The sequence below is a fragment of the Sphingopyxis witflariensis genome (assembly GCF_002205635.1).
In the GTDB taxonomy this organism is placed as follows: domain Bacteria; phylum Pseudomonadota; class Alphaproteobacteria; order Sphingomonadales; family Sphingomonadaceae; genus Sphingopyxis; species Sphingopyxis witflariensis.
Genome location: NZ_NISJ01000011.1, coordinates 1 through 56873 on the forward strand (window position 1 = coordinate 1; position 56873 = coordinate 56873).

Sequence of the window (56873 nt, forward strand, 5' to 3'; positions counted from 1 at the left end):
CTCCAAAACCAACATCCCGATCTCGCCGCCTGAAAATCCAGCCGGCTGCTTAAACCATCGAAATGAGGGGTCCCTTTTAGACGCCGATCACCCCGCTAACGGGGTCCTTTTTGCACGCCGATCCACAATCTTGGATGGTGCGGGCGGTGGGAATCGAACCCACACTCCTTGCGGAACGGGATTTTGAATCCCGCGCGTCTACCAATTCCACCACGCCCGCGTTGGGAGATGCCTATAGCGCCGCCATCAAAACACGCAACGGCAAACATAAGCTATTTGGCTTAGGTTGCTGGCATCAATGCCTTCTTTCGGGCGGCGACTTTCGGGGGCTTAGCCTTGCGAACATTGACGGCGGATGCGTCGATGTTGTTCTTCAAATGACGCCCGTAAAACTTCTCGATCATTTCGACACTGGTGCGGCAGTTCTTGGCGACCTGATAAATGTCCGCCCCTTCGAGCAAGCGCAGACAGATATAGGTATGCCGCAGACTGTAGCAGGTGCGGATGTGGCCATCGCGGTCGAACTTCAGATTCAGCTCGTCGAGAACCGTGTTCATTAACTCGCGCGGCGATTTCCCGAATATCCGGTCGGTCGGCTTGAGCTGCTTGCGTTTGCGAACGCGCTCAAAGGGCAGGATCGCACCGGGCATCGACTTGCAGAAGCCGACCCCGCGCTTGCCGCGCACCTCGATCTCCAGGATGCGCTCGCCGGTCGACTCGTCATTCACGATCTTGACGTCGCGCAGCTCAAGCCGAGCGGACTCATCGGGTCGAAGTCCGGTGTTGCCCATGAACAGAACATAATCGTGGAAGGTCTCGCAAACTTCACGCCAGCGCGGCTTCGGCGGGTTCTTCGCCCGCTCGCGCGTAGCTTCATAAAGCATCTTGTATTCCTCAGGCGAGAACCACGCGCGATGCTCCACCTTGCCGGACGTCTTGTAGGGCGCTGACATATCCGGGATTGCCGAAATCCAGCCCTTGCGGTTGGCGGTTTTTAAGACCTGCCGAAGCGTGACGATCTCGCCGTGCAAGGTCGCGCGTGCTGGCTTCTTCGGCTTGCCGGTTTTGGGATCGACCCTCGATGTCTGACGGTGCGCCCGATACTCCTGCACTTTGCCGGCCGTTATGTCCTCAAGCGCGGTGTCGCCAAAGAAGGGTAACAGGTGAACGCGGATGTGATCTGACTTCGATGCCACATATTCCGCGTTGCGTTCGCCCAGCGTGATTACCTCGAACTCGCTGGTGAACGCATCTGCGGCATCCTTGAAGCTTGGGCCAGTAGGCGTTCGCCGACGCCGACCATCGGCCGGCGCGCCGGTTCCGGTGGTCGGCGGCTGGACGGTGCCGTCCCGCAAGGCAACACGACCGCGTCGGCGTTGGCGATCCTCGACGCAACGCTCCATATACCAGTCGCGCGCGAAATCCTTGGCGGCAGCAAGGCTGACCTCCTTGGTCGTCTGCCGGTAGTTGCGGCTGCCAAGATAGGTCGAGCATTGCCAGTAGCGGCTGTTCTCACGCCGATAGACGTGCAGCGCCCCATCCATCAGCAGATGGCTTTCTGTAGGCATTGCGAAAACTCCAAAATGTGTAAGACATGTGTAAGTCTTTTTGGAGGTCTCGTCCTTGCTCAAACTATTGGTTTTGTGTGGTTTTTAGCTTACTTTTTTAGGCTAAACGCAATTTTGAGTGCGGCGCGTCTACCAATTTCACCACAGGGGCATGCACCGCAGGCGGTGCGGCGCCTCCCCTAAAGCGAAGCGCCGCATCTTGCCAAGCTATTTCTTGAGCTCTTTCGCCAGAGTCTTGGCCGTCGCCTTGCCATAGGGCGGTTTGAAGCCCGCAAGCCCTGCGACGTCGAGCTTGGGCTGGCGATAAACGGCGCGCGCGTGGCTGAAGGTGCGGAACCCGTCGAGGCCGTGATAATTGCCCATTCCCGACGGGCCGACGCCGCCGAACGGCAGATCTTCCATCGCATTGTGGAACAATACGTCATTGACGGTGACCCCGCCCGAGATCGTCCGCGTCAGCACACGGTCTTCTTCGCTCTTATCCTGCCCGAAATAATAGAGGCCGAGCGGGCGGTCGTTGGCGTTCACATAGTCGATCGCGTCGTCGATGCTTTTGTATGTCTTCACAGGAAGGATCGGACCGAAGATTTCCTCCTGCATCACCTTCATATCATCGGTCGGGTTGCGGACGATGTGGAGCGGCATCTTGTGGCCGTTCGAGCTGGCGAAATCTTCGCCGCCCGGATTGACCTCGATCACTTCGGCGCCCTTTTCGCGGGCATCGGCCAGATAGGATTGCAGCCGGTCATAATTGCGCGTGTTGACGACCGAGGTATAGTCGTCGTTGGCGAGCAGGGTCGGATAGAGCGCCGCCGCGCCCTTGGTGACGCTGTCGATCACCGCGCCCTCCTGATCCTCCGCCACGAGCAGATAGTCGGGGGCGAGACAGATTTGCCCGGCGTTCATCATCTTGCCGAGCGCGACGCGCTGGCCGACCAGATCCTTGTTCGCGCTGCGCCCGATGAAGGTCGGCGACTTCCCGCCAAGCTCGAGCGTCACCGGCACCAGATTATCGGCGGCGGCCCGCATGATATGCTTGCCGACGCTGGTCGCGCCCGTGAAGATCATATGGTCGAAGGCGAGTTTCGAGAAGGCGACGCCGACATCGGCCCCGCCGGTGAACACCGCCATTTCGCTCTCGTCGAAATATTCGGGCACCAGCCGCGCCATCAGCGCCGAGACATTTTCGGTGAATTCGGAGGGTTTGATCATCGCGCGATTGCCCGCCGCCAGGATGCCCGCCATCGGGACGAACACCATCCCGATCGGGAAATTCCATGGCGCGACGACGCCGACGACGCCCTTCGGCTGAAAGACGACTTCGGCCTTGGCTCCGAGCAGGCCGAGCGGAAATGTGGGCTTGCGCTTTTCGCCCTTCGACCAGCTCTCGAGGTGTTTCTTCGCATGTTTGAGCGCGCTGACCGACGGCATGATATCGGTCATCAGCGTCTGGTCGCGACTGCGATGACCGAAGTCCTCGCTCACCGCTTTGGCGAAATCCTCGGCATGATCGACGAGCAGCGCGATCGCGCGGTCGATGCGGTCGCGGCGCACATCAAGGCTTTCGGGCATGGCCGCCGTAAAGCTTGCCTTTTGTACCGCGAGCACCTGGCTCATGCGCTGCGTTTCGCCGTCGATATTATTTGCGACCATTATCCCGTCTCCCCTATTCTTTGGCGATGTTTGACCATGGGCGCGGGCGGGTTGCAAGTTGAAACCCGCCGCTCCGCGCAATTTCGCAGAAGCGCGGAAAACGGCCCAACTTCACACGCGAATCCGGTTTTGCGCGATGCTGACATATGCTCGTCATCCCCGACTTGCGTCGCTGCCCGCCTGTCGTTGCGTCGAGCGCCACAGCAAGAAAGGCAGGCCCCGGGTCAAGCCCGGGGTGACGAGAAGGAAAATTGCCGGAAAACTGCGCAACTTCACACTGGAATCGATATTGCGCGCGCGTGCAAACAGGGTGTGAGGACGAGCAAGAAGGAACAATGCGTAGCATGGACGGAAGCTAACGCAGCGCAATTTTGTAGGACAGCGCTTTTGTGATGGCGGCGTCAGCGCATGCGTCGAAGCTCTTTCGCAGGTGCAGCATTTCCGCTAACCGGACCGCCGACCACTCTTTCCCTTACGGAGTCTTTTGCCATGACCGCCACCGATCCCGTCGTTTTCCTCTCCTATGCCCGCACCCCGATGGGCAGCATGCAGGGCAGCCTGTCGGACGCAAGCGCGACCGATCTGGGCGCGACTGCGGTCAAGGCGGCGGTCGAGCGAGCGGGCGTTTCGGGCGATGAAATCGAGCGCATCTATATGGGCTGTGTGCTTCCCGCCGGGCTGGGTCAGGCGCCGGCGCGTCAGGCCGCGATCAAGGCCGGCCTGCCCAAGTCGGTGCAGGCGACGACCGTGAACAAGGTGTGCGGTTCGGGCATGCAGACCGTGATCATGGGCGCCGAAGCGCTTGCCGCGGGCAGCATCGACCTGGTCGTCGCGGGCGGCATGGAATCGATGACCAACGCGCCGTATCTGCTGAAGAAGCATCGTTCGGGCGCGCGCATCGGCCATGACACCGCCTATGACCATATGTTCCTCGACGGGCTGGAAGATGCCTATGAAGCCGGCCGCGCAATGGGAACCTTTGCGCAGGATACCGCCGACGCCTATCAGCTGAGCCGTAGCGCGCAGGATGATTATACGCTCGAATCGCTGAGCCGCGCCAAGGCCGCGATCGCCGACGGGGCCTTCGCCAATGAAATTGCGCCGGTGACGATTTCGAGCCGCAAGGGCGACGTGATTATCGACACCGACGAAGCCCCCGGCAAGGCGATGCCCGACAAGATCCCGACGCTGAAGCCCGCCTTTGCCAAGGACGGCACGATCACCGCCGCGACCAGCTCGTCGATTTCGGACGGCGCCGCCGCCGTGGTGCTGACGCGCCAGTCGGTCGCCGAAGCCAAGGGCGCGAAGCCGATCGCGAAGCTGGTTGCGCACGCCGCACACGCGCAGGAACCCAAGGACTTCACCATCGCCCCCGTCGGCGCGATCAACAAGCTGCTGGCGAAGGCTGGCTGGACGATCGGCGACGTCGACCTGTTCGAGGTCAATGAGGCCTTTGCCTGCGTCGCGATGTTCGCGATGCACGACCTGGGCATTCCGCACGACAAGATCAACGTCCATGGCGGCGCGACCGCATTGGGCCACCCGATCGGCGCCAGCGGCACGCGCATCATCACCACGCTGATCGCGGCGCTCCAGCGCCACGGCAAGACGCGCGGGATTGCGAGCCTGTGCATCGGCGGCGGCGAAGCGACCGCGGTCGCAATCGAGCTGGTCTGATTAATATCGTCGCCCCTGCCTTCGCGGGGGCGACGGTTTTTGCGGAAAAGTTCCGCACATTCACCGCGCAACGACCTCAACCCATCGTTTGTCGCGACATTTTGCGACACTCATGTCCTGAAAATAAACGACGCATTCGGGCTTCGTTCAAATCGACTCGCCTAATCCTTTAATTGTCACCGGGCATTCCCCTCCCCCTGACGGATCGAAAGGATAGAAAAATGAACACCAAATTCCTCACCGTCGGCCTGATCGCGGCCTTGATGGTCCCCGGCGTCGCTTCGGCGCAGTCGCAGCGCGAAGTGCGCGAAAGTCGTCAGGACCTTCGCGAAGAACAGCGCGACCTGCGTAACGCTCAGCGCTACGGTGACCGCGGCGATGTGCGCGATGCCAAGCGTGACGTGCGCGACGCGCGTCAGGAATATCGCGAAGACAAGCGCGACTGGCGTCAGGACCGTCGCTATTCCAATTATCGCGCGCCGTTCAAATATCAGCAGTTCCGCGTCGGGTCGCAGCTTCGCCCCAACTATTACGGATCTGCCTATCGCCCGAGCTATGACAGCCGCTGGGGTTTGCCGCGCGCGGGCCGCAACATGACCTATGTCCGCCATTACAACGACCTGCTGCTCGTCAACGAGCGCAATGGCCGGGTGGTGAAAGTGTATCGCAACCACTTCAACTGGCGCCGCTAAGCGATAGCAAAGAACAGGGGCCGGGTGGGAAACCACCCGGCCCTTTTTCTGTGGCAGCGGATCAGTCGCCCCAGATATGACCGGTTTCGATCCAGCCCTTGCGGCCCTTCACGTCGAGCAGGCACCAGCCGTCCTTACAGTCGGTGATGCGGCCGACAACGCCGGGCTCCGCGCGATAGGCAATGGCGGCCGATCCGCTCGCCGCCGCGCGCAGCGGGCGGATGCCGCCGGTGACGATCGCGGTCCGGGTGCGGCTGAGCAGGCGCGCCGCCATCCAGCCCTGTGTGCCGTCGGGATCCTCGACCTTGCGCCAGGTTTCGTGGCGCGCCACGACCTTCACCGGCAAATCCTTGCGGCGATATTCCCAGGTCACCGGCACGTCGGGTGACGGCCCCTTGCGCATCCGCGCCTCGTCGACGCTGATCGATGCCCAATAGGGAAGTTCGGGATCGGATTGGGCCGCGACGGGGCCAGCGGCGAAAAACAGGGCAAGCACGGCAACGATTGGGCGGATATTCATACGCTAGCCTTGTCAAACTCCGCACCATTTATCAACCGGTCAGGCCGCGCCCTTCGCCTTCTGTCCACAGCGGCGTTCGCACCCTGCCCCTTGACCCTTGCGCGCGCACGCGCTCTATCGGCGGCCATGCCCGATTCATCCCGTCCGAAACGCCCGCGCGTCATCGTCACCCGCCAGCTGATGCCGCATGTCGAAGGCCGCATGGCCGAATTGTTCGACGTCGCACTGTCCGCGCACGATCATGCCTTTACCGAAAGCGAGCTGAAGGCCGCCGTCGCCGACTGCGACGTGTTCGTCCCCACGGTGACCGACCGGATCGACGCCGACGTCATCAATGCGGCGGGCGAGCGATTGAAACTGATCGCCAATTTCGGCGCCGGGGTCGATCATATCGACCTGTCGGCGGCGCGCGCCAAAGGCATCATGGTATCGAACACGCCGGGGGTCTTCACCGAGGACACTGCCGACATGACGATGGCGCTGATCCTCTCGGTCCCGCGCCGGCTGGCCGAGGGCGAGAAATTGATGCGGTCCGGCCAGTGGGCCGGCTGGGCGCCGAGCACGATGCTGGGCCACCGCGTCGGCGGCAAATTTCTGGGCATTATCGGCATGGGACGCATCGGCCTTGCGGTCGCGCGCCGCGCGCGCGCCTTTGGCCTGTCGATCCATTATCACAACCGCCGCCGCCTGCCCGCCGCGATCGAGGAAGAATTGGGCGCGAGCTATCACGCCAGCGTCGACACCTTGCTGCGGATCAGCGACATTGTGTCGGTTCACTGCCCGCACACCAGCGAGACGCACGAAATGGTCAACGCGGCGCGCATCGGCGCGATGAAGCCGACCGCCTATCTGATCAACACCGCGCGCGGCGATATCGTCGATGAAAAGGCGCTGGTCGCGGCGCTGAAAGCCGGGCGCATCGCGGGCGCCGGGCTGGACGTCTATACCCACGAACCCGCGGTCGACCCCGCGCTGCTCGCGCTCGACAATGTCGTGCTGCTCCCGCACCTTGGATCGGCAACGATCGAGGGACGCGAGGCATCGGGCGAGAAGGTCATCGCCAACATCCGCGCCTGGTGCGACGGGCACCGCCCGCCCGATCAGGTGCTGGAGGGGTGGGCTTAAGCCGCCCCGTCACCCCCGCCTTCGCGGGGGCGACGCTTCGGCCTCAATCCCCCGTCAAGATCCGGTCGACGAGTTCCTTCACCGTCGGGGTGAAGTTGTTCGAGTAAAAGGGATCGGTCTTGAAGTTGAATGCGGCATGGCCCGCAAACATCAGATTGTCCTCGGGATCGCCGCCGTGGGCGATGTCCTGGAGCGTCTTCTGGATGCAGAAGCTGCGCGGGTCGGCGAGGTAGCCGGTGGTGTAATCATCATGGTCCTTCCACGACGAGAAACCGCAATGCGACAGGCAGCCCATGCAGTCGGTCTGATCCTTGCGGATCGTCGCCTTTGATTCCTCGGTGACGAAGACGACCGTATTGTCGGGGGTCTTCAGCGCCTCGGTATAGCCTTCGGCCGCCCAATCGCGGGCGCGGGCGCGGTCGTGCGGCGTGACCCAGAAATTCTTGCCCTTCACCCCCACGTCGAGCTGGACGATATGATCGCCCGCTTCCTGCTTCGAGTAAGGAATCTGGCGTTCCGAACGCGCTTCGAGATCGCGCAGGAAGGGCGTGCGCACTGCGCTCGAGTAAAAACCCGTCGGCGAGAAGCGATGGAGCAGCACGTCACCATCGTCGAGGGTGCGGAGGCGATCCTTCCACGCCTGCGGGATCGGGCTTTCTTCGGTGAGCAGCGGGCGGGTGCCGAACTGGAAGACGATCTGGCCCAGCTCGGGATTTTCGATCCAGTTGTCCCAATCGCGCAGATACCAGACGCCGCCGGCCATCACGATCGGCACGCTGTCAGCAATGCCCTCGGCGCGCATGACGTCGCGCAGCGCCTTGACGCGCGGATAGGGATCCTGCGGGACCAGCGGATCTTCGGCATTCGACAGGCCATTATGGCCGCCCGCGAGCCAGGGATCTTCGTAAACCACCGCGCCCAGAAGTTGGGGCACCTTGTGATAGGCGCGCTTCCAGAGCGCGCGAAAGGCACGGCCCGAACTGACGATCGGCAAATAGAGGACATTGTGGCGCTCGGCGATTTCGCTGAGCTTATAGGGCATACCCGCGCCGCAGGTGACGCCGGCAACCATTCCCTTGGTCTGTGCCAGCACGCCTTCGAGGATCTGCTGCGCGCCGCCCATTTCCCAGAGCACGTTGATGTTGATCGCGCCCTTGCCGCCCGCGATCTCATGCGCGCGCTTGACCTGTTCGACCGCCCCGGCGATCGCATATTCGATCAGCTCTTCATGGCGTTCCTTGCGTGTCAGCGCGTTATAGATCTGCGGAACGATCTTGCCTTCGGCGTCATAGCTGTCGGCGTTGACCGCCGAAACGGTGCCGATGCCGCCCGCAGCGGCCCAGGCGCCGCTCGACATATGGTTGGTCGCCGAAACGCCCTTCCCGCCCTCGACCAGCGGCCAGACTTCGCGTCCGCCGTAAAGGATGGGCTTCAAACCTTTGAACACGTGTAACCTCTTTCTCTCCACCGGCTGCCTGCCGCAGACCGGTCCCCGGTAGCCTTTCCGTAAGCGGAAGCCGGCCATGAAAGTCAATGGGTGCCCCGCCTAATTCCCCGAGAACAGGCGGCGTCCCCCAAGGGCGCGACCATAGAGATTTTCATAGGCGGCGACCATGGTAGATTCGTCGAAACGTTCGGCGGCGGCACGGCGGTTCGCGGCGCCGATCCGCGCACGCAAGCCCGAATCGCCCACCATATCGGTCAGCGCGGCGCGGAAACCGCCCTCGTCGGCGACAATGAAGCGGCGGTTGTCGGGCGCGACCATCGCCGCGACATCGCCGACGTCGGGGCTGACGACGGGCAGTCCCGCCGCCATCGCCTCGATCACCGCGATCGGCTGCTGCTCGCTCTGCGACGACAGCGCGAGCAGGTCGAAATGGCCGATCCAGCGCGACGGTTCAGCCATGAAACCTGGCATCACCAGCCGGTCGGCCATGCCGCAAGCGGCGGCTTCGGAAAGGATCTCCCCGCGTTCGGGCCCCTCGCCGACGATCACCAAACGGATATGCGCGGGCAGCAGCGCCACCGCGCGGACGAGGCGCGGCAGATCCTTGACCTTGCGCAGCCCGGCGACAGTGCCGACGATCACCTCGCCTTCGCGGCGTTCGAGCCCAGGAATTGCGGCGGTCGGCGCGCCCGCATAGGCAGCGACATCGATGCCGTTGCGGATCATCTGTGTGCGCCGCCGTGCGCCCCACTCATCGGCGGCGATCCGCTGCAGCAGCGCCGACGGCACCACCAGCGCCTCGGCGGTGGGCAGCGCGAGGCGACGGAACGCATTGCGTTTCCAGTTGCGGCGGACGCTTTCATCCTCGTTGAAGCCATCCTCATGGTGGATCAACGGCGGCAGATCACGGAACGGCGCGAACAGGCGGTGCGCCATCACCCCGTCCATCGATCCCCAATTATAGCTGAGCACCAGGTCGAAGCGCTGCATATAGCGCGCAAGATCGCGGTAGCGCGCCGGTCCCGGCTTGCCATGCAGCGGCGGAGCATCGGCGGGAAATGCGACGTCAATGTCGGGAGCGATCGCATCGCGCGCGCCCAGCGCGTCGGGGACCGCCGACAGGATCGTATGGCTCGCCCGCGACCCCATCAAATTCATCAGGCGAACCGCGCGCGCTTCCTTGCCACCCAGCGAAAAGCTGGAATGGAGGTGCAGCAGGCGCATAGGAGCGCGCGGATCGGTCACGCCGCGGGCAGCTCCGCCACCCACTGCCCGATCGCGGTGCGCGCCTTGGCCTCGTCCATTGTCGGCGCATGACCGACCCCCGGCACTTCGACCAGCCGCGCCTTCGGCAGCATTTTCGCCATTTTCTGTGCCGCGGGCTTCGCCAAAATGTCCGACAAGGCTCCGCGCAGGATCAGCACCGGAATATCGCCGAGGCTTTGCCAGGCGGGCCACAGGTCGAAACCGGCCTCGCTGCCCGCCATGCGCAGCGGCGCCGCGATCTGCTTGTCATAATCGGCAACGATGCGCCCCTCGGCGGTCAGGCGGTGGGTACGCTTGGTGATACGCAACCAGTCGTGAAGGCCATAGGCGGGATAGATGGCGGCGTTGAGTTCGGCATAGGCGCGGGCCGCGTGCATCCAGGTCGGCTGTCCGCCGCCGACGCCGATATAGTCGCGGATGCGGTCGAGCCCCGCTTTTTCCAGTTCGGGCCCGACATCGTTGAGCAGCGCGCCAACCAGCCGCCCGGGCAGGCTCGCCGCCATCAGCATCGACACGATCCCACCGAGCGACGTCCCGACGGTCGCAAAGCGGGTGATCGCCAGTTCGTCGAGCAGCGCGACGACGTCCTGTACATAGGTCAGCGGGACATAGGTCATCGGGTCCTTGGCGAAGGCACTTTCGCCGCGGCCGCGAAATTCGATAACGATGGTACGCCGATATTGCGCAAGAAACGGCGCCAGATCTTCGAAATCGCGAGCATTGCGGGCAAGGCCGGGCATGCACAGGATCGGCGGCGCATCCTCCGCGCCCTCGGGTCCGGGATAGACGCGCGCGTGCAGGCGCACGCCGTCGCCCGACCACCAATAATGGTCCGACCAGTCGCGGCGCCCATCACGCTGGACTTCCTGCTTGACCGAAATAGCGCGTCCCCTTCTTCGCTCGTCATCCCGGCGTCTATCGCCAACCACATGGCCGGTGCAAGCCATCCCTCGCGCTGTGCGGCCTGACAGGTTGCCGCTACCCGCTTTCACCGATAAGAGGCTTGCGACCATGACCGAAATACTGGTTTCCCACGAACCCGCGACCGGCGAAGAGCTGTGGCGCCGCGCCGCCAGCGATGTCGATGCGGAGGTCGAGATCGCGCGCCGCGCCTGGCCCGAATGGGCGTCGAAATCGGTTGCTTTCCGTACGGAGACGATGCGCCGCTTTGCCAATCAGGTGAAGGCGGAGGGCGAAAAGCTGGCCGACCTGATCGCGCGCGAAACCGGCAAACCTCTGTGGGAAGCCCGCGCCGAAGTCGAATCCGTCGCGAACAAGGTCGATATTTCGGTCAAGGCCTATGCCGAACGCACCTCCAACCGCCGGATCGAGGGCGCGATGGGGCTGCGCAATGCGGTGCGGCACAAACCGCACGGCACGCTCGCCGTCCTCGGCCCCTATAATTTCCCGGCGCATCTGCCGAACGGCCATATCGTCCCCGCGCTGATCGCGGGCAATTCGGTGCTGTTCAAGCCGTCGGAAAAGACGCCCGCGACCGGCGCGATGCTGGTCGATCTGTTCCACGCCGCGGGGGTTCCGCCGGAGGTGCTACGCCTCGTCGTCGGCGGTCCTGAAACGGGCAAGGCGCTCGCAGGGCATCCCGATCTCGACGGACTGCTCTTCACCGGATCGGCGCGCACCGGGCTCGCGCTCAACCGCCAGTTCGCGAACCGTCCCGACAAGATTCTTGCGCTCGAAATGGGCGGAAACAACCCGATCGTCGTCTGGGACACCCCCGATCTGCGGACCGCGGCGACGATCGTCGTCCAGTCGGCTTTCCTGAGCGCCGGGCAGCGATGCAGCAATGCACGGCGGCTGATCGTCCGCGACAGCATGGCCGACCAACTGGTTGCCGAGGTGCGCGACCTGACCAATCGCCTGATCGTCGACCATCCCCACGCCGACCCAGTGCCCTATATGGGGCCGGTGATCGACAATGAGGCCGCCGACGGTCTGACCGAAAGTTTCCTGATCCTGATGTCGAATGGCGGTCAGGTGATCCGCCATATGACGCGTCCCGTCGCCGACCGCCCCTTTCTGACGCCCGGTATCATCGACGTCACCGCGATGGCCGAGCGCCCCGATATCGAGCTGTTCGGCCCGCTTTTGCAGGTCATCCGCGTCGACAGTTTCGAGGCGGCGATCGCCGAAGCAAATAACACCGCCTTTGGCCTGTCCGCCGCGCTGATCGGCGGCACCCCGCAGCTTTACGACCAATATTGGGCCAATGCCCGCGCCGGGGTGATCAACTGGAATCGACCGACCAACGGCGCATCGTCGGCCGCGCCCTTCGGCGGCGTCGGCCTGTCGGGCAACCACCGGCCCAGCGCCTTTTACGCCGCCGATTATTGCGCCTATCCGGTCGCAAGTTCGGAAAGCGACACGCTGCGCGCATCGATCGGCGTCGGCCTGCGCGATGACGAGCGCGACGCGCCGAAGCTGGTGCGCAAGGGCTTTCTCTAGCGCGGCTTCGTGGGGCACGATCTCCGCATAATTGCGCCCTTTCGTCACTCCGGACTTGATCCGGGGTCCACTCCTGCGCCGAAGGCATGGACCCCGGATCAAGTCCGGGGTGACGAAGGAAAAGGGCCCGCTGAAGTTTGCCTTCACCGGGGGCAAAAAAGCCTGCTTTGCCATCTGGACGGCGGCACGCCATTTCCGCCTCATGGACAAACATTCTCTCCCTTCAGGCAAGCTGTGGCTCGTCGGCGCCGGCCCCGGCGATCCCGACCTGTTGACGCTGCGCGCCGCGCACCTGCTCGAAAGCGCCGATATCGTCGTTCATGACGGTCTGGTCGGCGATGGCGTACTCGCCTTGATCCCGCCGCATGTGGAACGGATCTCGGTCGCCAAGCAGCGCAGCCGGCACACGATGAAGCAAGAATTGATCAACGAACTGCTCGTTCGCGAAACCCTCGCGGGCAAGCAGGTCGTGCGCCTGAAGGGCGGCGATCCGTTTATTTTCGGACGCGGCGGCGAGGAACTCGATGCCGCGCGCGAAGCCGGTGTTGCGTGCGAGGTCGTCCCCGGCATCACCGCCGCCGCGGGCTGCGCCGCGCAGGCCGGGCTCCCCCTCACCCACCGCGAAGATGCGAGCGCGGTCAGCTTCGTCGCCGGCCAGTGCAAGGATCTGACCGATCAGGACTGGTCGGGCCTTGCGGGGCATGGCCGCACGCTCGTCATTTACATGGGCCTCGCGACGGCATCGGCGATCGCCGACAAGCTGATCGCCGACGGCGTGTCGCCGGATCTGCCCGTCGCGGTGATCGAGCGCGGCACCACCGCCGACGCCCGCGTCCTGCGCTCGCTGCTCACCGATCTGGGCGACCTTGTCCTCCGCGAAAAGGTCGCCAGCCCATCGCTCATCATCGTCGGCAAGGTCGCGGCGCGCGCCGATGCCCTCGACTGCCTGGGAACGCCGGGCGTTGCCGAACTCATAAAGGATTTTTCATGAAACTGCTGACGGGCAATGACCTGAAAACAGGATTTGTCACCTGGTGGACCGGCGCCGACTGGTCGCTGCATATCGAGGACGCCGCCGATGTCGGCGAGCAAGGCGAAGCCATTCTGGCCGCCGAGGAAGGCGCGCGCCGCGTCAATGCGCCCTATATCATCAAGGGCGAAGCAACCCCCGAGGGTCCGCGCCCCGCGCATATCAAGGACCGCATCCGCGCGCTCGGCCCGACCGTGCGTCCCGACCTGACATTGAAACCCGCCGATCCTGCGGCCGGCGACTGGGTGATCTGACATGTATAAATATGACGAATATGACCATGCGATGGTCGATGCCCGCGTTGCCGAGTTCAGCGACCAGGTCCGCCGCCGCCTTGCGGGCGAGATCACCGAGGATCAGTTCAAGCCGCTGCGGCTGATGAACGGCCTCTATCTTCAGCTCCACGCCTATATGCTGCGCGTCGCGGTGCCCTATGGCACGCTCGACAGCCGCCAGATGCACATGCTCGCGCATATCGCGCGCAAATATGACCGCGATTATGGCCATTTCACCACCCGCCAGAATATCCAATATAACTGGATCAAGCTGGAAGATGCGCCCGCGATCCTCGAAGATCTGGCATCGGTCGAGATGCACGCGATCCAGACGAGCGGCAATTGCATCCGCAACATCAGTTCCGACCAGTGGGCCGGTGCCGCTGCCGACGAGATCACCGATCCGCGTCCGTGGGCCGAATTGCTGCGTCAGTGGTCGAGCTTCCACCCGGAATTCAGCTATTTGCCGCGCAAGTTTAAAATTGCGGTGATTGCGGCCGAGGAAGATCGCGCCGCGATGCGCCTCCATGACATCGGCATCCAGCTCGTCGAGAAGGACGGTGTCCATGGCGCCGCTTTCTATGTCGGCGGCGGCATGGGCCGCACCCCGATGATCGCACCGCTGATCAAGGAATTTGTGCCGCTTGAGGATATGCTGAGCTATGCCGAGGCATGCCTGCGCGTCTACAATCGCTACGGCCGCCGCGACAATATCTACAAGGCGCGGATCAAGATCCTGATCCACGAGCTGGGCGCGGATGAATATCGCCGCCAGGTCGAGGAAGAATTCGCCCATGTAAAGTCGCTGGGCATCGACCCGCCGAAGGCCGAATTCGACCGCATTGCGGCGCAATTCGCGATGCCGCCGCTCGACGCTTCGGCGCCCGACGCGATCGATCGCAGCGATCCCGACTTTGCCGTCTGGGTCGACCAGAATGTCGCGAAGCACAAGGTTTCGGGTCATGCGATCGTCAACATCAGCCTGAAGCCTGTCGACGGCATCCCCGGCGATGCCTCATCGGCGCAGATCGACCTGATGGCCGACTTGGCCGAGAAATACAGCCATGACGAGTTGCGCGTCACCCATGCGCAGAACATCGTGCTGCCGCACGTCCGCAAGGCCGATCTCTATGCCGTGTGGCAGGCACTCGACGCCGCGGGTCTCGCGACGCCGAACCTCGACCTGATCAGCGATATCATTGCCTGCCCCGGGCTCGACTATTGCAGCCTCGCCAATGCGCGCTCGATCCCGGTTGCACAGAAGATTGCAAAGCGCTTCGCCGATCCGGTGCGCCAGCGCGATCTGGGTGAGCTCAAGCTCAAGATTTCGGGCTGCATCAACGCCTGCGGCCACCATCATGCCGGCCATATCGGCATCCTGGGCGTCGACCGCAAAGGCACCGAAAACTACCAGCTGTCGCTCGGCGGTTCGGGCGCAGAGGATGTGAGCCTCGGCACGATCACAGGCCCCGGGTTCGACGAGGATGGCGTGGTCGATGCGATCGAGCGCGTCACGGACAAATATCTTGAGACCCGCACTGAGGGCGAACGCTTCGTCGACACCTTCCGCCGCGTCGGCATGGCCCCGTTCAAGGAGGCGATCTATGGTTGAGCATATCCACAGCGACGGCGAAGAACCCGCAGTCACCCTCGACGCCTTCCTCGAACAGTCGAACGCGACCGCGGTACGACTCGAGCCCGACGAGGATGCGCGCGCGCTAATCCCCTTTCTCGACCGGCTTGCGCTGATCGAGGTCGCCTTTCCCAAGTTCCGCGACGGCCGCGGCTATTCGTCGGCACGCATCCTGCGCGAGGCGGGCTACACTGGCGAATTGCGCGCGCAGGGCGACGTTCTGGTCGACCAGATCGCCTATTTGAAGCGCTGCGGCTTCGACAGCTTCGCGCCCGAAAAGTCGCTCAATCCCGACGATGTCGAAGCCGCGCTGACGCGCTGGCCCGAACATTATCAGGGCGCCGCCGATGGCGCCGTGCCGATATGGAAATTGCGTCATGGCTAGCAAATCCGCCCCCCCTAAAGGCTCCGACGACCGTATCCGCGACACGATCGACGTCGCGCCGCGTTTCACGCAGGCGGACGTCATCCGCCTGAACAATCTCTTCCGCGGTCAGGACGCGGCGGAGGTGGTCGCGAGCGTCATCGGCGCGGGACTGCTCGGCGAAACCGGGATCGTGTCGAGCTTTGGTGCCGAAAGCGCGGTGCTGCTGCACCTCGTCACGCAAGCCGCGCCCGACATGCCGGTGCTGTTCCTCGACACCGGCAAGCATTTCCCCGAAACGCTGGCATATCGCGATGAACTGGCGGCGAAGCTGGGGCTCAACATGGTCAACCTGACCCCCGATCCCGAGGATCTGGCGGCCAAGGACGCAACCGAGCTGCGCTGGTCATATGACCCCGACGGCTGCTGCGAGATCCGCAAGGTCAAGCCGCTCGAAAAGGCGCTCGCCGAGTTCGATACGTCGATCACCGGACGCAAGGGATTTCAGTCGTCTACGCGGCAGGGTTTGGCACGTTTCGAACTCGATGGCAGCAGCGGCCGGTTGAAGTTCAACCCGCTCGCCAACTGGACGCGCGACCAGCTTAACGCCTATTTCGAAGAATATGGCCTGCCGCGCCACCCGCTGGAGGCCGAAGGCTATCCGTCGATCGGCTGCTCGCCCTGCACGTCGAAGGTCCAGGCCGGCGAAGACCCGCGCTCGGGCCGCTGGCGCGGCTGGGACAAGACCGAATGTGGTATTCACGAAGAGGTCGTGACCCCGATCGATAACGATCCCGCGAACGACCCGGCGTTCTGACACTCTCGTCATTGCGAGCGAAGCGAAGCAATCCAGGGCGGTTTACGCTACTCTGGATTGCTTCGCTGCGCTCGCAATGACGGCGTTTGGGGGCTGGCCCTCACTCATAATCCTCAAACGACTGACTGCCGTCGGCGAGATCGCTGAACTTCGTCGTCTTCGCCTCGAAGTGCAGACGAACCTTGCCGATCGAGCCGTGACGGGACTTGGCGATGATCACTTCGGCGAGGCCGAAGACGCGCTCCATTTCGGCCGCCCATTCTTCATGCTGGGCGTGGATCTTGACATCGTCGCCCTCGACCGGGCGCTTGGGCTCGCGTGAGCCGACATAATAATCCTCGCGAAACACGAAGATCACCATATCGGCGTCTTGCTCGATCGAGCCCGATTCACGAAGATCGGACAGCATCGGCCGTTTATCCTCGCGCTGCTCGACAGCACGGCTGAGCTGCGACAGCGCCATCACCGGCACATGAAGCTCCTTCGCCAGCGTCTTCAAACCACGCGAAATTTCCGAAATTTCCTGCACGCGATTGTCGCCGCTCTTCGACGAACCCTGCAACAGCTGGAGATAATCGATCACGATGAAACCGATGCCGTGACGACGCTGCAGGCGCCGCGCGCGGGTGCGCAGGCCCGCGATCGTCAGGCCGGGCGTGTCGTCGATGAACAAGGGCAATGTCTGAAGCTGTTGCGCGGCGCGCGACAGTTGCTGAAACTGCTCCTTGCTGATCTTGCCCATGCGCAGCGCTTCGCCCGACACCCCCGATTGTTCGGCGAGCACGCGCGTCGCGAGCTGATCGGCCGACATTTCAAGGCTGAAGAAGGCGACCTTCGCGCCCATATTCTTTTCGGGCGGAATCCCGTCATCTTCGTCGCGGCGCCAGCGTTCGGCGGCGTTGAACGCAATGTTGGTCGCGAGCGAGGTCTTGCCCATGCCCGGACGTCCGGCGAGGATCATGAGATCCGAATTGTGCATGCCACCGATCTTGGCGTTCATGCTCGCGATACCGGTCGTGATACCCGACAGGTGACCGCCCGAATTGAGCGCACGTTCAGCGGCTTGCAGCGCGGTCAGGCTGGCCTGGCTGAAGTTTTTGACCGAACCCATTTCGGCCTCACCCCCCGCGACGCGGTAAAGCGCGGTTTCGGCTTCCTCGATCTGCGCCTGCGGGTCGACGCGTTCGCTGGTATCGAGCGCATTTTCGACAAGCGTGCGCCCCACCCCAGCCAGTTCGCGGAGCAATGCGAGGTCGAAAATCTGCCGCGCGAAATCGCGCGCACCGATCAGGCCCGCACCGCTGCCGGTGAGCTGCGCGAGATAGCCGACGCCGCCGACCGCCTTCATCGCCTCATCGGCATCGAAATAGGGTTTGAGCGTCACCGGGGTCGCGATGCTGTTGCGCTCGATCAGCCCCATGGTGTGCTGAAAAATACGGCCGTGCAGCGGCTCGAAAAAATGATCGGGGTGAAGCGCGACAGGCAGATCCTCGACGACTCGGTTGTCGATCAGGATCGCACCCAGAAAGGCGGCTTCCGCCTCAATATTGCGCGGCAATTGGCGGTCATCCCCGGCGGGGGATGCGGAAAGTCGAACAACATCAAGCATGCCGCCATCATGCGCCGAAGCGGCGGCGGGCGCAACCGGGCGGTGGCGTATGATGTCATATGCGATTGCCGGGTGCGTCAAGGCTGTGGAGCATCCTGTGGATAAGTTTTTGGACGCTCCCGATTACCTCAAATCCGTTTGTGCTGAGCTTGTCGAAGGCTCTCCTGAGCGCCTCCAAGGCAGTCGAAGGGCACTGTCCTTTTTCGCGACGTAGCAAAAGAAAGGACGGCCCTTCGACAAGCTCAGGACAAACGGCAGAATGATATGCAATCGGAAGGCCCCTTGCCCTTCGCGGCGGGCCAAGTAGAAGCACTGGCAGCATGGCCGACGCAGACCCCTCGAAACAACGGATCATTTCGGTCGAACTCGACGAGGGTTCGATCGTCTGGCGCAATCCCGATGTCGAACAGGAACGCCGCGTCGCGATCTTTGACCTGATCGAGGATAATAAATTCGTGCCGCAGCGCGGGCATGAGGATGGCTATGCCGGGCCGTACCGGTTGATGTTGCGTGTTGAAGAAGGCCGGTTGATCTTTGAAATCTCGCGCGAAGATGGTTCTCCGCTGGAGGCGATCATCCTCGGCCTCGGGCGCTTTCGCCGCCCGATCCGCGATTATTTCGCCATCTGTGACAGCTATTATCAGGCAATCAAAACCTCGACCGCGCAGCAGATCGAAACCGTCGATATGGCGCGGCGCGGGCTGCACAATGAGGCGGCCGAGATGCTGATGGACCGGCTCGACGGCAAGATTGCAGTCGATTTCGACACCGCGAGACGATTGTTCACGCTCATCTGCGTCCTTCATATCAAGGGCTGACGGTGGCAACGGGGGCAATCAGAAACAAAGGCGCGGCGAAACGGAGCGGCGGCTGGAAAGAGGCCGTTGCGCAAGCGCTGCGGCGCGCGGGCGCGGCGCTTGTCCTGCTCTTGCTCGCCACCGGGCTCGCACTGTGGTGGGCGGCGCGCTGGACGCCGCCGCGCGAGATTTATCCGACCCAGGGCGTGACGATCGACGCCGGCAATGGCGCGGTCCGATGGGGCTCGATCAAGGCCGCGGGCGCCGATTTTGCCTATGTGATGGCGACGCAGGGAACGCGCGGCATCGACCCGATGTATGCGCGCAACATCGCCGGCGCACGCGAGGTCGGGGTGCGAACGGGGGCCATCCACCGCTATAATCTCTGCCAGCTGGCGACAGATCAGGCCGCGAATTTCATCCGCCACATCGCGCGCCGCCCCGACGCGCTGCCTGCGGTCGTGTGGCTCGATTTCGATGACCGCTGCCCCGACCGCCCGACACGCGCGTTGCTGTTGTCCGAACTCGCGACCTTCCTCGCGCAGATCGAGGCGCATATGGGCAAGCGCAGCCTGATCGCGCCGGGACCGGCGTTCGAGGCCGAATATCGGGTGACGAGCGGCATCGCGCGCACGACATGGCTGCGCCGCGACTTTTTCGAGGCCGACTATGGCGCCCACCCATGGGCGATGTGGCAGGCGAATAATTATATCCGCCTGTCGGGTGCCGACGGCACCGTCGGCTGGAATGTGCTGCGACCCGAAGGAGACACGCGATGACCGATGATGCGACCCGCGATGAGTTAATCGCCGCCGCGCGCGACGCCGCGACCCGCGCTTATGCCCCATATTCGGGCTTCCACGTTGGCGCGGCGCTGCTGCTGAAGAACGGCGATATTGTCACCGGCGCCAATGTCGAGAATGCGAGCTATGGGCTGACGCTGTGCGCCGAAACCGCAGCCGTCGCGAAGATCGCGAACGAAGGCTGGATCGGCGAGCTCGCCGAAGTCGCGATCATCGGCGGCCGCCCCGACGGCGACGATCTCCTCGGCAGCGACCCCGTCAATCCGTGCGGCCGCTGCCGCCAGATATTGAACGAGGCAGCCGAGCGATCGAAAACCGACATTCTGGTCCATTGCGCGTCGGGCGATGGCATGGCGGTGAAGAGCTATAAGCTCAGCGAACTGCTGCCCGCCGCCTTTGGTCCCAAGGATCTCGGGCTGATCGAATAAGTGGACATTCCTATGCCGTGCTCCCCGGCGAAAGCCGGGGTCCAGCAGGGACCAGGCCAGGTTGGCATTCTCACGCTCTGGGCCCCGGCTTTCGCCGGGGAACATCAACTTTCTACTGACCGCTTGCGCAATCGCGCTAGCCCCGACAAACAGCGCCATGGCCATTCTTTCAGACCGCTGGATTCGCGAAGCCGCCCAAACGCAGGGCATGATTGAACCGTTCGTCGAGGCGCAGCGCCGCGACGGCTGTATCAGCTACGGCCTCTCCTCTTACGGCTATGACGCGCGCGTCGCGCCCGAGTTCAAGATTTTCACCAATGTCGATAGCACGATCGTCGACCCCAAGGATTTCGATCCGAAGAATTTCGTCGATCGCGAAACCGACGTCTGCATCATCCCGCCGAACAGCTTCGCATTGGCGCGGACGGTCGAATATTTCCGTATTCCGCGCGATGTGCTTGTCATCTGCCTTGGCAAATCGACTTATGCGCGCTGCGGCATCATCGTGAACGTCACCCCGCTCGAGCCGGGTTGGGAGGGGCATGTGACGCTGGAATTTTCCAACACAACCCCCCTGCCCGCCAAGATTTACGCCAATGAGGGCGCGTGCCAGTTCCTGTTCCTGAAGGGTAATGAACCGTGCGAGGTCAGCTATGCCGACCGCGCGGGCAAATATATGGGGCAACAGGGCGTGACCCTGCCCAAACTGTGACCCGGAACCTCCCGGGCTCCCACGCGTCCTGAAAGGACAAGCGCGGGGGCATTGAGTGGAGGATCACCCATGTCCATGCTTGCCGTCTTTCTCGGACGCCTGTTTATCGCCGTCATCTTCATCGTGTCGGGGATCAACAAGCTGATCCATGTATCCGACACCAGCGCGATGATTTCCGCCGCCGGATTGCCGGGCGGGCTCGCCATTCCGACCGGGCTGTTTGAACTGATCGCGGGCCTTTGCATCGCGCTCGGTATCGCGACGCGGCTGGTGTCGGTGTTGCTCGCGGGTTTCGTGCTGCTCACCATCCTCTTCTTCCACCGCGATTTCGCAGATCCGATGCAGGCAATGGCGGCGATAAAGAATTTGGCGATCGCGGGCGGCCTGCTCTGCCTGTTCGGCTATGGCCATACGCGCTGGAGCTATGATGCGCTGCGCCAGCGCCGCCGCGACGAACTGGCGCTGCATGACGCGGAACTGCGTGCCGCGCGCACCGAGACCGCAGGAGAAACCGTCGTCGTCGAGAAACGCCCTTTCTGGCGCCGCTGATACGAGCAGCGGCATTGTCTCTCACACATCGTCACCCCGGACTTGATCCGGGGCCCGCCTGTCCTGAAGGGAAAAGGCGGGTGCCGGGTCAAGCCCGACATGACGAAGGAAGGGAGTCCCGACGTCGAACCACCGCATGGCCCATTCTACGCGCTTGGCATCGCTTTCAGCCTGCGCTAGCCTCAGGTTAACGTTTACGTAAAAGGGAGGGATGCCATGGCTACCCGCGATTTCGACATCATCATCTATGGCGCGACCGGCTTTACCGGTCGCCTTGTCGCCGAATATCTGGTCCAGCATTATGCCGACCGCGCCGACGCGCCGAAATGGGCGATGGCGGGACGCAGTGCCGACAAACTCGCCGAAATCCGCGACCTGATCGGCGCGCCGAAGGACACTGCGCTGATCGTCGCCGATGCGAGCGATCCCGCGAGCCTCGATGCGATGGCGGCGCGCGCCAAGGTCATATTGACCACGGTCGGGCCGTACCAGCTTTATGGCGCGCCGCTCGTCGCCGCCTGTGTCCGCGCAGGCACCGCCTATGCCGATCTGTGCGGCGAGCCCGGCTGGATGCGCGAGATGATCGACGCGCATCAGGACGCCGCCAAGGCGTCGGGCGCGCGCATCACCTTCAGCTGCGGCTTCGACTCGATCCCCTTCGACCTTGGCGTCCATTTCCTGCAGGCCGAGGCGATCAAGCGCCACGGCAAGCCCGCACCGCGCGTTAAAGGCCGTGTCCGCAAAATGTCGGGCGGCGCTTCGGGCGGCACGATCGCCAGCCTGACCGAGACGCTGAAGGCCATTGCGAAAAAGCCTTCGCTTGCGCTGCTGCTCAAATCCAGCTTCGCACTGACCCCCGGTTTCGAAGGGCCGTCGCAGCCGACCGGGCTGGTTCCTGAATATGATCCGGCAACGGGCGCCTGGACCGCGCCATTTGTCATGGCGCCAATCAACACCAAAAATGTTCATCGCACCAATTTCCTGCTCCGCCACGCGTGGGGCGAAGATCTGGTCTATGACGAGATGCTGGTAACGACGATCGGCGACGCCGGGAAAGCGATGGCCGAAGCAATCGCCAAGGCGAACCCGTTCGGCGAATCGAAGCTCCAGCCCGGCGAAGGCCCGAGCAAGGAAGAGCGCGAAAAAGGCTTCTATGACGTGCTGTTCGTCGGCGAATATCCCGACGGCACCACGGTCCGTGCAAGCGTCAAGGGCGACCGCGATCCCGGCTATGGTTCGACGTCGAAGATGCTTGCCGAGACCGGAATCGCGCTGCTCGCGAACAAGGGCGAAGGCGGCGTGTGGACTCCCGGCGCGCTGCTCGGCGATGCGCTGATCGCGCGGCTGACCGAGCATGCCGGACTGACGTTCCAGATCGAGGATTGAGCACCAGATGACGACCTCCCCCAGCGCGCTCGACGCGCTGCTTTCGACGCTGCGTACCGAAGAGGGCGTGGCGAAGGCGCATATCGACGAAGGATGGATGCAGGGCCGCACCGCTTATGGCGGGATCAGCTCAGCGGTCGCGCTAGCGGGCGCGATGGAGCTGCACCCGACCGAGACGCCGCTGCGCTATGCGCAGATCAGCTTCGTCGGCCCGGTCGGCGGCGATTGCACGATCGCAACGCGCGTGCTGCGGCAGTCGAAGTCGAGCCTGTTCATCGATGCCGGGGTGTCGAGCGATGCGGGCTTTGGCACTGCGGCGGTCTTTGCCTTTTCAGGCGACCGCACGAGCCATGTCGATCATAATCGGCTGACCATGCCCGACGCGCCCGATCCGGAAACGCTCGCGCCGGTGCCCGACCATCATGCACGCCCGCCCTTCACGCGCCATTTCGACATGCGCCCGACGACCGGTCCGCGCTTTGCGTGGAAAAGCGGCGTCGGCGAATATCTGACCTGGGTGCGTTTCGTCGAGGAACCGGCGTGCCATCCCGCAGTCGCGCTGCTCGCGATGGGCGACGCGCTGCCCCCTGCGGCAATGGCGTTGTTCAGTGAGTTCGGGCCGATCAGTTCGATGAACTGGACGGTCAACATGCTGACCGGCACGCCGCAGACCGACGATGGCTGGTGGCTGCTGTCAGCGAAGGCGGGCTATGCACGCGGTGGTTTTTCGGTGCAGGACATGATGATCTGGAACCGCGCCGGTGAGCCGGTGGTCAGCGGCAGCCAGGGGATCGCGATTTACACCTAGGCGAGCGGCAACGAAATCACTGCGTCAAGCCCGCCGCCCTCGCGGTTGGCGAGCGTCAGCGCGCCGCCTTCGCCCTCCGCAATGTCACGAGCGATCGACAGGCCGAGCCCGGCACCACCGGTCGTGCGATTGCGCGATTCCTCGCCGCGCGCGAAGGGTTCGATCAGCGTGCGGATCTGCTCGTCGGTCAAGCCAGGGCCATCGTCGGATATGATGATCCGCGCCTGCCCCCCGGCGATCGCCACCGACAGGCGCGCGCGCATGCCATAGGCGATCGCATTGTCGGCCAGATTGCGCAGCGCGCGCTTGAGCAGCATCGGCCGCACCATGACGTCGGCGTTGGCGATCTCCGCCACCGCGACATCCTTGCCGCGCTCGTGATAGTCGGCCGCCAGTTCGCCGACCAGCGTGCGAAGCCCGACGCGCTCCTGCGCCTCGGTCCCCGCACCCGACCGCGCGAGCGCCAAAATGTCGGTGAGCATTGCGGTCATTTCCTCGATGCTCGCGATCATCTTGTCGCGCAGCACATCGTCGTCGACCTGTTCGACCCGCACGCGCAGGCTGGCGAGCGGGGTACGCAGGTCGTGCCCAACCGCGCCGAGCATCCGGTCCTTGTCCGACAGCATCGTCACGATCCGGCCGCGATAGGCGTTGAAGGCGCTGATCAGGTCGCGGACGTCCGACGGCCCTTCCTCCTTCAGCGGCTGGGCGTCACGCAGCCCCGGGTTCGTTCGCACCGCGCGCGTCAACTCGCGCAGCGGCCGCGCAACGCGCCACGCAATCAGCATGATCGGGACGAGCAGCAACAGGTAAAGCGACAGCGTCTGCCACACCAGAAATCCCTGCAATCCGTCGCCGCCCGCGGGCATGCGGGTGCGGACGACATAATAGCGGCCATCGACGTCGGCCGACACCATCACCGTCCGCCACGGATATTTTCCGGCCTTGGCATGCGGCCGCTGGGACAGTGCCCAGGCTTCGACCGTGCGCGGACGCAGGTCCGCCTCGACGAGCAGTCCCGACACATAATCGGCGAGATCGGGCAGCGCCACAGCATGCGGCGGAACGCGCGGCGGATGATCGAGAACGCGGAAGCGCTGGCCGCGTTCGCGCGCATCGCGATGGTCGGGTTCGACGACGCCGCGCCGGTCGCGGTCGATCACATCGACGATCCGCCCGACCGCCATGCCGCCGCCATGCGCCAGCATCTGCTGCTTCTGCCCCCGCGCCAGCATGGTGAAATTGATCGCCTGCGCCACGAACAGCATCACCGCGACGGCAAAGACCAGCTGGCCGATCAGGCTTTTGGGCCACAGGCGGAGTTTCACGCTGCGGGGCCCATCCGCTTGACCTCACAGGCGAGCGTATAGCCACCGCCCCACACGGTCTTGACGATCTGGGGGCGTGCGGGGTCGTCCTCGATCTTCTTGCGCAGCCGACTGACCAGATTGTCGATAGCACGATCGAAAATATCGGCCTCGCGCCCGCGCACGAGGTCGAGCAGCCGGTCGCGGCTCATCACCTGACGCGGATGGCGGACCAGCGCCTGAAGCAGGTGGAACTCGCCCGACGACAGCGCGACTTCATGCCCCGCCTCATCGACCAGCACACGTTCGACCTCGCGCAGCACCCAGCGGCCAAAGGCGTAGCTGGTGCCCGTCGCATCGATCGCGCGGCCGCCCTGCTGCGTCCGGCGCAGCACGGTGCGGATACGCGCGACCAGTTCGCGGGGGTTGAAGGGTTTGACGACATAATCGTCGGCGCCGATTTCCAGCCCGATGATCCGTTCAGTATCCTCGGCGCGCGCAGTCAGCAGGATGACGGGAATGCTGCTTGTCTCGCGCAAATGACGGGTCAGCGACAATCCGTCTTCGCCGGGCATCATGATGTCGCTGACGACCAGATCGACGCTCTGCGCGCGCAGCACCGAGCGCGCCTCGGCGGCATTTGCGGCGTCGGTGACGGCAAAGCCCTGCGCGGTCAGATATTCGGCCAGCGGTTCGCGGATCGACGGTTCGTCGTCGATCAGCAGGATGCGGGGCATGTCGCTATCGGTCATCTTGCATCCGTCATTCATACAGGTTCGCCCACCGGCCAAGGGTCGATGGGCGATACCGTGCTGGCAGGGACCGGTGGCAAAGGCAATGGCGGGAGGGGGAAAGCCTGCCCGTCGCCACCGGTCCCGGCCGAAGGCTTAGTTGCTCGCGGGGGGAGCCGACGGGGCGCCGCGCTTGCCGCGCATTGCCTGACGGGCGGCCTGGCGTTCCTCTGCGGTCACCTGACCATCCTTGTTCGCGTCCAGGCGGTCGAAGCGGGCGAGCGACGCGGTGGTGAATTCAGCCTGGCTGATCGCCTTGTCGCCGTTGGTGTCCGACTTCATCCAGCCACCCATTCCGCCGTGGTGACCGCCGCGCTTGCCATGATGGCCGCGCATTCCGTCACCGCGCTTGCCGCCGCGGGCTTCGCCGGCATCGGCACGCTTCGCGCCACGTTCGGCACGCTTGGCGGCACGATCGGCACCATGCTGGTCCCATTCAGCCTTGCTGACGCTGCCGTCCTTATTGGCATCGAGCGTGGCAAAACGCTTCGCCTGCATTTCGGCGCGCTGCGCGGCGCGGTCGGTGGCGTCGATCTTGCCATCCTTGTTGGCGTCCATCCGGGCGAACATCTGCGTGGCCGATGCCTGCGCCTCGGCGCGGGTCAGCACTCCATTGCCGTCGGCGTCGCCCATGTGGCGGTCGCCACCCGGGGCGGCGAGAACGGGTACGGCGATCAACGCGGCACCCAGCGTAAGAAGGGAAATCTTCGTTTTCACGTCACGAACTCCTGTCAAAGGACCCAAAGGGGCGGTCCCGATGACAGCGTTCTAGGCGACACTTGTCCCAGCGGCTTGCCGGATTTGCGAAAAATTGTCGCAAATTGTCGCAAAATCGATGCTCCGTTCATGTCGCCGCAAGCAGCGCCAGACGGATGCACCGATCCTGCGTCTGTTATGATCCTGCGTCTGTTATCCGTCAGGGGCTGACGGGCTCGTCGTCATTATCGTTGTTGTCGATGATGATCGCTGCCGTCACCCCGCCAATCAGACCGATTAATCCGATGATCCAGCTCGCATTGCCGCCCAGATCATTCTCACCGCTCACCTCCGAAGAGGCGCGGGCACCCGATGCGGCCGAAGCGGCCATCGGCGCCGCAACCATCGAGATGGCGGCGAGCGATATTGCTATTTTCCTGAATTTGGACATGAAATCCTCCGTGCTGACGATAGGCTTGGACGAACAATAGCAACGAACGTCACGGTCAATTGATCCCGCTCAAAGCCTATTGTTGCCGCCATTCGACCGCTAATCTGCACGATCCACAGATGTTGCCGATCACGCGCACCTCGTCCACATAGCGGCGGTGAGCAATTCCCCAAGCACAGCTTTCGTCCCCAAACGCGGACGCCCCAAAGCCGGTCAGGTCGCGGCGATCGAACAGACCATCCTGTCGACCGCGCGCCGCATGTTTCTGGAAGACGGTTATGATGCCGCGGCGATGGAGGGCGTGGCGGCGGCGGCTGGCGTGTCGAAAGGCACGCTTTATGCGCGCTACCCGTCGAAACCTGCATTGTTCAAGGCCGTCGTCGAGGCGGCTGTCGAAGGCTGGTCCGAGGCCGCCGCAATCGAAGAGCAGTTGCTGACCGACGATATTGCCGTGCGACTGCACCATCATGGCCGGACAATCGCCCGTTCACTGGTCAATCCGGAGATTCAGGCGTTTCAGCGCCTGATCATCGTCAACGGCGAGCGCTTTCCCGAACTGTCTGGCGCGATGTACGCCATGGGCTATCTATATATGATTGACCTGCTGCGACGCGATATAGAGGCCGCGGCGGCACGAGACGGCCTGAAGGTGCGCGACGCGAACGGCGTGGCGCATCATATGCTCGCGGCGATCACCGGCTGGTACTCGGCCGAGACCATTGTTCGCGAGATTCCCGCCACCGAAGTCGAGGCATTTGCTGCGCGGGTCGTCGACCTGCTGCTCCTCGCACGGTCCGCATGGTGAGCGAAGCGGTATTACCGCAGCTGTTCACCTGAGCCTCGCCTGCCGGTCGACTGGAAGGACTGATGGCTAGTCAAAACACCGCCACCGAGCGGGCGGCGGCGCTTTGACGGACTATTTCCGGCTGGCATCCTCTGCCACGGTAAAACTGGCCATGCCGAATATCGAGCGTCCCGGCCCTTCGGGCATTGCATCGAGCAAAAGTCCGAGTTTGCCGCCCTGCGGCCGATAGGGGGCAAAATGGCCGCCCAGTTCCATGACGCCCGGCTGCGCCCGGTCGAAGCGCGGCCAGTTCGGCACAGCGGACCCGTTCGGATTGCCTGACTTCACAAAATTCGCCCAATATGTGGACATATTATGTGCGATTGCGTGATCGTCGGCGGAGAAGTTTCGCCACGGCGAAGCGCCGAGCGAATTGAAGACATAGGGAATCTCCGCCGAGTGGAAGGCCCCGAACATCGCCGACCCCGGCCCCGGTTCGCTATGCGTGAAATAATAAGCGAACAGCGGGCCACGATGGGCCTTTGCCCAGTCGATCACCGACGCGAGGCTGACCGGCCCCCACCGAGTGGTCCGGGTGGATTGTTAGTGCATTGACGCCTCCCTCGCCAGTGTTGGCCGTAGGTGGAGCGAAGCGGAACCGGAGGGCAACACTGGCGAGGGAACGGCCTCCGGCGCCGGTGGCCGATATCCCAGCGAGCTGTGCGGCCGGACGGTGTTGTAATGTCGCCGCCAGGCCTCGATCAGGATCCGGGCCTCGGCGAGCGAGTAGAAGATTTCGCCGTTGAGCAGTTCATCGCGCAGCGATCCGTTGAAGCTTTCGCAATAGCCATTCTCCCAGGGCGATCCGGGCGTGATGTAGAGCGTCTTCACACCGACCTTCGCCAGCCATTCCTGCACTGCCGTGGCAATAAACTCCGGCCCATTGTCAGACCTGATATGCGCTGGTGGCCCGCGCGTGACGAACAGTTCGGCCAGCGCCGCCAGCACGTCGTCGCTCTTGAGTTTACGCGCCACGGGCAACGCCATGCACTCCCGGCTCGCCTCGTCGATGATCGACAGGATACGATATTTGCGACCATCGTGGGTGCGGCCCTCGACGAAGTCGTAGGACCAGACATGGCCGGGATACTCTGGCCGAAGCCGGATGCACGATCCGTCATTCAGCCAGAGCCGCCCGCGTTTCGGTTGTCTTTGCGGCACCTTCAGCCCCTCGCGTCGCCAGATGCGCTCGACTCGCTTGCGGTTCACATGCCACCCCGCATCGCGCAGCAACGCCGTCACCCGGCGATAGCCATAACGACCATATTGCCGCGCCAGCGCAATGATATCCTCGGTAAGAGCCGCTTCGTCATCTGCCCCGCGGGGCGCCTTGCGCTGTGTCGATCGGTGCTGCCCGAGTACGCGGCAGAGCCGCCGCTCGGACACCGGAATCATCGTTCTGATGTGGTCGATACAGCGCCTTCGGCGCGCGGGGCTCAGAAGTTTCCCCGGGCAGCTTCCTGCAATATCAGCTTGTCCAAAGTGAGGTCGGATATCGCACGCCGAAGCCGAAGATTCTCCTTCTCCAGGTCCTTCATCCGACGCGCCTGGTCGGTTTTCAGGCCGCCATATTCCTTGCGCCACCGATAATAGGTCTGCTCGCTGACCGCGATCCGGCGACACGCTTCAGCCGTCGTGGCGCCCTGCGCCAGCACAACCTCCGCTTCACGCAGCTTGCCAATAATCTCTTCCGGGCGATGCTTCTTGCTCGGCATTCATAATCTCCTTCGTAATCCAAAATATCATCAATTTTGGACCACTCAGAAGGGGGCAGATCATTGCGACCTTACCCATTCTGTTAAATTTACTGTTTTTATATCAATGATATACCACGATATTTACGACTCACCCGTCACATTCACAAACAAATCAGCCGATCGCCAGTGAGACTAGGTAGTGAAATGATAACATTACCCTAATGTTCTATCATCATAACATTTGAACATGATTATCATGAAATATGATGCAATATCATAAACTCGCCAGAACTGTCTGATTCGACAAAATTTCCAGAACGATCAGATTGCCTTACCGATACAAGGCTTGCGTAGTCGCAAATCTCTAGAGAATCCGACATTGTCAAAATCCCATTTTGATACGAACAAGAAATTAACCAGTTACGGCTTCCCTCTTCTCGTGATCTAATTCGTAACATCTATTCACGCTTATCTTATCTCGCAAGTACAATCGAATATATCGCACGAAGGGCATGTCACACCGCATGGCTGACTTACCCTGCGCTACCTTGTTCAAATGCCCAGTACGAAGTCCGCGGCACCAAAAGCAGAGACGTGCGCGCCTGGGATTTCATGTCATTGGTAGGAAACCGCGCTGGCGACCGCAGTCCCACGGGGCGCGACACGGCTTAAAGCGCGCATCGTCGATGGTGGAGATCGCAGCCGCAACCTCTCACGCTCGCATCGACGGCTCATTGATATGGCTCTTTAGATTAAGAGCAGATGCCGCCATCACATGGTGACGCGCGAAGCCGCGACAGCTCGTCGTCCTTTTTCGGGGCCGAATGGCCGGTGACTTGCACTTCCTGCAGATCGGGGCCCGCTTGGAGCAAGGCGCGGATCCCCGGACAAATCCGGGATGCCTGGTTATTTCGTAAAGCAGGCTGCACTTTGCGACGCGATCAAGCTGACCCGCGAAGGCCGTGATGGCGGGCGCCACCATAATGCCGCCCGCCACCCTGGTGGTTTAGAATTTGAACCCGACCTCGACATAGATTTCGCGCGGATTGTCGACGAAGGCCGACATGTCGGCAAGGACGCCGGGGCCAGCGGTTCCGGTCCCCGATCCGCCCGCGAAGGGAATATCATTCGCGGCGGTGACGACCAGTTCGTTGGTCAGGTTGCGGCCGATCAGGCCGATCGTCCAGCGGTCGTCGGGACCGTTGAGCCGCAGCGCCGCATCGATCTTGGTAAAGGCGGACTGGACTCCGTCGGGACGCAACGTGTCGGTGAAATTATATTTGCCGGTGTAAGTGACGTCGCTCGACAGCTGCAGCGTCCAGCCCGACGCGTTGAGCGGCAGGTCATAGCTGGCACCGATCCGTCCCGCGAAACGCGGCGCCTTTGGCGGGGTGCGGCCGTCATAGTCCTGGCTGGTGAAGGCACCGCCCTGCCCCGCCAGCAGATTACAGCCCGCAGCCACGGTCTGCCCGCCATAGCATTGGCCGACATAGTCCTTGTACTTCGCATCATTGAATGCCGCTGCGCCGCGCAGCGAGAAGCCGCCCGAGCGCCAGTTGAAGTCGCCCTCGATGCCCTTGACGCGCAAGGTGCCGGCATTGGCGACGACCTGACCAATGGTGACCGGATCGAAATTCTGCACCTGCAGGTCAAGATAGTCATAATAATAAGCGGTGGCGTTGAGCGACAGCGCGCCCCCCATCAGGATGGCGCGCGCGCCAACCTCGCCGCCCCGAGCGCGTTCGGCGCCATATTCGCCGGCCGCGACTGTCGCCGCAGGAGTCAGCGTCTGCGAGATATTGAACCCGCCGGATTTGAAGCCTTCCTTATAAGCCGCGTAGAAGGTCAGGTCGCGTGACGGCTTGTAGCGAAGCGTGACCTGCGGCGAGAGGTCGGTCTCGCGGTAACGGTCGTCGAGACGCAAACCGGCAGGGAAAGCACCCGCAAAGGCTGCGTTTGCGGGCAAGGAAGACTGATAGCTGTTGCGCGCTTCATAGCTCCAGCGCGCACCACCCGCGAGTTCGATCGTGTCGGTCAGATTGGCCGTCACTTCGCCGAACGCCGACATCGAGCTGCCGGTAAAACCATTGTCCCGCTTAAAGGTCGTGAAGGTCGGGTTGCCGGCAGCGGCCGGCAACGGGAAGATATAAGCATCGGTGTTGAAGATGAACTTGTTGCTCGATGCAAACAGGCCGAACAGCATGTTGACCGGGCCGTCCCATTTCGACTGAAAACGCAGTTCCTCGGCGGTCTGGCGATAATCGGCAAGCTGCGAGAAGCTGGCCGGATAGGCTTCGCCCGACACGTTGCTGAGATCGGTCTGCTTGAAGCGATAATAGGAGGTGATCGACGTAACGTCGAACACGTCGCTGGTCAGCGTCGCGGTCAAAATACCGTAACCCGACTTCAGTCGCGAATACATATGGCCATCGCCGGCGTAACGATAATCGGCCTGCGCGACCGTCAGCGGCAGCGTCGCATTGTCCGACCGGCCATTGATCGCACAATCGGCATTGGGGCTCGGCGGGATTCCGTTGGCGGTGAAGGGCGTGGTGCGCCCACCGCCGCAGATGCGTTCGATAATATCGCTCGGGCCGCCATCTTTCTGGTCGGTGTAGCCGGTCTTGACCTGGAAGGTCAGATTGTCGGTCGCATCCCAATCGACCGTCGCACGGCCGCTGTAGGTCCGGCCGCCGCCGCGATATTTGCTGTTGCGGTGGCGCTCCAGACCGAAGGGATCGAGATAGGTCGCTGCCGCAGTGTTGGTGAAGGCGCCTTCGCTTTCAGAGACGCGGAATGCGAGGCGTGCGCGCAGGCCCTCGGCGATCGGGCCCGAGATAAAGCCCTCGCCATATTTTTCCTGCGCTTCGAAGCCGTAACCCGCCTTGAACCCGGCTTCGAACACGTCGCGCGGATTGTTGGTCGATACCGCGATCAGGCCGCCGGTCGCATTCTTGCCGAAGAACAACGCCTGTGGCCCCTTGAGCACTTCGACGCGCTGGACGTCATATTGGCTGAGGCTGATTTCGCGGCCGCGGCTCATCGGCATGCCATCAACGACGAAGGAGACCGACTGATCGAAACCGGCGCTGAGCGCGGTCGAGCCGACGCCGCGCAGGAAGATGCTGGCCGACGAACCCGATGCGGCCTTACCCGCGACCATCGTCGGGACGAGCGACGCCATGTCGCTGAATTCGGTGACGGCATAATTGGAGAGCTGCGCGCCCCCCAGCGCGGTGATCGCAACGGGCGCGTCAATCAGGCGTTCGTCGCGGCGGCGCGCGGTAACGATGATTTCGCCTTCGACCGGCGCATTGACGGCTTCGTCGGCAGTGGGTGCCGGATCGCTGACCTGGGCCTGCGCCTGAGCGGGGACGGCCAATCCGGCCGTAACGATGATCGACGCCAGGCAGGCGTGGCGAATGGCACGAAGCGAAGCACTGCGATTCATGACGGTCCTCTCCAGATAAAAAAGCGGGCCGTCACCTGCGGCCTTGGCCATTAACCTACGCTCATTAGATTTAAAGTCAATCGCTAAAAATAACGTCGTAAGGTTTACGTGGGTGACCTCGATCTGGCTGTTAAGCAGTAATTTTGCTTGGCATGGCGGGCTTGCCCTGGCCCAGAACACGCCGCGCAAAAGCGATGACACCGTCGTTGAAAGCATCGTTGCGGTCGCCCGCGACCATATGGCCGGCACCCGCCACGTCGAGCAGTTGGAGCCGCGGAACCTGCCGGCGAAAGGCTTCAACCCCCGCATCGCTGACGACATCGCTCGACAGGCCGCGCACGAGCAGCACGGACAGGTCCGAAGACGATTCGAGACTATGCGCCGCCTCGCGAACGACGCTTTGATGAAACTCGGACTGCGTTTCGAGAATCCGGGGGTCCCAGTGCCAGCGCAGCCGGCCATCATTCCCCTCGCGCAGATTCTTCATGAGGCCGCGGCCCGCGGCCGGGCGCGCACGCTCAGGATTATAGGCAGCGACCGCATCCGCCGCCTCATCCACCGAGGCAAAGCCATCGGGATGGCCGCGCATGAAGGAAATAATGCGATCGATGCCCCGCGCATCGGGTTCGGGGACAATATCGACAAGGACAAGGCCGGCCGGCTTTAGCCCCTGCGCGATCGCAACGATCGAAGTCGCCCCGCCGAGCGAGGCGCCGACGAGAATGAAAGGCGCGTTGAGGTCGGCAGTCACGGCCGCCAGATCGGCCGCCCGATCCGATAGCGCATAGGCGCCGGTCGGCGACCAGTCGCTTTCGCCATGCCCGCGCGCGTCGAAATTGATGACCTGAAAGCCCTCGGCCAGCAGCCGCTCGACCGCCCTGCTCCAGCTGTGCCGCGTCTGCCCGCCACCATGGAGAAAAATGACCGCCGGCGCGGCCGGGTCGCCGCCCCGGTCGGCAACCAATTTGACGCCATCCTGCGCGACGAAAACCATATGCTGCAAACCGTTCGTCATCGGGGCTCCACTCCTGCTTGCCAAAGCCTTGCGCTCGGCCTTATCTAACATCAATAGTTTTATTGCTAATGGGAGAGAGTGCATGATCCAATTCGACTTCAGCGGCAAGACCACGCTGGTCACCGGCGGCACGCAGGGGATCGGCCTGGGCATCGCGACCGCCTTTGCCGACAGCGGCGCCCATGTGATCATCAGCGGGACGCGCCCAGAGGCCAGCGACTATGCCGACGACCTGTCGCGCTTCAACTATATCCAGGCGCGCCTCGATCAACCTGCCGATCGTGCCAAACTGGTCGAGGCGGCTGGGCCAATCGATATCCTCATCAACAACGCCGGCCAGTCGCATCCCGATGAATATTCGATGGAGGGCTATGGCCGGGTCATCGACGTCAATCTGAATGCCGCGGTCGAGCTTTGCTATCTTTGCCATCCCGGCCTGCGCGAACGCGGCGGAACGATCGTCAATATCGGGTCCTGCGCCAGCTTCATCGCGATCGGCTATGCCCCCGCCTACACCGCCAGCAAGACGGGGCTGCTTGGCTTCACCCGCGCGGTCGCCGACCAGTGGGCGCGTGACGGCGTGCGCGTCAACATGGTCGCACCCGGCTTTATCGAAACGCGCATGACCGCCGGAGTTCGCGAAGATGAGCGGAAGAGCGAGGCGATGCTGCGCGCCATTCCCGCGCGGCGTTACGGAACGCCCGCCGAGGTTGCGGCCGCGACGCTGTTTCTCGCCGCGCCGCAAGCTTCCTATATCACGGGCCAGAGCATCGTGGTGGATGGCGGGCTGTTGATCCGCTGACGATCCAAAACCTTCTTCTTTTAGGCTGGCCCTTCGCCGCCCGCGCTGCCATGAGCAGCTAAAGCAACAGGAAATAGCCGTGGCACGACCTTCGAAACCCCTGATCTCGCGTAGCGGTGCGGCGCAGGCCGCGCTCGACGTCATCGACGAGCATGGTCTTGAAGAATTGAGCCTGGGCCTCGTCGCGAAGAAGCTCGGCGTCCGCCCGCCCTCGCTCTATCATCATTTCAAGGACAAGTCGGAGCTGTTGCAGGAGGTCGCGCGCATCATGCTGGTGCGGATGCCGGTGATCGCGGCGACGGGCCAGTCGTTCGAGGAACAGATTATCGCGCGCTGCGTCGCGACGCGGCAGACCTTGCTCCAACACACGAACGCCGCGCCGCTGATCCTGCGCTACTTCCCCCGCCACATGCTGCTCGCCGCCTATGACCGCGCCACGTCGGAAGAGCCGTATCCGACAGCGATCCAGATGACCGTCCTCGATGCGGTCGAAAAATACACCTATGGTGCCGCGCTGTTCGAAGCATCTGCGCGCGCACGCGGGATCGACCCGATGCCGCCGGTCGATAGCGAAAAATATCCGAGTCTGGCGCAAGCCGTCGCCGACAATCCATTCGACGACGAACAGCTTTTCGTCGAATCGCTGCGGCTCTTTCTCGCCGGGGTGCGCGAACGCATCCGCACGGGCAGCATCGGCCAACCGCTCGAATAACGCGCCCCCTCCCCCCTATGGGACGATATTGCCGAAGATCGCCGAGCTGACCGTCGGCGCACCGGGACCACCCGCGAGCAGACCGATTTTCGCGTCGGGCACCGGGTTCGCCGACTCCCCGCGCAATTGCTTCACCGCCTCGATCGCGGTTCCGATGCCGTGGATGAAGCCTTGCGCGAAATTTCCGCCGCCGGTGTTGGCCGGCAGCTTGCCGGTCGGCGCGATCAGATTGTCGAAGCGGATGACCTCGGCGACATTTTCATAGGTGCAAAAGCCATGGTCGATGAGCGACGCGACGCCTTGGGCGCTGAAATTCTCGTAAAGCTGGACGACGTCGATATCGGCGGGTGACAGCCCGGTATCGGCATAGAGCCGCCGCGCGATCGGGCGGAAGCCGGCGGTCGGATAGAGCGCCTCATCGTCATTTTCGAGCAGGTCGCCCCAGCCCTTTTCGGCGCCGTTGGCGCAGCCGAGCAGATAGACCGGCGGCTTTTTCAGGTCGCGCGCGCGTTCGGCCGACACCATCAAGAAAGCCCCTGCCCCGTCATTTTCACGGCTGCAATCGAACAGACGGAAGGGCTCGGCGATCCAGCGCGAGTTTCGCATCGCGTCGAGATCAAGCTCGCGGCCATAGGCCACCGCATCGGGATTGCGCGATCCATGATAATAGGAAGCGCGGACCAGTTCCTCGGCGACCGCGCGCGAAACGCCATGATGCTCGTACATCCGGTTGGCGCGGATCGCGCAGACCTGTGCCGGCGCAACGATGCCCGCCGCGAGCATATGATCGTTGAGGTGATGCGCCATCACCGCCGCCGACAAGCGCCCGCTCGATCCTTCGACCAGCGCCCGGAAGACGATGACCGCGCTCGCCTGTCCCGATATGATTGCCGCCGCAGCCAACCCGAATGCGCCGGCGATGCCGCCGCCCCCGCCGCCCCAGACCATGCTCGACCATTTAAGCTCGCGCGTGCCGAGATCGGACATCAACCGCACGGGTTCGTTATGGTCGTCGCCATAAGAGACGAAGCCGTCGACATCGGCGGGGTCGAAGCCCGCGTCGGCGCAGGCGTCGATCACAGCCTGAGTCAGAACGCCGCGTTCGGGAAGCGGCGATGTGCCGCGCTTATACTGCCGCACGCCAATGCCCGCGACGGCGGTGCTGCCATAGAGCGGGGTCATGCGTTGCGGCTCCAGATGATCGTGGGAATGTCGCGGTTTTCGACGCGCGTGCTGCCGATACGGCCGCTGATCGCCTCGCCAATCTGCGGGTCGAGCTGATCGGGATCGTCGAGCCGCCCAAGCAGGCGGATATCGCAATCATCGACGGTGGCGACGATCGACACGAACGGCAGGTCGAGCGCTTCGGTAAAGCCAAAGCGATGCCAGGTTCGTGTCCAGGAGAATATCGTGCCCGTCATCGCGCGTTCGATCCACGCGACCTGGATGCTGCCACAAGAGCCGCATCGGTCGCTCGCCGGCCACAGCCAGGTGCCGCAAGCCTCACAGCGCGGCAGCATCAGGGCGCCGTCGGCGAGGCCATTCCAATAAGGCGCGTCGGCGCCGTCGATCAACAACATATCAGGCTGGATTCCATTCGATGGGCAAGGATTCGAGCGCCATCACCGTGCCGATACGAAAGGCATGGCGTTCGCCGGGTGTCGCGCGAAAGGCGGGGATGCGCTTCACCCACTCCTCGGTCAGGATACGCAATTCGGCGCGCCCCAGGACATGGCCGATGCACAGATGCGGTCCCGATGAGAAGGTCAGATGCGCGGTCTTTTTGCGATCGAGGTCAAAGGCGTTAGGTGACGCGAATTTCGCCGGATCGCGGCTGCCGAGGCAAAGGATGTTGAGCAGCATCTCGCCCTCGCGAAACTTCGCCTCGCCGATGTCGCGATCCTTGACCACCAGCCGCGGCGTGTTGACGACCCCGTAGAGGCGTATCGCTTCGTCGGTGAAGGCGGGGATCAGCGACCGGTCCGCGGCAAGCCGCGCCTGCACGTCGGGCATTTGCGCGAGCTGCTGAAAGGCAAAGCCGGTCACATTGGTCACCGTGTCCATGCCGCCGAGGAAGAGCACGAAGCTCATCGCCAAAATCTCGTCGTCGCTCATCGTCCGGTCGCCGACATCGACCTGGATGAAATGCGACATCAGCTTGTCATCGGGCGCGGCTTTTTTCGCCGCGATCAGCGCTTTGAGTTCACCGAGGATCAGTGCGCTGAGACGGCCCAATTCGGCTTCGTCATTCTGCGCCGAGAAGAAATTTTCGGCGAGATGGCGGAAATCCTGAAGCCGTGACAGGTCCATGCCCATCAATTCCATGAACACGCTGACCGGAAAGATTTTCGACACATCAGCCTGAAAGTCGCATGCGCCCTTCGCAGCAACCGCCTCGACCAGTTCGGCCGCCCATTCGCGGATGCGCGGTTCGAGCGCCTTGATCGCGTTCGGTCCGAACATCGGCATCATTGCCTTGCGATACGGCAAGTTTTCGGGCGGATCGAGGCTCAGCGGGATGAAGAAGGGCGGGTTTTCGACACGCGGAATCTGCATTTCGCGGACCGAAAAATGCTCGAAATCGAGGACGACCTGACTAATCGCGTCAAAGCTTTTGACGATCCAATGGCCGCCGTTGAGCCGGGTCCAGAAGATATCGGGTGCGTCGGCCAACGCGGTGGCATAGCTGCCCTGCACATCCTCACCGATGCGCGGATCGGCATAAATGTCGAAATCGAACACCAGATGCGGTGCAATATGCGGCGGCACTGGCGAACCGGCAGCAAGGGGTGCGGTCATCGTACGCGCTCCATATGTTCATGGGCGCCGGCATAGGCTTCGCGCACCGCCGGCTTCGACAATTTCCCGGTCGCGAGACGCGGCAAGGGTTCGGGCGAAAAGGCGACGTAGCGCGGCACCTTATAGTTCGAGAGATTGCAGTTGCAGTGCGCGATCAGCGCCGCGACATCGACCTCGGCCGCAGCGTGATAGACGACAAACGGGGTCTCGCCGAACTTCGCGTCGGGCGCCGCAATCGCGAGCGCCTCGACGATGCCAGGAAATTCGCACACCACCCGCTCGACTTCAGCGGCCGAAATGTTGAGCCCGCCCGAAATGATCAAATCCTTGAGCCGATCGACGAAGGTCAGCAAGCCGCGCTCGTCGAGCGTTCCGATGTCGCCCGAATGAAGCCAGCCCCGCTTGATGACCTTCGCAGTCTCTTCGGGGTTGCGCCAATAGCCCTGCATCATGCCGGGCGAACGCATCAGTATCTCGCCCGCCTCACCGGGATCACAATCGCTTCCGTCGGGACGCACGACGCGCAACTCCATGAAGATGCCGCCCCAGCCGCATTTCTCCGGCTCTTCCAGCGCGAGATGTTCGGGCATCATCGTCGCATTGCCACCGACTTCAGTCTGGCCATAGATTTGCCGGATCGTGATGCCCTTCGCCTTATAGGCGTCGAGCAATTGACGGCTGACCCGCGCCCCGCCCGCGGTCGCAAGGCGGATCGACGACAGATCGGCGTCGGCAAAGCCATCGCAGCGCGCGATGGCCTCGAAAAAGGTCGGCACCGCGCCGAAGCAGTTGATCTTCTCATCCTGCAACAGGCGCAGCATCGCCTCGGGAACGAAGGCGGGTTCCATGAAGATGGTGCAGCCCTGCGTCGTATAATGGATCAGCTGGACGAAACCCGCCGAGGTGTTGAGGGGTGCGAGGCTGATGACGCGCGCGCCCGGCGACGAGGCGGTTTCCTCAAGCGCCCAGTTCGCGGCATAGGCGGTCATCGAACGATTGGTATAGACGACGCCCTTGGGCTTCGCCGTCGAGCCGCTGGTCGCGATGATGACGACCGGTGCATCGGGATCGGGATCATGCGCGACCTTGCCTGGGTCGCCGTGGCGCAGCGCCTCGACCTCGGCCATCGGACGCGGCTCGAGGCCGGCGGCGGTCATATTGCCCACAAACTCGGGCGCGGCGAAGGCAAAGCGCGGCTCGCTCGTTTCGCACAGATCGCGGATTTCGCGCGGGGTGAAGCGAAAATTGACCGGATTGACTATCCCGCCCGCGCGGATGACCCCCATGATCAGCGCGCAATAGGCAAGGCTGTTGGCCGCGCAAATCGCGACGCGGTCGCCGGGTTGCAGCCCGTCGGCCTCCAGCATCGCGGCAACGCGGTCGGACCAGCGCTTGTAATCGCCATAGCTCAGCCGATCGCCGCCTAGCACCACGGCGGGCTGGTCAGGACGCATTCGCGCCCACCATGCAATCGCGCTCGACAAGGTTTGCGCCATATAATCCCTCTCCATCCGGTCTGTCGCCGGTTTGCCAATTACAGCAGCGCTTCGATCGCTTCATAATAGCGGACAATATTCGTCTCGAGCCCGCAATAGATGGTTGCTTCAGGCACGCCCGCATTGAGGCCCGCCTGGCTGATCTCCGCAGCGCGGAAATCCTCGTTGCCGAAAACACCGAGGATCAGTTCGTAGGAGCGCGCGAACACTTCCTCGGCCTTCGGCGTCGTCGCCGGCCCCGGGGTCAGCATGAAATATTCGACCACCGTCCGGTCGGCGTCGCGCGGCATGAGCAGCATGATGCTGGTATAATATTGGCTGGTGATGACGACACAGTTGGGGAAAGCCGTATAGGCGTGGGTCACCAGCTTGTGGACATTCGCCCCCGCATCCTCGTCGAGCATTTCGGGGACATAACCGATGCGCCCCGATACCTGACGGATATTGGGCCCGAACATATCGACGATGTTCGGTGCGTCCTGGAATTTGTCGCCGATCGAAGCCGCGTGGAGCCGCTGGACATGATAGCCCTCGAGAAAGGGTTCGAGCACGACCTTCCAGTTCGCCTTGAGGTCAAACGCCTTGCGGCCATAGACATGCGCAGCGGGGATGCCGATCGCGGTAAAGTCCTCGGCGACCTGGCTCGACAGCTGCGACCAGTCGGCGGCTATGTCGCGATTGAGCTGGACATAGACGATCCCGCCCCACTCGCGCGCTTCGAGTTCGACAAGCCCGCGCTGACTCTTGTCGAGGCCCTCGAACGCCTCGCTCCGCGACACGCCGATCAGCTTGCCGTCGATGCCATAGGTCCAGGCATGATAGGGACAGGTCATGCGGCCCTGTTTGTGGACCGCGCAATCCTCGATGATCTTCGATCCCTTGTGCTGACAGGCGTTGATGAACGCCTTGATCGTGCCGTCGCGGGTACGCGAGACGAGCATCGGGACGCCATAGCTGTCGTTCGCCACAACGCTGCCGGGTTCGAGCAGCGCCGATACCGTGACCGGGACCGGATAGCGACGGAAGATTTTTTCCTGTTCGAGGTCGAAGCGTTCGCGGCCGGTGAAGATCGCATTAGGACGCGTCGCGCCGAAGGGGACGACGACGGCGTCCTTCTCGGCCGGGATTTTGCGGATCGCCTCAATCTGGCTGGGCGTCAGTTCAGCCAGCGTCGTCACCTTGCGGGCGGGGCGCGCAACGTCTGCAACATCGCTCATATCGACGATTCCTCTCCTTATCGTGGCCTGACCCTATTCGACCCTTTACCTAATGACAATAGTTTTTTATGAAGAGCGTATCGACGGGCTCCGTTCGATAGGATGGACCGGAAAAATACCGGCAGATCAAAGGGAAGAGTGTATGCGCTTCGATTATGTCATCTGCGGCGCCGGGGCGGCGGGCTGTGTTCTGGCCTATCGCCTCTCCGAAAATCCGGCGATCCGCGTCGCGTTGATCGAAGCGGGGCCGCGCGACCGCCATCCGTTCATTTCGATGCCCAAGGGGCTGGCCAAGGTGATGCAGGACCCCAAGCATCTGTGGGTCCATATGAGCGAGCCCGAAGCCGCGACCGCGGGCCAGTCCGAAGCCTGGGTGCGCGGGCGCGTGCTCGGCGGATCGACCTCGGTCAACGGGATGATGTATGTGCGCGGCCAGCCCGCCGATTTCGACGCGATCGCCGAACAGTCGAGCAAGGACTGGAGCTGGGAGCATATCGGCGCCGCTTACCGCGCGCTGGAAAGTCACGAACTGGGCGGAGACGAGACGCGCGGCGATGCGGGGCCGCTGAAGGTGTCGATGCCGACGCAGCGCATGCCGGTTTCCGACGCGCAGGTCGCGGCGGGCGAAGCGATGGGCTGGACGCGCAAGGCCGACGTCAACGCTCCCGACGATCAGGTCGCGATCGGCTATACCCCGCGCACCATCTTCAAGGGCAAGCGCCAGAGCGCGGCGCAGGCCTTCCTGCGGCCCGCCGAGAAGCGCCCCAACCTCACCGTCCTGACCGACCGCACCGTCGATCGCATCCTGTTCGCCGGCACGCGCGCGGTCGGGGTCGAGGTCGTCCACAAGGCCGCGCGCGAGCGGATCGACGCGGGCCATGAAGTCATCGTCTGCGGCGGCGCGATGGCGAGCCCCGCGATCCTCGAACGATCGGGGGTCGGCGATGAAAGCCGTCTCGCCGCGCTGGGCATCCCGGTCGTCCATCACAATCCGGCGGTCGGCGAAGGCCTGATCGAGCATCGGGGGATCATTCTGCAGTGGAAACTCACCAAGGCGGCCTTGTCGCAGAACCGGGTGTTCGGTGGCTGGCGGCTGCTGCTCGCAAGCTTGCGCTATTACCTCACCGGCGACGGCCCGATGGCGGCGGCGGCCTATGAGATCGGCGGCTGGTTCAAGACGCGGCCGGGGCTCAACCGCCCCGACGCGCAAATGCTGATCGCGCCGTTCAGCTTTGATATGGAAAAGCAGCGCACCGCGCTGGAGAAGCATCCGGGGATCAACGCCGTCGTCTATCCGCTGCGCCCGACATCGCGCGGCAGCATCCATATCGCGACGCGCGATCCCGATGCAGCCGCAAGCTTCCAGCCCAATTACCGGTCAACCGAAGAGGATCGCGCGGCGATGATCGGCGCGGTGCGGGTGATGCGCGATTATGCGAGCCAGGCGCCGCTCGCCGCGATGATCGACTGCGAGACGATGCCTGGCCCCGCGTTCGAAAGCGATGCCGAGATCATGGACGCTTACGACCGTTTCGGCACCTGCGGCTATCATGCCGTCGGCAGTTGCCGCATGGGCAAAGATACCGCGTCGGTGGTCGATCCCTCCCTCAAAGTGCGCGGTATCGAGGGGGTGCGGGTGATCGACACGTCGATCATGCCCGCAATCCCGTCGGGCAACACCAATGGCCCGACGATGGCGATGGCGTGGCGCGCCGCCGACATCATCCTGCGCGATGCGCCGCAAACAAAGGCGGGTTGAGATGAGCATGACGAGTGAATTGAAGGACGCGCTGGGCGCGCGGTTCGACGGCATGAAGTCCGGCGATGACGGCTGGCAGGCGCTCGCCGACGCCGGCGTCCTCGGCCTGCCCTTTTCGCAAGCGCATGGCGGGCTGGGCCTCGCGCCGCGCGACGGGTTTGCCGTGCTCGAAACGCTGGGCGAACGGGCGACCGCCCTGCCCTATCTCGAATGCGTGTTGCTGGCGGGCGTATTGCTCGACCGCGCCGAAGGCGAGCATGCGGCCGCATGGCTGCCGCGTATCGCGCGCGGCGAAGCGAAGCTGGCGTTCGCGTGGCTCGACGACAAGGATGCGGCGCGCGCAGAAGCCGACAGCAATGGCTGGCGCCTGTCGGGCGGCAAGCTGCTCGCGATCGGTGCGGCCGAGGCCGATGCCGTGATCGCCACCGCAGAGGCCATCGAAGGTGTGGCCGCCTTTCTGCTACCCCGCGATGCAGTCGCGATGAAGGCCTATCCGACGATCGACGGGCGGCGCGCCGCCGACATTTTGCTCGACGACGTATCGCTGCCCGCGGCCGCGCGGCTTGCGCTGACCCCCAACGACATTGCCGAAATCCTCGATCTGGGCGCCGCCGCCATCGCTGCCGAAGCCGCCGCGATCATGGCGCGGTTGGTCACCGACACCCGCGACTATTGTCGTCAGCGCGAACAGTTTGGGCAGGCGATTTCAAGTTTTCAGGCGGTGCAGCACCGGCTGGTCGATATGCACATCGAGGCGCGCCGCGCCGCCGCCGCCGCCGCACTCGCTGCCGATGCGCTCGATCTGGAAGCCGCCGCGCGCGCGAAAGCGATCAGCGCCGCGAAGGTCACGATTGCCGATGCGGGGCGGTTCGTCGGGCAAAATGCGGTGCAATTGCACGGCGGCATGGGGATGACCGAGGAACTGCCGGTGTCGGCGCTATTCAAACGGCTGACGGTGATCGAAAGCGAGTTTGGGACGCGCGATGAACATCTGGCGCGGTATATAGCCCTAAGTTGACAGCTCCTCCCTGTCGCGCAGCGATGGGGAGGTGGCAGCGGCGCAGCCGCTGACGGAGGGGCTATGGCGCGGTCCCTCCACCATCCGCTTCGCGGACGGTCCCCCTCTTCATGCCTTCGGCACAGGGAGGATTGATTGTGGCTAAATCCCCAGCTCGGCCTTCGCCAATATGTTGCGCTGAATCTCGTTCGTCCCGGCGTAGATCGTGCTCGCGCGTTCGTTGAGATAGTGGAGCGGCGCGATCGCCTGCCACACTTCTCCGCTGCAATAATCGTCGGCGATCAGGCCGGGGATCGGCCCGCCGGGCATTGCGACACCGGGCTGGAAGGCGCGCGCCAGCGGCCCGGCTGCTTCGAGCGCCAATTCGGTCACGCACTGTTGCAATTCGGTGCCGAGGATCTTCATCATCGAGGCGTCGGTTCCCGCCGGCGACCCCGCCGACAGGCGCGAAAGAATGTCGCTCTCGAGCCGCGCGAGAATGTCGCAGCGGATGCGCGCCTCGGCAATCCGCGCGTCGAGCAGCGCGCGCGCTGGCCCCGCAGGCTGCGCGGCGACCTGCTGTGCCAGCTCGTCCAGTCCGACCTCGATCTCGGGCGCATAGGCGCTGCCCCCGCGTTCGAATTCGAGCAGATATTTGGCGACGGTCCAGCCCTGGTCGATTTCACCCAATATATTCGCGACCGGCACACGGACATTGTCGAAGAAAATCTCGTTCTGGATATGCTCGCCCGACGCCATGATGATCGGGCGGACCTCGACCCCCGGCGACGTCATGTCGATCAGCAGGAAGGTGATGCCCTGTTGCTTGCGCTCCGCTCTCGTCGTGCGGACGAGGCAGAAGATCCAGTTCGCGACATTGGCGTGGGTCGTCCAGATTTTGGTGCCGGTGCAGATCAGATCATCGCCGTCGCGGACCGCCTTCATCTGCAAAGCGGCGAGGTCCGACCCCGCGCCGGGCTCGGAATAGCCCTGGCACCAGAAATGTTCGCCCGACAGCATGCGCGGCAGGAAGAAGGCCTTTTGTTCGTCGGTCCCGAAACCGATGATCGCGGGGCCGCACATCTTGATCCCCATTGGCGACACCGGCGGCGCGCCCGCGCGGACGCGCTCGCTGGCGAAAATATGATGCTGAACGACGCTCCAGTCGCAGCCGCCATATTCGGTCGGCCAGGCGGGCGCGGCCCAGCCTTTGGCGTGAAGCTTGGCCTGCCACGCCATTTGCGATTCATGGTCGGCATAGACGCTCGTCATCAGCTGGCCCGCGCGGCGAAGCTCGGGGGTCAGTTCGACGGCGAAGAAGGCGCGGACTTCGTCCCGGAACGCTTCGTCGGCGGGGCTCAGCTGCGCCATGTCACCCCGCCTTCGGGATAAAGATCGCCTTGGGCCGCGTGAATTCGAGCAGGCCGGGAACGCCATTTTCCTGTCCAAAGCCCGACTGTTTTGCGCCCGCGAGCGGGGTGAAGGGGGTCGATTGCAGATTCTGATTGATCCAGACTGTCCCGGTGTCGAGCCGGTGCGCGATCGCGGTCGCCGCCGCGATATCGGCCGACCAAACCGCGCCCGCGAGGCCATATTCGCTGTCGTTAGCGCGCATGATAACATCGTCAACATTATCGAATTTCAGCAGCGGCAGCACCGGGCCAAATGCTTCCTCGACGACGACACGGCTATCTTCGGGCGGATTGTCGACGAGAGTCAGCGGGACGAAATAGCCTACATCGGGAACCGGGCCGCCTTCGAGCAATGTCAGTCCCTTGGCGCGCGCATCGTCGAGGAGGGCTCGGACGCGGCGGTATTGGGGTTCGTTCTGGACCGGGCCGTAGCGATTGCCCTGCTCTGCGCCGTCGCCGACGGGGAGTTCCTTCGCCAGTTGGTGGAGGCGGTCGCGCAGCTGGTCGTAGATATCGGCGTGGATATACAGGCGCTTGGTCGCGACGCAGACTTGCGCGGTGTTGTGGAAGGCGCCCTCGAACAATTGCGCCGCGACCGCGTCGACATCGACATCGGGCAGAACGATCGCGGCATCATTTCCGCCGAGTTCGAGCGTAATCCGCTTCAAATCCTTCGCCGCCGACTCCATCACGCGGCGCCCGGTCGCGGTCGATCCGGTGAAGCTGATCTTGGCGAAGCCCGGGTGCGCGGTCATCAGCGGGCCGAGTGCGTCACCGCCGCAGATGATGTTGAAGACCCCCGCCGGGAAGACGTCGCGGATCAATTCGCCGATGCGCAGCGTGCAGAGCGGGGTGAAGGGCGAGGGTTTGAGCACGAGCGTATTGCCCGCCATCAGCGCCGGGCCGATCTTCCACGACGCGAGCAGCACCGGGAAATTCCACGGCACGATCCCGCACACCACGCCGAGCGGCACATGGTGGACCTCGACCCGGCGGGTGTCGCTGTCCTCGGTGACGTCGACCGGGATATCGAGCATTGTCGTCGCCTTCAGCCACATCGCGGCGCCGCGGATTTCGGCCTTGGCGCCGGGGAGCGGGCGCCCCTGTTCGCGGACGAACAACGCCGCGAGTTCGTCGGCATGCGCGTCGATGATGTCGGCGGCCTTGACGAGACACGCCTTGCGGTCGGCGATCGGGGTATCGCGCCACGCGGGGAAAGCGCGCGTTGCGGCGGCGACCGCCGCGTCGAGGTCGGCAGCGGTGGCATCGGGCGCCTGAGCGAAAACTTCACCTGTCGCCGGATTGCGCACATCGATCGTCGCGGCCGCATGGACCGCATGTCCGTCGATCGTCATCGCAAGATTGTCGCTCATTCGTCTCTCCACCACATTGCCGGCCCGCTTATCACAAGGCCTGGTCGTCCATACGGACTTTACAAACTAATGGCGTTAGATAAAAGCGCAACCAGAAAAGCGCAACGGGAGAATGACGGTGTCGGAGGCTGAAATCGAAGGCGGATGCAATTGCGGATCGGTGCGATACCGCGTGGCGGGCGCCCCGCTGGCGGTTGCGGTCTGTCATTGCAGCAATTGCCGCCGCCAGTCGGGCAGCGCCTTTTCGGTCAATATCGTGGTGCGCGCCGATGCGATGGAGCTGACCGGCGAGCTTACCACCTATGAGGATCGCGACACCGAAAGCGGCGCCCCGGTCCTTCGCCAGTTCTGCGCGACCTGCAGTTCGCCGATCCAGTCCTTGTCGGCGGCATCGCCCAAGATCGCAATCGTCAAGGCGGGCACCGCCGACGATCCGGCGCGCTTCACACCCGCAGTGCATGTGTGGACCGCCTCGGCGCTGCCATGGGTCGAAATTCCCGCCGGCCTGCCGCAATTTGAGCGCAACGCGCCATGAGCGTCGATCGCCCGCTGTCGGGGGTGCGCATCGTCGATCTGGTCGCGGGTCCGATGGCACCAATCACTCGCTATCTCGCCGAACTCGGCGCGCGCGTCGATCGCTTCGTGCCGCCGCCGGCGGCGCCCGATGCCGCCGATATCGCCGCCAATGCCGGAAAAATTGTCCATGCCGAAGCGCTGAGCAGCGAAGTCTTGCGGGCCGCCGACATCATCGTCGCGCTGCCCGAAGCGCCGCTAGACTATGCCGAGCTGGCCGCGGCCAACCCGGCGCTCGTCCTGATGCACGTCAGCGATTTCGGCACTGGCAACAGCCTCAGCGACTGGCAGGCGAGCGACGCGGTGCTCCACGCGCTGTCGGGCGGGCTGTCGCGATCGGGCATTCGCGGCCGGGCGCCGCTGTTGCCGCCGGGCGAACTCGCGTGGCAATGCGCGGCGTCGCAGGGCGCTTATGTGTTGGCCGCCGCCTATTATCGCGCGCTGCGTTCGGGACGCGGCGACCTCATCGATTTTTCGGCGCTCGACGGTGCGATGCAGGCGCTCGACCCCGGCTATGGCATCAACGGCAGCGCGACGATGGGGCGCCCCGCGCATCTGCTGTCGCGCGACCGGCCCGCGAAGGGCACGCAATATCCGATTTTTGCCTGCGCCGACGGCCAGATCCGCATTTGCCTGCTCGCGCCGCGCCAGTGGCAGGGCATGTTCCGCTGGATGGGCGAACCCGCAGCCTTTGCGGCGCCCGAATTTGCGAAGATGAACGTCCGCCAGCAGTCGGAAGAATTGCGGGCGGCACTGGGCGCGTTCTTTGCACCGCGGTTGCGCGCCGACCTCGAGGCCGAGGGTCAGGCGCATGGCGTTCCCATCGCGGCGATGTTGAGCTTCGCCGAATTTGCGGCAAGCGAACAGGTCGCGGCGCGAAACGCGCTCACCGAAATCACCCTCGCCGACAGCCGCCGCGTGACGCTGCCCAATGGCGTCCTCACTATCGATGGCACGCGCATGGGTCCGCAGGGCGAAACTGCCGCAGCGGCGCCCCCGGTATCGGGAACGGCGGCGATGGCCCTGCCCTTTGAAGGGCTGAAAGTGCTCGACCTCGGCGTCATCGTCGTGGGCGCCGAGGCAGGACGGATGTTCGCCGATGGCGGCGCCGACGTCATCAAGGTCGAAAGCGCGGCCTTTCCCGACGGATCGCGCCAATCCTATCTGCCCTATGGCCTGTCGACGAGCTTTGCCGCGGGGCACCGGGGCAAGCGCAGCCTGGGGCTCGACCTGCGGCACGAAAAGGGCCGCGCGCTGTTCCTCGATCTGGTGAAACAGGCCGACGTGCTGCTGTCGAATTTCAAGCCCGGCACGCTGGATTCGCTCGGCATCGGCCCCGACCTGCTCGCCGCGACCAACTCGCGGCTGGTGATGGCCGATAGTTCGGCGTTCGGGCCGACCGGGCCGTGGGCGAAGCGGCTGGGCTATGGCCCGCTGGTACGCGCCGCGACCGGCCTGACCGCGATGTGGCGCTATGACGATGATCCCGACAGCTTCAGTGACGCCGTGACGGTCTATCCCGACCATGTCGCGGGCCGGGTGAGCGCGCTGGGCGCGGTCGCACTGCTCATCCGCCGCGAACGCACCGGGAGAGGCGGGGTCGCCAGCGTCTCGCAGGCCGAGGTGATGCTGGCGCAGTTCGCATCGCATCTGGTGGCGCGCGACCTGCCCGAATCGAGCGGCCAACCGTGCGGCGCCTCCATTCTGTTTCCCGCCGCCGGAGACGATGAATGGTGCGTCGTCACGATCCGCGGCGCGGGCGACGAGGCGAAGCTGGAGGCGATCCTGGGCAAGCAGCCGTCCGATCTGCATGACCGGCTGGCCGAATGGATCGCCGCCCGCGACGCCATGGATAGCGCCCGCGCCTTGCAGGCCGCCGGAATCGCTGCGGCGCCGATGCTGCGCGTCGCCGACCTTCCCGATTCCGTCTATGCCCGCGAACGCGACTGCTATCGCCGCGACGCCCATCCCCATCTGGCCGACCCGGTTGTATCGGAACGCCGCGCCGCCCGGCATCGCGACCAGCCGGTGCTGTCGCCCGCCCCTGCCCCCCTGATGGGAGAGCAGACCGGCGCCATTATCCCGGAATGGCTCGATCGGGATGGCGAAGACATGGCCCGCCTGATCGAAGAGGGAATCCTTCATCCCGTCAGCCAGTCCGAACTATCGCAAATTCAAAAGCATCTTGCGAAAGTCGGGCACGATACAAGAGACGCGGCCACAGTCCGGTAGCGCCTATTCCACAGTGGCCGGCACCGGAACATCGCGAAGCATGTCGGCATTGGTGCTGGCTGAAAGCGAAGGCATGTCGTCCGCCTTCGGCGTTTCAGTTCCCGTCGGCTCCCCTGCAAGGGGGATTGCGGGACCAGACAAGGGTTCGGCCGGACGGACCGTGGTTTCGGCTTGGGGAGCAGCAACGACGGCGTCGCGGCTCTTGCCCTTCAGCGCGTCGATTTCGCGCTGGCGCATTTCGAGATAGAGGGTGCGCGTTTCGACGTAAGGATCCAGGCTTTCTTCCTGCAGGCGTTCGATCTCGGCATCATTTTCGATGCGTTCATTGAGCTGCCTGATCACATTTGTCGGAACCGAATAGGCCAAGCGGTCGAAAGGCGCGCCGGCGGTGGTCGGCACGACGAGCAGATCGATGCTGTTGCCGACCATGTCGCGCAAAGTTGTCGGCCCGAGAAGCGGAAGGTAGAAATAGGGGCCGGGCTCGACGCCGTAAAAACCCAATGTATTGGCAAAGCCATTGCGGCGATAGGGCAGGTCGAACGGCTTCGTCTTGGCGACATCGAAAAGCCCCCCGACGCCAAAGGTCGTGTTGACGACGAACCGGCCGAGCGTCTCGACGGCTTTGCCAATCTTGAACTGCAACAGAAAGTTCAGGAAATTCACGGGCTCAGTCAGGTTCCGCAGCGCATTGCCAAGCCCGTCACGAACAGGTTCGGGGACGATGCCCTGATAGCCCGAGGCGACCGGAGCGACGAGCGCCCTGTCGACCGACTGAACCATTCGATACGACGTGATATTGACGTCTTGCATCGGATCGCCCGGCGGTGCCTCTCCCCGTGCGGTCACCACAATATCATCCGGCGACGACGGCATCTCAGCCGACGGTTCATCACCGACTGTTGCGGGCATATCCGAAACGGGAGGCGGGGTGATTTCGACTGTTGGCACGACCACCGGCGGCACCGGCTCCGCCTCGACCCGCCGCGGTTCGACTGTTACCAGACTTTCGGGTGCAATATCGGCAGGAGCAGGCTGTGCCCCGGACAGCAAGAGAAACGCAGCGACGGTCGTAATACTCATCGCGTCTGAAATCCCGCTATCACGAGATTCGTGAGCGTCGCTCGCATATGTCAAACTCCTGCCCGGGCCGTCAGCCCGAAACCATGACCAAAGGGCGCCCCTCCCCTCCATCCAACGCTGTTAAACCCGCTATCGCGGACAAAGCTGCTTTACCCGTCCCTTATCAAGAAGGAAGCGGAAAAAGAAACCATGGCTGCTGCACAAGCCCGGTGCATCGGTCAGCGCACGGAACGCTGACCATATTATCATCGTCGATACGCCGTGGCGGCACGGGTCAAACCGGCGGCACACCGAGGTTTGCGGTGTCACCGGACACCTCCACCGCCACCGCAGTGCCAACCGGATCGGAGCAAGGACCGGCGAAGGTCAGCAGCAAATCCGGTCCACGTCGCTGCAAGGTGACCGGACTGCCATCGCCGAGGCGCAAGGCGGTGCCCATGATGGACAGATGCTTCACCACCAATTGAGTGGATGAAATGGGGCCCTTGAAGATCAAATTCACGCGTCCCGGCGCGGCGGTAAAGCGCACCGCCTGTCCACATTCGGTCTCGCCATCCGATTGCGTCCACGGCCTTGTGCCATAAATCGCGTCGCCGTTCGCGCGCAGCCAGGCGCCAAACTGCTTGAGTCGGCGGAGCTGTTCGCCCGGAATCCCCGCATCGGTCGCGCGCGGCCCGACGTTGAGCAACAGATTGCCGTTGCGCGACACGGCATCGATGAAATCATGGATCAGCGTTTCGGCGCTGGCATAATCGGCTTCGCTATCGTTGCGGTTGAAGCCGAAGCTATGGCTCATCCCGCGGGTCGCTTCCCATTTCTTGACCTGAATTTCGGCGAAGGCGGCATATTCGGGGGTGCGAAAGTCGCTGTGCGGGACCGGCGGCGGGATGATGCCCTTGGAATCCTCATCGCTCAGCTTGCTCAGCGCCGCTTTGAACTTGCGATCGACATAGCGCCGCATCGGCGGAAATTTGAGCAGGTCGCGCTGCAGGCTGCCGGCGACCCAGCGGTCGTTGACCACCCCTTCGGGCACCGCGCGATAATAGTCGGCGAACAGGCGGTACAGGGGACCGGGCCGGGTCGGCCATGAAATGTCATTCCACAGCACCGATGGCTCGTAACGGTCGATCAGTTCGCGAACCTGCGCCATCGCATAGGCCGGATAGTCGCCGCCGGGGGTCGATGCGATAAAGTCGCCGAGCGTCCGCATCGGACGCCGGTTGAAGGTCCAGTCGATCCCGCCCGAATAATAGACCCCGAAGCGCAGGCCCACAGCGCGTACCGCTGCGGCGAGTTCGCCGACGAGATCGCGCCGGGTGGTCCAGTCCTTCTGATGCCGGTTGGCGACTTCGCTCGGCCAGAGGCAAAGCCCGTCATGATGTTTGGTGACGAGCACGACATAGCGCGCGCCGGCGTCGCGAAACGCCTCGGCCCAAGCGGCGGGGTCCCATTGTTTCAGCCCTTCCTCGAACGGCTGCTTGAAGTCGGTGTAGGGCGCGTCGCCGTAATTTTCCGCGTGAAACTCGGCCGAGGGCGTTCCCGGTACCTTGATCGCGTTCCAATACCATTCGGTATAGGGCGCCATCGCGACGGCGCGGTCATAGTCCTTGGAAAAAGCCTCGCCGATCGAGCCGCCGCGCGGGGCGAAAGCCGGAATGGCGAAGGCGCCCCAATGGATGAAAATTCCGAATTTGGCGTCATGATACCAGTCAGGCACAGCGCGCGCATTGAGATCGGACAGCGCGGAACCGGCGGCGGCCATCAGTGGGCGCTCCCGCATTTTGATAAGCCCGTCGAGCGGAGCCGTCCGTCCATCCTGTCTCTCCCACTATCCCGCCATCTTCATCGTGGCGCCCGTCGATTCACAGTTGATTCTATCGTCATAGAAAAATCAATCTTATAATTGCAATGTAGGGAAGATCTGGAGCCGCGCGGACCAACTCTCCCCGCTTGCCAGAGGGATAGGATGGCGTCGTCAATCCTTGAAAACCCGCGCAAATGCACCAGAATGACATGGATTTTCCCGCAAATGACGCATGTTCAATATATGGTTATAGACTAATATATAAAACACCGATAACAATGTCTCCGGGGGGATGCTGTGAGGGCATTTCGCTGTAAATAGCGTGGGATCCGTATCAGCGGGCCCATCGCGCCAATAATCGACCAGCAGGATCGCTGGCGGCGGGAGAGGCGTGGTATGCGAAATAATTCTTGGATGTTTGCGAGCGTCGCATTCATTGCGATGCCGGTTGCAGCGCAGACGCAAGGGACGGCACCGGCGGCGGATCAAACCGCAGCCACGGAGGGGGCTTCGGGCCTCGCCGAAATCGTCGTCACCGCGGAAAAACGCAGCGTCAATTTGCAGGATGTGCCGCTGGCCATATCGGCCTATACCGCCGATGCCCGCCAACTTGCCGGCATCACCACGCTTCAGGATGTTGCGAATTTCACCCCGGGGCTCAGCTATTCGGCGAGCAATGACCGCGTTTTCATTCGCGGCATCGGACGCCAGACCAACACCAATGGCAGCGATCCCGGTGTCTCGACCTATACCGATGGCATTTACGATGCGTCGACCAGTTCGATCGCCGCGTCCGATTTCTTCATCGAGCGCATCGAAGTGCTGCGCGGCCCGCAAGGCACGCTGTACGGGCGCAATTCGATCGGCGGTGCGATCAACGCCATTTCCAAACGGCCGACCGACGAGTTTCAAGCCGATTTGCGCGGCACCGTCGGCAACTACGGCCTCTACACGGTGGAAGCCGCGGTTTCAGGGGAGCTGACCAACGGGCTGCGTTCGCGGCTGGCGGGGGCTTTCTCCAACCAGAACCGCGGCTATTTCAAGAATGACGCGGGCGGAGTCAGCGAAGGCGGCCGCGGCAAGCGCCGTTATGTGGAGCTCCAGCTGGAGGCCGATCTCGGCCCCGATATCGTCGCATGGGCGAAGGTCTTCACCGGCAGCACCGACCTCAATCCGCGCAATCTCAACCGGATCGGCGCCTATGATTTCGCCCCCTACCCCACCGGGTCGATCACCCCGGGCGCGGGCTTTGGCTATCTGATCCCGGGGGTCGTCGCGCTCGATCCCAGCCCGCTAACGCCGGGCGCGACCAACATCAGGCATTTCAGCGCCGACACGACGCAGACCGAAAAGATGCGCGGCAATTTCGGTGCTGCCGGCGACATTAAATGGAGCCTGCCGGGCTTCGACGTCCGCCTGCTTGGCGGCTATCAGAAATATCGCATCGACAACATCTACGAGCTCGATGGCACCAGCGTGATTTCCTATGATTTTCCGTCGGCCTCCGTCGGTCTCCCGCCGCTCACCGTCTTTCCGTCAACGCAGCTTGGCCTGCACAACAAGAAAAGCTTTGGCAGCGGCGAACTCAACCTAACGTCCAACACCGACGGGCCGTTCCAATGGGTCGCCGGCGTCTATTATTATCAGGAAAAGCTGGCGCAGGAATCGCACTTCAACGCGCCCAACCAGTTGCAGCTTCGCGCGCCGATCAATGGCCCGGCCAACCCGCTCGGCGATTTCGTCTATGCCGCGTCGACGCTGACCACCAAATCCGCCGCCGTGTTCGGCCAGGTCGATTACCGGATCACCGACACGCTGCGGCTGACCGGTGGACTGCGCTACACGCACGACAAGAAGAGCGGCGACGAATTTTTCCGTATCGTCTGCCTCGGCTGCGTCCCGGGTTTCACCCCCGATCTCGCGGGCTCGTTTACGCCTGCGTTCGACATCACCGCGTCGCAAATCTCGCTCGCGGCCGCGCCGGGTATCGCCTCGCCCGTCACGATCGATCCGGCGACGGGCATCGCGCGCCGCGGTCTGGCGAACAGCTGGGATGCGGTGACCGGCACCGTCGCGGTCGAATGGCAACCGACCGAGGATCAGCTGGCTTTCCTGCGCTACAGCCGCGGCTATAAATCGGGCGGTTTCAACGCCGGGGGCATTTCGGCGCTGCCGCAGACCGGGGCCGAGCATATCGACGCCTTCGAAGCCGGGTACAAGCATACGATCGGCAAGCAGCTGCGCGTCAATCTGGCGGGCTTCTATTATGACTATCAGGGGCTTCAGGTGCCGCTGACCGTCTCGCAACCGGGCGGCGCGCAGCTCACCCAATTCTTCAACCTCGCCAAGTCAAAAAGCTATGGCGCCGAGGTCGAGGTGGCTTGGCAACCGGTGAATCCACTGCAACTGTCGTTCAACTATGGCTTTGGCCATTCGCGGATCGACGACGGATGCTGCTTTGTCGACGGTCAGGATCCGCTCGCGATCCAGCCGGGCGCACAGCCATCGGGCCCAGCCGTCGGCATCCAGCAACCGCAAAGCGTCGACGGCGCACGCCTGTCCGACACGCCGCGCCACAAGATCGCGCTGAACGCGATGTACAGCATCGCGTTCGAGCCGGGCACCTTCTCGCTGTCGGGCAATTATGTCTGGCGCAGTTCGGCGTACAGCAACATCTTCAATCGCGATTATAACCGCATGCCGTCGTGGGATCAGGTCGACCTGCGCGCGATCTGGTCGGGTCGCGACGACCGCTACCGCGTCATCGCCTATGTAAAGAATCTGTTCGACAGCACCGGCTATGACAGCGCGCTGGGCAATCTGCTCGCCTCGTCGCCGACGCTGGCGGTCGCGCAAAGCTATTCGCTAACGCCGCCGCGAACCTATGGCGTCCAGATCGAATATCGGTTCCGATAGGCGCGGCGGGTGGCAAACTCCCCCTCGCGTCCCGCCGGTGCGCTGCCGCTTTCGACGCGGCTTCTCTATGGATCCGGCACGATCGCCTTCGGCGTCAAGGATCAGGGCTTCAACGCGCTGTTGATGCTGTTCTACAATCAGGTCGTAGGGCTTCCCGCTGCGTGGGTGGGGTCGGCGATCATGATCGCGATGATCGCCGATGCGCTGTTCGATCCGTTGCTGGGGCAATATTCGGACAATGTACGGACGCGCTGGGGGCGGCGCCACCCCTTCATGTATGCGGCGGCGCTGCCGATCGCGGCCTCTTATCTGCTGCTCTGGATGCCGCCCGAAATGCCGCACGGCGCGCAATTTGGGTGGCTGGTCGTCACCGCGATCATCGTGCGCTTTTCGATCAGTCTCTATGAAATCCCGTCGACCGCGCTGCTCGCCGAATTCACCAGCGACTATGACGAGCGCACCAAGCTGGTCGCCGCGCGCTATTTCTTTGGCGTGTGCGGCGGCATCGGGATGACGGTCGTGACCTTCGGCTATTTCCTGCAACCGACCCCGACGCAGCCCGTCGGGCATCTCAACGTCGGCGGATATGTCACCTATGCGTGGGTGGCGGCAGCGATCATGTTGGTGTCGGTGCTGATCTCCTCCCTTGGCACACAAAAGGAGGTACTGAAACGTCCGCCGCCACCGCCGGCCGTCAAGCTTCCGGTCGGGCAGATGCTGCGCGAGATGCTGGGGATATTGGTGCATCCGGCCTATATCTCGATCCTGCTCGCGAGCCTGTTCTTCGCGGTGGCGTCGGGGCTCAACATGTCGCTCGCGGTCTATTTCTCGACCTATTTCTGGGAATTGAGCGCCACTCAGATCGCCACCGTGGCATCGAGCAGCATTGTCGGCATCATCCTCGCCTTCGTCGTGGTGCTGCCGCTGTCGGCGCGCTTCGGTAAAAAGCCATCGGCGATGCTGATGTTCGGCCTGTCGCTGCTGTCGAGCGTGACGCCGTTGATCCTGCGCCTGACGGGCCTGTTCCCGGTCAACGGCGATCCGCTGCTGATCTGGCTGTTGATGGGGCAGCTCGCCTTCGGGATGATGACGACGATCGCGGGCGGAATCCTCGCGGTGTCAATGGTCGCCGACGTGACCGACCAGATCCAGCTCGAGACCGGCCGCCGTTCCGAAGGGCTGTTGTTTTCCGCCGCCACGATGGTCAACAAGGCGATATCGGGCATGGGGATCATGCTCGCGGGCCTCTTGCTGGCCTTTGTCAAATTCCCTGAGAATGCACAGCCCGGCCATGTCACCGCCGACACGCTGCGCGGGCTGGCGAGCATCTATATGGGAGTGCTGTCGATCGCGACCATCATCGCGATCATCTGCCTCGCCTATTATCCGATCAGCCGGTCGCGCCATCTGGAGAATATCCGGCAGCTGGGCGAGGCGGCGGCGGAGTGATGGGGTGGGTTGGCGTTGTCAGGTGCTCTTTTCACGCGTCGGGCGCGAAATCAGAACCGTTCCAAATCCGTTCGTGCCGAGCTTGTCGAAGCACCCCTCTTTTCTCTTTTGTCGCGGAAAGAAAGAACGGCCCTTCGACAAGCTCAGGGCGAATGGTTCATAGGGTCGGAGACTGTTTTAAAGCGCCTCACGCCGGATCAGCGGCAAGCCGCCAGCGAGTAGCGCCTCGGCGGCGTCGAGCAGCCGCTCATTCTCGGCGACCAGATCGCCTGCCCTGCCGCTCTCCATCCAGCTGTCGAACGCCATGCGGCCGCCCGCGACCAGCATCGCGGCGGCCATTTGCGCGCGGCGATCTTTCGCCGGGTCGATGCCAAGCTC

The 56873-nt window shown here is 63.4% G+C and carries 50 protein-coding genes and 1 tRNA gene (1 of these 51 running past the window's edge); 25 read left to right on the top strand and 26 right to left on the bottom strand.

Annotation, left to right across the window (positions count from 1 at the left end):
* Positions 1–135: 135 nt before the first annotated feature.
* The 3 genes from CDQ91_RS16835 to CDQ91_RS16845 all read right to left on the bottom strand — a co-directional run bounded on the left by CDQ91_RS16835 (position 136) and on the right by CDQ91_RS16845 (position 3221).
* Positions 136–220, bottom strand: a tRNA-Leu gene (locus tag CDQ91_RS16835).
* A 61-nt stretch (positions 221–281) separates the two neighbouring features.
* Complete coding sequence (locus CDQ91_RS16840; RefSeq protein WP_088473867.1) at positions 282–1568, bottom strand: site-specific integrase; 1287 nt, start codon at positions 1566–1568, stop codon at positions 282–284.
* Positions 1569–1775: 207 nt separating this feature from the next.
* The gene (locus CDQ91_RS16845) at positions 1776–3221 is read right to left on the bottom strand and encodes a coniferyl aldehyde dehydrogenase (protein WP_088473868.1); all 1446 of its coding nucleotides are present in this window, start codon (positions 3219–3221) and stop codon (positions 1776–1778) included.
* A 489-nt stretch (positions 3222–3710) separates the two neighbouring features.
* On the opposite strand from CDQ91_RS16845, the gene CDQ91_RS16850 reads away from it, so the two are divergent.
* The gene (locus tag CDQ91_RS16850; RefSeq protein WP_088473869.1) at positions 3711–4898 is read left to right on the top strand and encodes an acetyl-CoA C-acyltransferase; all 1188 of its coding nucleotides are present in this window, start codon (positions 3711–3713) and stop codon (positions 4896–4898) included.
* Positions 4899–5119: 221 nt separating this feature from the next.
* On the top strand, positions 5120–5590 hold the full coding sequence (locus CDQ91_RS16855; RefSeq protein WP_088473870.1) for an RcnB family protein: 471 nt from the start codon (positions 5120–5122) through the stop codon (positions 5588–5590).
* A 61-nt stretch (positions 5591–5651) separates the two neighbouring features.
* Here CDQ91_RS16855 and CDQ91_RS16860 read toward each other — a convergent pair whose 3' ends face one another.
* Complete coding sequence (locus CDQ91_RS16860; protein ID WP_088473871.1) at positions 5652–6110, bottom strand: SH3 domain-containing protein; 459 nt, start codon at positions 6108–6110, stop codon at positions 5652–5654.
* Between the two features lie 126 nt (positions 6111–6236).
* Between CDQ91_RS16860 and CDQ91_RS16865 the strand changes: the two genes are divergently transcribed.
* On the top strand, positions 6237–7235 hold the full coding sequence (locus tag CDQ91_RS16865) for a 2-hydroxyacid dehydrogenase (RefSeq protein WP_088473972.1): 999 nt from the start codon (positions 6237–6239) through the stop codon (positions 7233–7235).
* A 43-nt stretch (positions 7236–7278) separates the two neighbouring features.
* Here CDQ91_RS16865 and CDQ91_RS16870 read toward each other — a convergent pair whose 3' ends face one another.
* The 3 genes from CDQ91_RS16870 to CDQ91_RS16880 all read right to left on the bottom strand — a co-directional run bounded on the left by CDQ91_RS16870 (position 7279) and on the right by CDQ91_RS16880 (position 10895).
* The gene (locus CDQ91_RS16870) at positions 7279–8682 is read right to left on the bottom strand and encodes an NAD(P)H-dependent flavin oxidoreductase (RefSeq protein ID WP_088473872.1); all 1404 of its coding nucleotides are present in this window, start codon (positions 8680–8682) and stop codon (positions 7279–7281) included.
* Between the two features lie 99 nt (positions 8683–8781).
* Positions 8782–9906: a glycosyltransferase gene (locus tag CDQ91_RS16875; RefSeq protein WP_088473973.1), complete on the bottom strand. Its 1125-nt coding sequence runs from the start codon at positions 9904–9906 to the stop codon at positions 8782–8784.
* A 17-nt stretch (positions 9907–9923) separates the two neighbouring features.
* Complete coding sequence (locus tag CDQ91_RS16880) at positions 9924–10895, bottom strand: alpha/beta fold hydrolase (protein ID WP_088473873.1); 972 nt, start codon at positions 10893–10895, stop codon at positions 9924–9926.
* Positions 10896–10959: 64 nt separating this feature from the next.
* On the opposite strand from CDQ91_RS16880, the gene astD reads away from it, so the two are divergent.
* The 6 genes from astD to CDQ91_RS16910 all read left to right on the top strand — a co-directional run bounded on the left by astD (position 10960) and on the right by CDQ91_RS16910 (position 16530).
* Positions 10960–12411, top strand: a complete 1452-nt coding sequence (gene astD / locus CDQ91_RS16885; protein WP_088473874.1) for a succinylglutamate-semialdehyde dehydrogenase — start codon at positions 10960–10962, stop codon at positions 12409–12411.
* Between the two features lie 202 nt (positions 12412–12613).
* Positions 12614–13402 (top strand): uroporphyrinogen-III C-methyltransferase, encoded by a 789-nt coding sequence (gene cobA / locus CDQ91_RS16890; protein WP_088473974.1) that lies wholly within the window; start codon positions 12614–12616, stop codon positions 13400–13402.
* Positions 13399–13695 (top strand): DUF2849 domain-containing protein, encoded by a 297-nt coding sequence (locus CDQ91_RS16895; protein ID WP_088473875.1) that lies wholly within the window; start codon positions 13399–13401, stop codon positions 13693–13695. Before cobA ends, CDQ91_RS16895 begins: the two co-directional genes overlap by 4 nt.
* Position 13696: 1 nt before the next feature.
* A complete protein-coding gene (locus CDQ91_RS16900) occupies positions 13697–15328 on the top strand; it encodes a nitrite/sulfite reductase (RefSeq protein WP_088473876.1) in 1632 nt (543 codons plus the stop codon).
* Entirely contained in the window at positions 15321–15734 is a 414-nt protein-coding gene (locus tag CDQ91_RS16905) for a DUF934 domain-containing protein (RefSeq protein WP_088473877.1), read from the top strand. The genes CDQ91_RS16900 and CDQ91_RS16905 overlap by 8 nt, the downstream gene beginning before the upstream one ends.
* Entirely contained in the window at positions 15727–16530 is an 804-nt protein-coding gene (locus tag CDQ91_RS16910; protein ID WP_088473878.1) for a phosphoadenylyl-sulfate reductase, read from the top strand. Before CDQ91_RS16905 ends, CDQ91_RS16910 begins: the two co-directional genes overlap by 8 nt.
* Positions 16531–16630: 100 nt before the next feature.
* On the opposite strand, the gene CDQ91_RS16915 is transcribed toward CDQ91_RS16910, so the two are convergent.
* Complete coding sequence (locus CDQ91_RS16915; protein WP_088473975.1) at positions 16631–18139, bottom strand: replicative DNA helicase; 1509 nt, start codon at positions 18137–18139, stop codon at positions 16631–16633.
* 320 nt (positions 18140–18459) lie between these two features.
* On the opposite strand from CDQ91_RS16915, the gene CDQ91_RS16920 reads away from it, so the two are divergent.
* The 7 genes from CDQ91_RS16920 (at position 18460) to CDQ91_RS16950 (ending at position 23622) form a co-directional block, all read left to right on the top strand.
* Positions 18460–18957, top strand: a complete 498-nt coding sequence (locus tag CDQ91_RS16920) for a UPF0262 family protein (RefSeq protein ID WP_088473879.1) — start codon at positions 18460–18462, stop codon at positions 18955–18957.
* Between the two features lie 2 nt (positions 18958–18959).
* Complete coding sequence (locus CDQ91_RS16925) at positions 18960–19715, top strand: glycoside hydrolase family 25 protein (protein ID WP_088473880.1); 756 nt, start codon at positions 18960–18962, stop codon at positions 19713–19715.
* The gene (locus CDQ91_RS16930) at positions 19712–20167 is read left to right on the top strand and encodes a cytidine deaminase (RefSeq protein ID WP_088473881.1); all 456 of its coding nucleotides are present in this window, start codon (positions 19712–19714) and stop codon (positions 20165–20167) included. The genes CDQ91_RS16925 and CDQ91_RS16930 overlap by 4 nt, the downstream gene beginning before the upstream one ends.
* Positions 20168–20324: 157 nt before the next feature.
* Positions 20325–20879 (top strand): dCTP deaminase, encoded by a 555-nt coding sequence (gene dcd / locus CDQ91_RS16935; RefSeq protein ID WP_088473882.1) that lies wholly within the window; start codon positions 20325–20327, stop codon positions 20877–20879.
* A gap of 69 nt (positions 20880–20948) precedes the next feature.
* Positions 20949–21428 (top strand): DoxX family protein, encoded by a 480-nt coding sequence (locus CDQ91_RS16940; RefSeq protein WP_088473883.1) that lies wholly within the window; start codon positions 20949–20951, stop codon positions 21426–21428.
* A 216-nt stretch (positions 21429–21644) separates the two neighbouring features.
* On the top strand, positions 21645–22814 hold the full coding sequence (locus CDQ91_RS16945) for a saccharopine dehydrogenase family protein (RefSeq protein ID WP_088473884.1): 1170 nt from the start codon (positions 21645–21647) through the stop codon (positions 22812–22814).
* A 7-nt stretch (positions 22815–22821) separates the two neighbouring features.
* Complete coding sequence (locus tag CDQ91_RS16950; protein ID WP_088473885.1) at positions 22822–23622, top strand: acyl-CoA thioesterase; 801 nt, start codon at positions 22822–22824, stop codon at positions 23620–23622.
* Here CDQ91_RS16950 and CDQ91_RS16955 read toward each other — a convergent pair.
* The 4 genes from CDQ91_RS16955 to CDQ91_RS16970 all read right to left on the bottom strand — a co-directional run bounded on the left by CDQ91_RS16955 (position 23619) and on the right by CDQ91_RS16970 (position 26867).
* The gene (locus CDQ91_RS16955; RefSeq protein ID WP_088473886.1) at positions 23619–24950 is read right to left on the bottom strand and encodes a sensor histidine kinase; all 1332 of its coding nucleotides are present in this window, start codon (positions 24948–24950) and stop codon (positions 23619–23621) included. The two genes, CDQ91_RS16950 and CDQ91_RS16955, sit on opposite strands and share 4 nt — an antisense overlap.
* The gene (locus CDQ91_RS16960; RefSeq protein WP_088473976.1) at positions 24947–25681 is read right to left on the bottom strand and encodes a response regulator; all 735 of its coding nucleotides are present in this window, start codon (positions 25679–25681) and stop codon (positions 24947–24949) included. The genes CDQ91_RS16955 and CDQ91_RS16960 overlap by 4 nt, the downstream gene beginning before the upstream one ends.
* A gap of 135 nt (positions 25682–25816) precedes the next feature.
* Positions 25817–26437 carry an EF-hand domain-containing protein gene (locus CDQ91_RS16965; RefSeq protein ID WP_088473887.1) on the bottom strand — a complete coding sequence of 207 codons (621 nt, stop codon included), beginning with the start codon at positions 26435–26437 and terminating at the stop codon, positions 25817–25819.
* Between the two features lie 199 nt (positions 26438–26636).
* Positions 26637–26867 (bottom strand): hypothetical protein, encoded by a 231-nt coding sequence (locus CDQ91_RS16970; protein WP_144036807.1) that lies wholly within the window; start codon positions 26865–26867, stop codon positions 26637–26639.
* A gap of 157 nt (positions 26868–27024) precedes the next feature.
* Between CDQ91_RS16970 and CDQ91_RS16975 the strand changes: the two genes are divergently transcribed.
* On the top strand, positions 27025–27672 hold the full coding sequence (locus CDQ91_RS16975; protein WP_158213709.1) for a TetR/AcrR family transcriptional regulator: 648 nt from the start codon (positions 27025–27027) through the stop codon (positions 27670–27672).
* A 111-nt stretch (positions 27673–27783) separates the two neighbouring features.
* Here the strand turns inward: CDQ91_RS16975 and CDQ91_RS16980 are convergent, their stop codons facing one another.
* The 4 genes from CDQ91_RS16980 to CDQ91_RS16995 all read right to left on the bottom strand — a co-directional run bounded on the left by CDQ91_RS16980 (position 27784) and on the right by CDQ91_RS16995 (position 33874).
* Entirely contained in the window at positions 27784–28209 is a 426-nt protein-coding gene (locus tag CDQ91_RS16980; RefSeq protein ID WP_088473889.1) for a carboxylesterase family protein, read from the bottom strand.
* Positions 28210–28254: 45 nt separating this feature from the next.
* A protein-coding gene (locus CDQ91_RS16985; protein WP_088470872.1) for an IS3 family transposase occupies positions 28255–29426 on the bottom strand; the annotation gives its coding sequence in 2 pieces (ribosomal slippage) (positions 28255–29162 and positions 29162–29426; 1173 coding nt in all).
* A 988-nt stretch (positions 29427–30414) separates the two neighbouring features.
* Positions 30415–32859: a TonB-dependent receptor gene (locus tag CDQ91_RS16990; RefSeq protein ID WP_088473978.1), complete on the bottom strand. Its 2445-nt coding sequence runs from the start codon at positions 32857–32859 to the stop codon at positions 30415–30417.
* Positions 32860–32989: 130 nt separating this feature from the next.
* A complete protein-coding gene (locus CDQ91_RS16995) occupies positions 32990–33874 on the bottom strand; it encodes an alpha/beta fold hydrolase (protein WP_237246025.1) in 885 nt (294 codons plus the stop codon).
* An 82-nt stretch (positions 33875–33956) separates the two neighbouring features.
* Between CDQ91_RS16995 and CDQ91_RS17000 the strand changes: the two genes are divergently transcribed.
* Positions 33957–34676 carry an SDR family NAD(P)-dependent oxidoreductase gene (locus CDQ91_RS17000; protein WP_088473890.1) on the top strand — a complete coding sequence of 240 codons (720 nt, stop codon included), beginning with the start codon at positions 33957–33959 and terminating at the stop codon, positions 34674–34676.
* Positions 34677–34755: 79 nt separating this feature from the next.
* Positions 34756–35388 carry a TetR/AcrR family transcriptional regulator gene (locus CDQ91_RS17005; protein WP_088473891.1) on the top strand — a complete coding sequence of 211 codons (633 nt, stop codon included), beginning with the start codon at positions 34756–34758 and terminating at the stop codon, positions 35386–35388.
* A 15-nt stretch (positions 35389–35403) separates the two neighbouring features.
* On the opposite strand, the gene CDQ91_RS17010 is transcribed toward CDQ91_RS17005, so the two are convergent.
* Genes CDQ91_RS17010 through CDQ91_RS17030 form a run of 5 tightly spaced genes read right to left on the bottom strand, consistent with a single transcriptional unit; the run spans position 35404 to position 40900 of the window.
* Positions 35404–36570 carry a thiolase C-terminal domain-containing protein gene (locus tag CDQ91_RS17010; RefSeq protein WP_088473892.1) on the bottom strand — a complete coding sequence of 389 codons (1167 nt, stop codon included), beginning with the start codon at positions 36568–36570 and terminating at the stop codon, positions 35404–35406.
* Positions 36567–36968, bottom strand: a complete 402-nt coding sequence (locus CDQ91_RS17015) for a Zn-ribbon domain-containing OB-fold protein (RefSeq protein ID WP_088473893.1) — start codon at positions 36966–36968, stop codon at positions 36567–36569. The genes CDQ91_RS17010 and CDQ91_RS17015 overlap by 4 nt, the downstream gene beginning before the upstream one ends.
* A 1-nt stretch (position 36969) precedes the next feature.
* On the bottom strand, positions 36970–38187 hold the full coding sequence (locus CDQ91_RS17020; RefSeq protein WP_088473894.1) for a cytochrome P450: 1218 nt from the start codon (positions 38185–38187) through the stop codon (positions 36970–36972).
* Positions 38184–39683, bottom strand: a complete 1500-nt coding sequence (locus CDQ91_RS17025; RefSeq protein WP_088473895.1) for a class I adenylate-forming enzyme family protein — start codon at positions 39681–39683, stop codon at positions 38184–38186. Before CDQ91_RS17025 ends, CDQ91_RS17020 begins: the two co-directional genes overlap by 4 nt.
* Positions 39684–39721: 38 nt before the next feature.
* Positions 39722–40900 carry an aromatic ring-hydroxylating oxygenase subunit alpha gene (locus CDQ91_RS17030; protein WP_088473896.1) on the bottom strand — a complete coding sequence of 393 codons (1179 nt, stop codon included), beginning with the start codon at positions 40898–40900 and terminating at the stop codon, positions 39722–39724.
* Positions 40901–41042: 142 nt separating this feature from the next.
* Here CDQ91_RS17030 and CDQ91_RS17035 point away from each other — a divergent pair, with 142 nt between their 5' ends.
* Positions 41043–42659 (top strand): GMC family oxidoreductase, encoded by a 1617-nt coding sequence (locus tag CDQ91_RS17035; RefSeq protein ID WP_088473897.1) that lies wholly within the window; start codon positions 41043–41045, stop codon positions 42657–42659.
* A gap of 1 nt (position 42660) precedes the next feature.
* Positions 42661–43677: an acyl-CoA dehydrogenase family protein gene (locus tag CDQ91_RS17040; protein ID WP_158213710.1), complete on the top strand. Its 1017-nt coding sequence runs from the start codon at positions 42661–42663 to the stop codon at positions 43675–43677.
* 141 nt (positions 43678–43818) lie between these two features.
* On the opposite strand, the gene CDQ91_RS17045 is transcribed toward CDQ91_RS17040, so the two are convergent.
* Together CDQ91_RS17045 and CDQ91_RS17050 are read right to left on the bottom strand one after the other, a co-directional pair.
* On the bottom strand, positions 43819–45027 hold the full coding sequence (locus CDQ91_RS17045; protein WP_088473899.1) for an acyl-CoA dehydrogenase family protein: 1209 nt from the start codon (positions 45025–45027) through the stop codon (positions 43819–43821).
* Between the two features lies 1 nt (position 45028).
* Entirely contained in the window at positions 45029–46441 is a 1413-nt protein-coding gene (locus CDQ91_RS17050) for an aldehyde dehydrogenase family protein (protein ID WP_088473900.1), read from the bottom strand.
* Positions 46442–46559: 118 nt separating this feature from the next.
* On the opposite strand from CDQ91_RS17050, the gene CDQ91_RS17055 reads away from it, so the two are divergent.
* Both CDQ91_RS17055 and CDQ91_RS17060 read left to right on the top strand, forming a co-directional pair.
* Positions 46560–46976, top strand: a complete 417-nt coding sequence (locus tag CDQ91_RS17055) for a GFA family protein (RefSeq protein ID WP_201791911.1) — start codon at positions 46560–46562, stop codon at positions 46974–46976.
* Positions 46973–49246: a CaiB/BaiF CoA-transferase family protein gene (locus tag CDQ91_RS17060; protein ID WP_088473902.1), complete on the top strand. Its 2274-nt coding sequence runs from the start codon at positions 46973–46975 to the stop codon at positions 49244–49246. The genes CDQ91_RS17055 and CDQ91_RS17060 overlap by 4 nt, the downstream gene beginning before the upstream one ends.
* A gap of 3 nt (positions 49247–49249) precedes the next feature.
* On the opposite strand, the gene CDQ91_RS17065 is transcribed toward CDQ91_RS17060, so the two are convergent.
* Both CDQ91_RS17065 and CDQ91_RS17070 read right to left on the bottom strand, forming a co-directional pair.
* Positions 49250–50326, bottom strand: coding sequence for an MlaA family lipoprotein (locus tag CDQ91_RS17065; RefSeq protein WP_158213711.1), 1077 nt, complete (start codon positions 50324–50326; stop codon positions 49250–49252).
* Between the two features lie 274 nt (positions 50327–50600).
* Complete coding sequence (locus CDQ91_RS17070; protein ID WP_088473904.1) at positions 50601–52088, bottom strand: alpha-L-fucosidase; 1488 nt, start codon at positions 52086–52088, stop codon at positions 50601–50603.
* 438 nt (positions 52089–52526) lie between these two features.
* Here CDQ91_RS17070 and CDQ91_RS17075 point away from each other — a divergent pair, with 438 nt between their 5' ends.
* Positions 52527–55046, top strand: coding sequence for a TonB-dependent receptor (locus tag CDQ91_RS17075; RefSeq protein WP_088473905.1), 2520 nt, complete (start codon positions 52527–52529; stop codon positions 55044–55046).
* Positions 55047–55055: 9 nt separating this feature from the next.
* Positions 55056–56495: an MFS transporter gene (locus CDQ91_RS17080; protein WP_088473906.1), complete on the top strand. Its 1440-nt coding sequence runs from the start codon at positions 55056–55058 to the stop codon at positions 56493–56495.
* 177 nt (positions 56496–56672) lie between these two features.
* Here CDQ91_RS17080 and CDQ91_RS17085 read toward each other — a convergent pair whose 3' ends face one another.
* Positions 56673–56873, bottom strand: the 3' end of a protein-coding gene (locus CDQ91_RS17085) for a TetR/AcrR family transcriptional regulator (protein ID WP_088473907.1). 441 nt of this gene lie beyond the right edge of the window; the window shows 201 of its 642 coding nt (coding positions 442–642); its start codon lies off the right edge, out of view; the stop codon is at positions 56673–56675.

What these genes read in the sequence shown, in the direction of transcription:
- CDQ91_RS16945 (WP_088473884.1), top strand. Translation starts at nt 21,645, where the DNA reads ATGGCTACCCGCGATTTCGACATCATCATCTATGGCGCGACCGGCTTT.
- CDQ91_RS16855 (WP_088473870.1), top strand. Translation starts at nt 5,120, where the DNA reads ATGAACACCAAATTCCTCACCGTCGGCCTGATCGCGGCCTTGATGGTC.
- CDQ91_RS17020 (WP_088473894.1), bottom strand. Translation starts at nt 38,187, where the DNA reads ATGACCGCACCCCTTGCTGCCGGTTCGCCAGTGCCGCCGCATATTGCA.
- CDQ91_RS17065 (WP_158213711.1), bottom strand. Translation starts at nt 50,326, where the DNA reads ATGAGTATTACGACCGTCGCTGCGTTTCTCTTGCTGTCCGGGGCACAG.
- CDQ91_RS17045 (WP_088473899.1), bottom strand. Translation starts at nt 45,027, where the DNA reads ATGGCGCAGCTGAGCCCCGCCGACGAAGCGTTCCGGGACGAAGTCCGC.
- CDQ91_RS16845 (WP_088473868.1), bottom strand. Translation starts at nt 3,221, where the DNA reads ATGGTCGCAAATAATATCGACGGCGAAACGCAGCGCATGAGCCAGGTG.
- CDQ91_RS17040 (WP_158213710.1), top strand. Translation starts at nt 42,661, where the DNA reads ATGAGCATGACGAGTGAATTGAAGGACGCGCTGGGCGCGCGGTTCGAC.
- CDQ91_RS17075 (WP_088473905.1), top strand. Translation starts at nt 52,527, where the DNA reads ATGCGAAATAATTCTTGGATGTTTGCGAGCGTCGCATTCATTGCGATG.
- CDQ91_RS16940 (WP_088473883.1), top strand. Translation starts at nt 20,949, where the DNA reads ATGTCCATGCTTGCCGTCTTTCTCGGACGCCTGTTTATCGCCGTCATC.
- CDQ91_RS16930 (WP_088473881.1), top strand. Translation starts at nt 19,712, where the DNA reads ATGACCGATGATGCGACCCGCGATGAGTTAATCGCCGCCGCGCGCGAC.
- CDQ91_RS17030 (WP_088473896.1), bottom strand. Translation starts at nt 40,900, where the DNA reads ATGAGCGATGTTGCAGACGTTGCGCGCCCCGCCCGCAAGGTGACGACG.
- CDQ91_RS16875 (WP_088473973.1), bottom strand. Translation starts at nt 9,906, where the DNA reads ATGCGCCTGCTGCACCTCCATTCCAGCTTTTCGCTGGGTGGCAAGGAA.
- CDQ91_RS16960 (WP_088473976.1), bottom strand. Translation starts at nt 25,681, where the DNA reads ATGACCGATAGCGACATGCCCCGCATCCTGCTGATCGACGACGAACCG.
- CDQ91_RS17050 (WP_088473900.1), bottom strand. Translation starts at nt 46,441, where the DNA reads ATGAGCGACAATCTTGCGATGACGATCGACGGACATGCGGTCCATGCG.
- CDQ91_RS16995 (WP_237246025.1), bottom strand. Translation starts at nt 33,874, where the DNA reads ATGACGAACGGTTTGCAGCATATGGTTTTCGTCGCGCAGGATGGCGTC.
- CDQ91_RS17070 (WP_088473904.1), bottom strand. Translation starts at nt 52,088, where the DNA reads ATGGCCGCCGCCGGTTCCGCGCTGTCCGATCTCAATGCGCGCGCTGTG.
- CDQ91_RS17000 (WP_088473890.1), top strand. Translation starts at nt 33,957, where the DNA reads ATGATCCAATTCGACTTCAGCGGCAAGACCACGCTGGTCACCGGCGGC.
- CDQ91_RS16905 (WP_088473877.1), top strand. Translation starts at nt 15,321, where the DNA reads ATGGTTGAGCATATCCACAGCGACGGCGAAGAACCCGCAGTCACCCTC.
- CDQ91_RS16895 (WP_088473875.1), top strand. Translation starts at nt 13,399, where the DNA reads ATGAAACTGCTGACGGGCAATGACCTGAAAACAGGATTTGTCACCTGG.
- CDQ91_RS16840 (WP_088473867.1), bottom strand. Translation starts at nt 1,568, where the DNA reads ATGCCTACAGAAAGCCATCTGCTGATGGATGGGGCGCTGCACGTCTAT.
- CDQ91_RS16880 (WP_088473873.1), bottom strand. Translation starts at nt 10,895, where the DNA reads ATGGCTTGCACCGGCCATGTGGTTGGCGATAGACGCCGGGATGACGAG.
- CDQ91_RS16990 (WP_088473978.1), bottom strand. Translation starts at nt 32,859, where the DNA reads ATGAATCGCAGTGCTTCGCTTCGTGCCATTCGCCACGCCTGCCTGGCG.
- CDQ91_RS16920 (WP_088473879.1), top strand. Translation starts at nt 18,460, where the DNA reads ATGGCCGACGCAGACCCCTCGAAACAACGGATCATTTCGGTCGAACTC.
- CDQ91_RS16865 (WP_088473972.1), top strand. Translation starts at nt 6,237, where the DNA reads ATGCCCGATTCATCCCGTCCGAAACGCCCGCGCGTCATCGTCACCCGC.
- CDQ91_RS16910 (WP_088473878.1), top strand. Translation starts at nt 15,727, where the DNA reads ATGGCTAGCAAATCCGCCCCCCCTAAAGGCTCCGACGACCGTATCCGC.
- CDQ91_RS16900 (WP_088473876.1), top strand. Translation starts at nt 13,697, where the DNA reads ATGTATAAATATGACGAATATGACCATGCGATGGTCGATGCCCGCGTT.
- CDQ91_RS16950 (WP_088473885.1), top strand. Translation starts at nt 22,822, where the DNA reads ATGACGACCTCCCCCAGCGCGCTCGACGCGCTGCTTTCGACGCTGCGT.
- CDQ91_RS16970 (WP_144036807.1), bottom strand. Translation starts at nt 26,867, where the DNA reads ATGTCCAAATTCAGGAAAATAGCAATATCGCTCGCCGCCATCTCGATG.
- CDQ91_RS17015 (WP_088473893.1), bottom strand. Translation starts at nt 36,968, where the DNA reads ATGTTGTTGATCGACGGCGCCGACGCGCCTTATTGGAATGGCCTCGCC.
- CDQ91_RS17010 (WP_088473892.1), bottom strand. Translation starts at nt 36,570, where the DNA reads ATGACCCCGCTCTATGGCAGCACCGCCGTCGCGGGCATTGGCGTGCGG.
- cobA (WP_088473974.1), top strand. Translation starts at nt 12,614, where the DNA reads ATGGACAAACATTCTCTCCCTTCAGGCAAGCTGTGGCTCGTCGGCGCC.
- dcd (WP_088473882.1), top strand. Translation starts at nt 20,325, where the DNA reads ATGGCCATTCTTTCAGACCGCTGGATTCGCGAAGCCGCCCAAACGCAG.
- astD (WP_088473874.1), top strand. Translation starts at nt 10,960, where the DNA reads ATGACCGAAATACTGGTTTCCCACGAACCCGCGACCGGCGAAGAGCTG.
- CDQ91_RS17035 (WP_088473897.1), top strand. Translation starts at nt 41,043, where the DNA reads ATGCGCTTCGATTATGTCATCTGCGGCGCCGGGGCGGCGGGCTGTGTT.
- CDQ91_RS16850 (WP_088473869.1), top strand. Translation starts at nt 3,711, where the DNA reads ATGACCGCCACCGATCCCGTCGTTTTCCTCTCCTATGCCCGCACCCCG.
- CDQ91_RS16915 (WP_088473975.1), bottom strand. Translation starts at nt 18,139, where the DNA reads ATGCTTGATGTTGTTCGACTTTCCGCATCCCCCGCCGGGGATGACCGC.
- CDQ91_RS16860 (WP_088473871.1), bottom strand. Translation starts at nt 6,110, where the DNA reads ATGAATATCCGCCCAATCGTTGCCGTGCTTGCCCTGTTTTTCGCCGCT.
- CDQ91_RS17025 (WP_088473895.1), bottom strand. Translation starts at nt 39,683, where the DNA reads ATGGCGCAAACCTTGTCGAGCGCGATTGCATGGTGGGCGCGAATGCGT.
- CDQ91_RS17060 (WP_088473902.1), top strand. Translation starts at nt 46,973, where the DNA reads ATGAGCGTCGATCGCCCGCTGTCGGGGGTGCGCATCGTCGATCTGGTC.